The sequence below is a fragment of the Streptomyces sp. NPDC058741 genome (assembly GCF_042746715.1).
GTDB lineage: Bacteria > Actinomycetota > Actinomycetes > Streptomycetales > Streptomycetaceae > Streptomyces.
The window spans coordinates 1-41231 of sequence record NZ_JBHYQH010000051.1 but is presented as its reverse complement, the minus strand read 5'-3'; the positions used below and the strand labels follow the sequence as shown (position 1 = coordinate 41231).

Genomic DNA, 41231 nt, shown 5'->3' with positions numbered 1-41231 from the left:
GCGGCCGACGGGACGACCACGACGGCCGTGTCCTCGGGCGCGGTGGGCGCGGTGGCCTTGCGCACGGCACGGCGCCGCGGACGGGCCGGGGCCGCGCTCTCGGCGGGCACCTCGGCCTGCGCGGCCGGCGCCTGCGCGGCCGGCGCCTGCGCGGCCGGCGCCTGCGCGGTCACCGCTGGGGCGGTCTCCGCGACCGTCACCACGGCCGCCTCGGCCCCGGCGGGAGAGCCGGCCGGCGCGGACACCTTGCGGGTCGCCCGGCGGCGGCCGCGGCCCTTGGGCGCGGCCTCCTCGGCGGTCGGGGCCTCGGCGGCGGCCTCGACGACCTGGTCCTCCACGGCCATCGGCTCGGCGTGCGCCTCGGCGGCCGGCTCCGGCTGGACCGGACGGGCGGCCCCCTCTGCGGCGGTCACCTCCTGCGCCGTCGGCGCCTCGGCCTGCTCGGTCTGCCCGATCTGCTCCGCCCTGTCCTTGCCGCGCCTGGACCCGTCCGTGCCGCGCTCGGCCCTCGGCTCGGCCGTCTCACCACGCGGCGAACCCGCGGGAGCCGACGCCCGCCGGCTCGACCGGCGCCGCGTCCGCCCGCGCGTGGCCGCGGCCTCCGCCTCGGCGGCGCTGCTGTACAGCTCCTCGTCGGGCTCGAAGGCCGGCTCGGGCAGGGCGATCGGCTCGGCGGCCTCGGCCCCCAGCTCGGCCTCGGTCTCCGCCTCCTGCTCGACGGTCTCGGCGGTCTCCACGGCCGCCTCGTGGAGGTGCGGCTGCTCGGCGGCACCGGCACGGGCCCGCTTCTTGCGCTTGCCGCCGCCCCCGGCCGAGGTCGGCTGCTCCATGTGCACGATGACACCGCGGCCGTTGCAGTGGACGCAGGTCTCCGAGAAGGACTCCAGCAGGCCCTGGCCCACCCGCTTGCGGGTCATCTGCACGAGCCCCAGCGAGGTCACCTCGGCGACCTGGTGCTTCGTACGGTCCCGGCCCAGGCACTCCAGCAGGCGCCGCAGCACCAGGTCCCGGTTGGACTCCAGCACCATGTCGATGAAGTCGATGACGATGATGCCGCCGAGGTCGCGCAGCCGCAGCTGACGCACGATCTCCTCGGCCGCCTCCAGGTTGTTCCTGGTGACCGTCTCCTCGAGGTTGCCGCCCTGACCGGTGAACTTGCCGGTGTTGACGTCGACCACGACCATCGCCTCGGTCCGGTCGATCACCAGCGAGCCGCCGCTGGGCAGCCAGACCTTGCGGTCCAGGGCCTTGGCGAGCTGCTCGTCGATCCGGTACGTGGCGAAGACGTCGACCTCGGAGGTCCACCTCTGCAACCGCTCGGCGAGGTCGGGCGCCACGTGCGAGACGTACCCGTGGATGGTCGACCAGGCCTCGTCACCGCTGACGACGACCTTGGAGAAGTCCTCGTTGAAGATGTCGCGGACGACCCGGACGGTCATGTCCGGCTCGCCGTACAGCAGCGTCGGAGCGTTGCCGTTCTTGGCCTTCTTCTGGATGTCCTCCCACTGCTGCTGCAGCCGCTCGACGTCCCGGCGCAGCTCGTCCTCGCTCGCGCCCTCGGCGGCGGTGCGCACGATGACGCCCGCGTCCTCGGGGACGATCTTCTTGAGGATGGTCTTCAGCCGGGCCCGCTCGGTGTCGGGCAGTTTGCGGCTGATGCCGGTCATGGAGCCCTCGGGCACGTACACGAGGTAGCGGCCCGGCAGGGAGACCTGGCTGGTGAGGCGGGCGCCCTTGTGCCCGATGGGGTCCTTCGTCACCTGGACGAGCACGGACTGGCCGGACTTCAGGGCGGACTCGATGCGCCGCGGCCCGTTGGACATGCCCAGCGCCTCGAAGTTGACCTCACCGGCGTACAGCACGGCGTTGCGGCCCTTGCCGATGTCGATGAAGGCGGCCTCCATCGACGGCAGCACGTTCTGCACCTTGCCGAGGTAGACGTTGCCGACGTACGAGGTCGACTGCTCCTTGTTGACGTAGTGCTCGACGAGCACGTTGTCCTCGAGCACGCCGATCTGCGTGCGGTCGCCGTGCTGGCGGACGACCATCACGCGCTCGACGGCCTCGCGCCGGGCGAGGAACTCGGCCTCGGTGATGATCGGCACGCGCCGGCGGCCCTGCTCGCGGCCTTCGCGGCGGCGCTGCTTCTTGGCCTCCAGACGGGTGGAGCCCTTGATGGACTGCACCTCGTCGGACGGCTCCGACTTCGGGCGGGGCTCGCGGACCTTGACGACCGTGCGCTCCGGGTCGTCCTCGGAGGGCTCGGCGTCCGTGCCGCTGTCACCGGCACGGCGACGGCGACGACGGCGCCGGCGGCTGCTGCTGGAGCCACCCCCGCCCGACTCGTCCCGGTCGGCGGACGCGGACTCCTCGGACTCCTCCTCGTCCTCCTCGGCGGTGTCCTCGGCGTCCTGCGCGGCGGCGACCTGCTCGGTGTCCGTGAACTCGCCCTCGCCCTCGGCGGACTCGCCCCGACGGCGGCGGCGACCACCCCGGCGGCGGCGCCGGCGCGAGCCCGTGCCGTCGGAGTCGTCCTGGTCGTCGCCGTCGGCGTGGTCCTCGGCGGACTCCTCGGCCTCGTCCGTCTCGTCCGTCTCGTCGGCGGCGGGCTCGGCGGCCCGGGCCTCGGGCTCCTCGCCGCCGCGGCGGCGACGCCGGCGGCGCGACCCGGAGGCCTGCTCGTCCCGGTCGTCCCGGTCGTCACGGGAGTCGTGGGTGGGCTGGGCGGCCCGGGTGTCCTGCGCGGACTCCTCCGGTTCCTCGGTCCCGGCGGCCTCGGCGGCGGCCGCCGCGGCGGCGGCGCGCTCCGGGGTCTGGAACTGGGGCTCGGTGAACACGGGCGCCTGGAACAGCGCGACGGCGGGGCGTGCGGGCCGTGCGGTCGTGTCGGCCTCGGAGTCACCGGCTGCCGCGGCCGCACGGGCGGCGGACTGCCTGGGCTGGGCGGGCTCGGCGAATCCGGCGGCGGCCCGGCGGACGACCCGGCGGCGGCGCCGCGGAGCGGCGTCCTCGGCGGGCTCGTCGGCGGCCCGGGCGGCGGGCGCGGCGTCGGCGGGCGCCTCGGACGCGGCGGGGGTCCCGGACGCGGCGGGGGCCTCGTCGGACGCTGCGGCGGCGGGAGCGGCCGCCTCGTCGGTGGTGGGCTCGGCGGCGGCCTCGGTCTTGGCCTTGGACCCGGCCTTCGACGTGCGGCGCGACGTGGAGCGGGTGTTCTCGGTCACTGGGGCCTTCGCCTCCTCGGGCGAGCCGACGCCGGCCTCGGCGGACGTGTCGGCGGAGACGGACGGACCGGCGTCGGCGCCGTCGTCCATCGCGGTGGCGGCGGCGTCCTGGGCCGCGGGCGCACCGGCGGGCGCGGAGGCAGGCCGCGAGGCGCGCCTGCGCACCCGGCGCGGGGCCTCGTCCTCGGTGGCGGCAGCGGCCTCGGTGGGTTCGCCGGTGGCGGCGGGCTCGGCGCCGCCCGGCGCGGTCTGCGCGGCGGCCGCCCCCGTCTCGGTGGCCTCGGCCGGAGCGGCGGCGGGCGTGCTGGCGCCGCGCGTCGCGCGACGCCGGGTGCGGCGGGGAGCGGCGTCCTCGGACACCTCGGCGGCGGGCGCGGCGGCCTCGGCCTGCTCCGCCGCCTCGGAGGCGGCGGGCGCGGCGGCACCGGCCGGCACCACGGTCTCGGCTGCGTCGGCGGACTGCGGGGACCCGGTCGGTGCGGAGGCCCGGCGCACCACTCGACGGCGCTTGCGAGCCGCGGGCGCGGCCTCATCGGAGACCTCGGCGGCGAGGGCCCCGGCGGCCTCCTGCTCCGCGGCGCTCACCGCGGTCTGCTCTTCGGCGCTCACCGCGGTCTGCTGCGCGGCGGCCCCCTCGACCTCGTCGGCCTCGGGATCGGCCTCGGCCAGGACCTCGGGATCAGCGGCCGGTATGGCCGGCGCGACGGTCTCGGCCGGCGTGTCGGAGGAGGCACCGGCGGGCGGTCCGGCCGGGCGGGAGGCGGCACGGCGCCGCCGGCGGGGCGGCAGGGTGTCGCTCGGTGTGTTCTGTTCGGAGCCCGTGGAGGACTCTGTGGGTTCGGTCGGTTCGAGCATGCGGGCTTTTCTCCCGTCAGGCTCCCGGGCGCCGCGCCTGGTCCGGCGATGCCGGTGACGTCCGCGGCTCGCGCTGTGCGCGTCGCCGCCGTCCGGGGCGCGGGCGCCGCACGGGAGCTCTCCGTGTCCTGTCTCGCCGGTTCCGTACGCCGAATGCGTACGGCCTGGCGAAAGTCTTCTGGTGGGTGCGCTGCCCGACCCAGGTGGCTCCCGAGTCCGAGGGCGGCGCTACGACGTCCGTCCCTACGCGGAACCTTCTTACGCCGGCGCCGTCGCGGCGGCAGGCGGTTCGGCCGTTGAGTGGGCCGTCGCTGCCTCGCGGTCGGGCGCGAGCGGGTCGGTCACCGTGCCGGTCTCTTCATCGAACAGCCCCTGCGCCAGCCTGGTCACCGCTGCGGGGACCGGCGGCGCCAGGTCGGCCACGGCGCGGAGACCGGACAGGACGTCGTCGGGTCGTACGGCAGGCGTCACGTGCCGAACAACCAGCCGCAGTATCGCACAGGGCTGGTCGGTCGGCCTATCAGCCTGCGGGCGGTGCGTTTCCGCGAGGTCGCGGACTTCCAGGGTCACGACGGCCGAGCGGGCGTCGAACGTACGGACGCCGTTCTTGGCGAGGCGCTTCACCTCGACGGTCTCGGCCGCGATGAAGGCGTCCGCCGCGCGGCGGGCCTCCTCCTGCGGCACCCCGTCCAGGCGCAGCTCCCACTCGGAGGCCGTCAGCCGGTCGGCGAGCCCCGAGGTGCGGGCCTCGACCGCCTCGACGATGTCGAGCCCGGAGGGCATCGACGCGTCGAGAAGGACCCTGAGCTGCTCCGGGTCGCGGGGCGCGGTGAGCGCGATCTCCAGGTACTCCGCCTCACTGCCCGTGCCGGTGGGTGCGGCATTGGCGTACGACACCTTCGGGTGCGGCGTGAAGCCGGCCGAGTAGGCCATCGGCACCTCGGCACGGCGCAACGCCCGCTCGAAGGCGCGCTGGAAGTCACGGTGGCTGGTGAACCGGAGGCGGCCGCGCTTGGTGTAGCGCAGTCGGATGCGCTGCACCGCGGGTGCGGGCGGCGGGCCTTCGGGCTGTCGCTTGCCCAGTGTCGTTCAGTCCTTCGTGAGAGCGGTCGTACTGCTACCAAGACTACGCGTCTCGCGGCCCGATGGTTCCCGCCGGTCGACGGGCCGGGGCCGCCCGGGCTCTCCGAGGAGCATCCGGCGGACGTCGGCGCGGGCCCGGCGTACGGACTCCCGGGCGGACGCGAGCGCCAGCCGGGTGGCGCGTGCGACACCGCGGGCGGCCTCGGCAGCGGGCCGCAGGACGGTGTCGCGCACGGCGTGTCCGACGGGCGTCAGCACGCTGCGGTACACCCATCGCAAGGGCTCGACGAAGATCCACCGCAGGAGGGTGCCGAGGAAGCGGCCGACGGCGAGCGAGAGGTGCCCGGCGATCCGCCAGGCGTGGCCGAAGGCGTCCCGCAGCTCCCTGTCGACGACGGCCAGGACCCGTCCGACCGGTGCGAGGACCCACCGCCACAAGGCGTGCGCGGGCAGGACGCACAGGATCCGGGCGGTCCAGTACAGGGCCGCACCGAAGCCCGTCCCGATCACGCGCAGCAGCCACATCAGCCCCTTGCCGCACCAGAGGAGCGCACGCCCGACGGGGACGAGCACCCAGGCGTACAGCCACACGGCGGGGACCACGACGCACCACCTCACGAGCCGGGTGACCACCGCGTACACACCCGTGCCGATCACGGCGAGCACGGCCCCGAGCCCCTTCAGGAGCCACATCAGGGCGTGCCCCACGGGCGTCAGCAGGCGCGCGTACACCCAGGCCAGGGCGGCGCCCACGGCGCCGGCGGCCCGGACCAGGGCGTGCCCCACCGGCGTCAGCACGTGCCGGTACAGCCAGGACAGGGGCACGGCGAGGAGCACGTGCCCCAGCCACCCGAGCCCCCGGCCGACCGGTACGAGGACGTACCGCCACAGTCCGACGAACGGCCAGACGAACACCGCCCGCCCGAGCCACGGCAGGACCCGGCCGAGCGGCCGCAGCAGCGTGTCGTACAGGAACCGCCCGGCCACGACGAGCGCGTCCCACACCAGCCGTACGGGGACGACCAGGACGAGCACCACGATCCGCACGGGCAGCCGGATCGCGACGGCGAGGCAGCCCTCCGGCGCCTCCGGCTCCCGCCGCGCGGGCGGCGCGGCCGGGCTCCGGAGCGGATCGACCCGGGGAACGGGGGCCGCGGGTGACGGTTTCTGCAGGTCCATACCGTCGTAGACGCCTCCGGGCGCCGTCCGGATCCCGTGTCGCACGGTCGCGTTCCCGTCGCACGTCGCGTTCCGCGTCACGGCCACCCGGCCCGGGCCCCGGGGCAACCGCCGCGGCGGCTCCCGGAAGCAGCCGTACCGGGCGTACGAGGGAGACATCCGGAGGCCGGAGTGCACGGCGACCCGCTCCCGCCCGAGCTCACGGACCCCGTCGTCCGACGGCGATGCACTCCGTCAGGGCGTCACTGCTCGGCGGGCACGTCCGCCTCCCAGCGCAGCAGGTCGCCCGGCTGGCAGTCCAGCACCTCGCAGAGCGCGGCCAGGGTCGAGAAGCGGACCGCCTTGGCGCGGCCGTTCTTGAGGACCGCGAGGTTGGCGGGGGTGATGCCGACGCGTTCGGCGAGCTCGCCCACGGACATCTTGCGCCGGGCCAGCATCACGTCGACGTCGACGGCGATCGGCATCAGACGACCCCCCTTCCCGTTCGGCCCGCATCAGGGTCGCGTCGACGTCCCGGGCGACGGCCCGCGCGAGGAGCGTCCGCGGCACGAGCACCACCCGCGCGCCGCCAACACGACCACGACGACCCTCTCCATCCACCGACTTACGACGAAAAACTATCGAGAAACGATCGAACCGGCAAGGCGCCTGGGAGGGACACGGCGGGGTAGGAGCGTCACGAGGGAAACGGACCGAAGGGGAGACGGTGGACTGGCGTTTGTTCGCACAGCGGATGGCATCCATGGCGCGGGACCTGCTGGCCCAGGGGTCGGTCGGATCCACCCTGGAGCGCATCACCCACTCGGCCGTCGAGCGGGTGTCCGGCTGCGACGCGGCCGGGATCCTCCTGCTGCACGGCACACGCGTGGAGACCCTCGCCCCGACCCACGACCTGGTCGTCGAGAGCGACCGGCTCCAGGAGAGCCTCGGCGAGGGCCCCTGCTTCGACGCGGCGCGCCCCGACACCGATGAGCGCGTGTTCCGCATCGCGGACTTCGGCGACGAGGAGCCGCGCTGGCCCCGGTACGCCGCGCGGGCCCACGACCTGGGCGTGGGCAGCATGATGGGCTTCCTGCTGTACACCGACGACGAGGAACTCGGCGCACTCAACCTCTATTCGCGCCGTCCCGGATCCTTCACGGAGGACAGCGAGACCGCCGGCTGGCTGCTGGCCTCCCACGCGGCCGTCGCCTTCGCCAGCGCCCGCAGCCACTGTCAGATGGAACAGGCCCTGGCCACGCGCCATGTCATCGGCGAGGCCATGGGCATCCTCATGGGCAGCCACCGGCTCACCGAGGACCAGGCCTTCGACGTGCTGCGCCGCTTCTCCCAGGAGAACAACGTCAAGCTCCGGGAGGTCGCCCGGCAGGTATGCGAGAAGGGCGGCCTCGACTGAGCCCGCCCTCCTCGGACGGCTCCCCCAGCACCCATTCCGAACCGGGGGAACCTGGCCGGGCCGGATCCCCGGGGGAGCGCACCGACCCTGCCTGTTGAGCGGGTCCCCCGGAGGACTCCGTTCTCACCTCGCGATGTGAGGACATGTGCCACAACGGCCCGGCCGTCCCCGGCCGTCCATCCCGGGGGCGCGGCGGGAGCCGGGTACCGGGCCGTTCAGGCGCGCGCAGGTGAGGCGGTCGACCCGCTCGTGCGCGTAGCCGACCGTGACGGCCGGCGCATGGCACTCCAGCCCGGTGTCGTGCCGGCAGTCGGCCATCCTGCACGCGCCGACCCTGCCGGTCACGGACGGCTCCCCGCCGTGAAGGCCCGCGCCCGTGAAGGTGTCGCAGAGCGGCTCAGGCTCTCGGGTCAGTGCCTGTGCCCACCCGGCGCCGCCGCCGCGTTGTTCACCGTCAGCGGCAGCAGCTTCTTCCCGGTCGGACCGATTTGTATGGCCGTGTCCATCTGCGGACACACCCCGCAATCGAAGCACGGCGTCCAGCGGCAGTCCTCGACCTCCGTCTCGTCGAGGGCGTCCTGCCAGTCCTCCCAGAGCCAGTCCTTGTCGAGCCCCGAGTCGAGGTGGTCCCAGGGGAGGACCTCCTCGTAGGTGCGCTCGCGGGTGGTGTACCAGTCGACGTCCACGCCGGAGGCGGCCAGGGCCTTGTCGGCGCAGCGCATCCAGCGGTCGTAGGAGAAGTGCTCGCGCCAGCCGTCGAAGCGGCCGCCGTCGTCGTAGACCGCGCGGATGACCGCGCCGATGCGGCGGTCGCCGCGGGAGAGCAGGCCCTCGACGATGCCGGGCTTGCCGTCGTGGTAGCGGAAGCCGATCGAGCGGCCGTAGCGCTTGTCGCCGCGGATCTTGTCGCGGAGCTTGGCCAGGCGCTCGTCGGTCTCCTCGGCGGAGAGCTGCGGCGCCCACTGGAAGGGGGTGTGGGGCTTGGGGACGAAGCCGCCGATGGACACCGTGCAGCGGATGTCGTTGGACTTCGACACCTCGCGGCCCTTGGCGATGACCTTCGTCGCCATGTCGGCGATCTGCAGGACGTCCTCGTCGGTCTCGGTCGGCAGGCCGCACATGAAGTACAGCTTCACCTGGCGCCAGCCGTTGCCGTAGGCGGTGGCGACCGTGCGGATCAGGTCGTCCTCGGAGACCATCTTGTTGATGACCTTGCGGATGCGCTCCGAGCCGCCCTCGGGGGCGAAGGTCAGGCCGGAGCGGCGGCCGTTGCGGGTCAGCTCGTCGGCCAGGTCGATGTTGAAGGCGTCGACGCGGGTGGACGGCAGCGACAGGCCGATCTTGTCGTCCTCGTAGCGGTCCGCGAGGCCCTTGGCGATGTCGCCGATCTCGCTGTGGTCCGCCGAGGAGAGCGACAGCAGGCCGACCTCCTCGAAGCCCGTCGCCTTCAGGCCCTGCTCGACCATGTCGCCGATGCCGGTGATCGAGCGCTCCCGGACCGGGCGGGTGATCATGCCGGCCTGGCAGAAGCGGCAGCCGCGGGTGCAGCCGCGGAAGATCTCCACCGACATGCGCTCGTGGACCGTCTCGGCGAGCGGGACGAGGGGCTGCTTGGGGTAGGGCCACTCGTCGAGGTCCATGACGGTGTGCTTGGACACGCGCCACGGGACGCCCGAGCGGTTGGGGACGACGCGGGCGATGCGGCCGTCGGGGAGGTACTCCACGTCGTAGAACGCGGGGATGTACACGCCGCCCGTCTTCGCCAGGCGGAACAGGACCTCCTCGCGGCCGCCGGGGCGGCCCTGCGCCTTCCACTCGCGGATGATCCGCGTCATGTCGAGGACGGCCTGCTCGCCGTCGCCGATCACGGCGGCGTCGATGAAGTCGGCGATCGGCTCGGGGTTGAACGCGGCGTGGCCGCCGGCCAGGACGATCGGGTCGTCGACGGTCCGGTCCCCGGACTCCAGCGGGATGCCCGCCAGGTCGAGTGCGGCCAGCATGTTGGTGTAGCCGAGCTCGGTGGAGAAGGACAGGCCGAACACGTCGAACGCCTTGACCGGGCGGTGGCTGTCGACCGTGAACTGCGGGACGCGGTGCTCCCGCATCAGCTCCTCCAGGTCCGGCCACACGCTGTAGGTGCGCTCGGCGAGGACGCCCTGCTGCTCGTTGAGGACCTCGTAGAGGATCATGACGCCCTGGTTGGGCAGGCCGACCTCGTAGGCGTCCGGGTACATGAGCGCCCAGCGGACGTCGCAGGAGTCCCAGTCCTTGACCGTGGAGTTGAGCTCTCCGCCGACGTACTGGATCGGCTTCTGCACATGCGGGAGCAGAGCTTCGAGCTGCGGGAACACAGACTCGGCGGCTTCGGCAGGCATCTCGGGAACCTTTGTGTGCTGACAGGGGTGACCATCCAGACTAACGCGATCGGGGCACCTCTCCGCACGCCCTGGTGATCACAGGCTCGCCGCCGCGCCCCTGATCTTGTCCCAGACGGCGGGCAGTTCGATCTCCACGCGCCGGGCGCGCTGCTCCTCGCGCTCGTGGAGCAGGCCGTAGGTGAAGGCGCTCTCCCCCGCCGCGTGGGCGACCGCCGAGAGTTCGCGGAGGGTCTGCCGGGCCATCACGCTGTCCTGGTGCTCGCCGAGCAGGCTCTGCAGCGACTTCATGGACCTGATCATGCTCTTGGCAGGCTTGCCGAGGGCCGGGCCGGCCGCCTCCGCCGCGTAGCGGGTGCGCTTGGTCTTCTTGCGGGCGTCGTGCAGGGCGGCGTCGCGGTCGGTGCCGGGGTCGAGTTCCAGGGCCTGCTCGACGAGGGCGGCGACCTTGCGGAAGTCCTTCTTCACGGCCTTGGCGAGGGCCTTGCGGGGCTTGTTCGCGGCCGCCTTCGTCAGCGGCGGGTCGGCGATCAGGGCGTCCAGGCTGTCGAGCAGGGCCAGGTAGCGCCGGGAGTCCAGGATGGCGAGGATCTGGCCGTGGGCGCCGCTGTGCTCGGCGTCGGCCCAGGAGTGCAGGCGGTGTGCGATCGGGCCGCGGACCAGGTCGGCGGGGACATCGGCGAGGGACGTGTTCAGCCGTTCGGCGAGCACCTCGCGGTCGCGTTCCAGGCCCAGCTCGGCGGCCAGCCATTTCAGCTCGTCGGCGATGGGGCCGGTGACGGTCCGGTCGAGGATGCCGCCGAACGACTTGAAGGTGCTGCGCAGCCGGCGGGTGGCGACGCGCATGCGGTGCACGGCGTCCTCGGTGTCCTGGCGGACGGCCGGGTCGAGCGTCAGGATCTCGTCCCGTTGGGCGCGCACGTACGCCATCACGTGGTCCCCCGCGGTCACCGGGTCCCCGGCGGGGGCGGACGGGTGGACGGGGGGCGGGGGTGCGGTCTCCCGCAGGGCCCGTGTCAGCTTGGACGCCGATGTCGACGGCCTGACGCCCGCCTTGCGCAGCTTCTTGTCGACCTTGTCGAGGAAGGCCGGGTCCGCGCCGTCGGCGAGTTCCACCTCGATCTCGGTCCAGCGCACTTCGCCACCGCCGTCGGTGAGGCGCTCGGCGTGCACGGAGTCGACGGCGACCTCGGCGAGCAGCCGGCCCTCGGCGTCGAGGAGGTGGGTCAGGTCCCGGTCGGAGCGCAGCCGGACCACGGGCAGCAGCTTCCGGTCGCGAACGCGGGAGCGGACGAGAGCGGCGAGGGTGTCGGGGAGGGTGCCGGAGAGCGGGGCGTGGATCTCGTCGCGCACGCCCGGGGCGACGGGGAACTTGAGGTGCCATCCGGCGTCGGAGCCGCCGGTGCGGCGGCGCAGGGTGATCTTGGAGGCGGCGAGGCGTTCGTCGGCGGTGTCGTGGTAGACGGCGTCGAGGTGGGTCACGCCCTTGTGGACGGCTTTCGCGACCCCGGTGACCGTGGTCAGGTCGGGAAGGCCGGCGCCTCCGGACTCGTACTTCCGCTCGATCTCGCGTTTGGTGTCCGCCATGCACCGAATCTAGTCGGCCGGGGCGCGGGACGTCAGGGGGACGCCCCGCCCGTGTCTCAGGCCGACAACGGCCGCTGCACCCTGATCGACTGCAGGAGGCCGACCGCTATCCACACGGCGAACATCGAGGAACCGCCGTAGGAGACGAACGGCAGGGGCAGGCCGGTGACGGGCATGATGCCGAGCGTCATGCCGATGTTCTCGAACGTCTGGAAGGCGAACCAGGCGATGATGCCCGCGGCCACGACCGTGCCGTACAGGTCGCTGGTGTCGCGGGCGATGCGGCAGGCCCGCCACAGGACGATGCCGAGCAGCAGGATGATCAGCCCGCCGCCGAGGAAGCCGAGCTCCTCGCCCGCGACGGTGAAGACGAAGTCGGTCTGCTGCTCGGGCACGAACTGGCCGGTGGTCTGCGAGCCGTGGAAGAGGCCGGAGCCGGTCAGTCCGCCGGAGCCGATGGCGATGCGGGCCTGGTTGGTGTTGTAGCCGACGCCGGCCGGGTCGAGCTCGGGGTTGGCGAAGGCGGCGAAGCGGTTGATCTGGTAGTCGTCGAGGATGCCGAGCTGCCAGACGGCGATCGCGCCCGTGGCTCCGGCGCCGATCAGGCCGAACACCCAGCGGTTGGTGGCGCCGGAGGCGAGCAGCACACCGAGCACGATGATGACCATGACCATGACCGACCCGAGGTCGGGCATGAGCATCACGATCAGCATGGGTACGGCGGCCAGGCCCAGGGCCTGTACGACCGTGCGGTGGTCGGGGTACTGCCGGTCGCCCGCGTCGACCCGGGCCGCCAGGAGCATCGCCATGCCCAGGATGATCGTGATCTTCACGAACTCCGAGGGCTGCAGCGAGAAGCCGCCGGGCAGCTTGATCCAGGAGTGGGCGCCGTTGACGGTGGAGCCGAGCGGGGTGAGCACCAGCAGGATCAGCAGCAGGGAGAAGCCGTAGAGGACGGGCACGGCCGTGCGCAGGCCGCGGTGGCCGAGCCAGATCGTGCCGACCATCAGGGCGAGGCCGATGCCGGTGTTCAGCAGGTGCCGGATCAGGAAGTAGTACGGGTCGCCCTGGTTGAGCTCGGTGCGGTTGCGGGTCGCCGAGTAGACGAGGAGCGTGCCGAGCAGCGACAGGGCCGTCGCCGACAGCAGGATCGGCCAGTCGAGCCGCCGTGCCACCGAGTCGCGGGCCAGCAGCCGGGTCAAGCCGGAGCGCTCGGGTCCGTAGCCGGAGACCTGGAAGCTGTTCACACCGCCGGTCATGTGGGCAACCTCCGGCTTCCCCGCCGGCGCCGGCGCCTTCGGGTGTCGCGGTTCTCGGGGGACGGCGGGGCCGATGTGGCCGGCTGGAGCGGGTCCGCCGGGGCGTTCGGGTCCTTCTTGTCGGCCTGGCGGTCCTTGGCCGGGTCCTTGGGGACCTTCGGGGAGGCGATGGTGCCGTCCGTCTTGACCTTGGGGAGGGTCTTCTGCGGTGTGGGCAGCAGGGCCTTCTTGGAGTCGATGTCGCCGGCCTCGGAGACGCCGTAGAGCGCGTTGTAGATGTTGCGCACGGCGGGGCCGGAGGCGCCGGAGCCCGTACCACCCTGGGAGATCGTCATGACGACCGCGTAGTCCTTGGTGTACGTGGCGAACCAGGAGGTGGTCTGCTTGCCGTAGACCTCCGCGGTACCCGTCTTGGCGTGCATCGGGATCTCGTCCTGCGGCCAGCCGCCGAACCTCCAGGCGGCCGTACCGCGGGTGGCGACGCCGGCGAGGGCCTCGTCCACCTCGTCGCGGGTCTTCTGCGTCATCGGCAGCTTGCCGTGCGCCTTCGGCTTGATCGGGGTGACGGTCCTGCCGTCGGCGCTGATGACGGCCTTGCCGACGGAGGGCGTGTACATCGTGCCGCCGTTGGAGATGGCGGCGTAGATGGTGGCCATCTGGATGGGCGTGACGAGTGTGTCGCCCTGGCCGATGGAGTAGTTGACGGAGTCACCGGCGCGCATGCGGTTGCCTTCGAGGCAGTTCTCGTAGGCGATCTTCTCGGCGTAGCTGCCGTCGCGCTTGCCGGTGCGGCACCAGGCGTCCTTGTTGGCCTTCCAGTAGTTCAGCTTCCACTGGCGGTCGGGGACGCGGCCGGTGACCTCGTTGGGCAGGTCGATGCCGGTCTCCTTGCCGAGGCCGAACTGGTGGGCGGTCTTGTAGAACCAGTCGTTGGCGTCCTTCTTCGGCTTGGTGCCGCCGTCGCGCTTCCACTCCTCGTGCGCGAGGCGGTAGAAGACCGTGTCGCAGGAGACCTCCAGGGCGCGGCCGAGGCTGATCGCCCCGTATCCCTTGGACTCGAAGTTCTTGAAGACCTGGCCGCCGATGGAGTACGAGCTGGAGCACTCGTAGGGGCCGTCGAAGGAGTAGCCGGCGTTGACCGCGGCGGCGGTCGGGATGACCTTGAAGATGGAGCCGGGGGCGGACTGGCCCTGGATGGCGCGGTTGAGCAGCGGGTAGTTGGAGTTCTTGCCGGTGAGCCGGGCGTAGTCCTTGGCGGAGATGCCGCCGACCCAGGCGTTCGGGTCGTAGGTGGGGTTGGAGGCCATGGCGACGACGCGGCCGGTCTTGGCCTCCATGACGACGACGGCGCCGGAGTCGGCCTTGTAGTTGGTGCCGGTGTTGCGGTCGTACTCCTTGCGGGCCTGCTTCATGGCCTCGTTCAGCTCGTACTCGGCGATCCGCTGGACGCGGGCGTCGATGCTGGTGACGAGGTTGTCGCCGGGCCGGGTGGGGTCCGCCTCGGCCTGGCCGATGACGCGGCCGAGGTTGTCGACCTCGTAGCGGGTGACGCCGGCCTTGCCGCGCAGCTGCTTGTCGTACTGGCGCTCGAGGCCGGAGCGGCCGACCTGGTCGGAGCGCAGGTAGGGCGAGTCTGTGTCCTGGGCCTTCTTGATCTCCTCGTCGGTGACCGGGGAGAGGTAGCCGAGGACCTGGGCGGTGTTGGCCTTGCCGGGGCTCGGGTAGCGGCGCACGGCCTGCGGCTCGGCGGTGATGCCGGGGAAGTCCTCGGCGCGCTCGCGGATCTGCAGGGCCTGCTTGGCGGTGGCCTCGTCGGTGATGGGGATGGGCTGGTAGGGCGAGCCGTTCCAGCAGGGCTGGGGCGTCTCGGCGTCGCACAGCCGGACCTTCTCCATGACCTCCTTGGGGGTCATGTCCAGGACGCCGGCGAGCTTGGTGAGGACCTCCTCGCCGTCGTCCCTCATCGTCAGCAGGTCGGTGCGGGAGGCGGAGACCACCAGCCGGGTCTCGTTGTCGGCGAGGGCCACGCCGCGGGCGTCCAGGATGGAGCCGCGGACGGCGGGCTGGACGACCTGCTGGACGTGGTTGCCGGAGGCCTCCTTGGCGTAGGCCGCGCCCTCACGGATCTGGAGGTACCACAGGCGTCCGCCGAGGGTGAGCAGGAGGGACAGGACGAGGACCTGGATGACGACGAGCCGGATCTGGACCCGTGGGTTCCTGCCGGTCTCGGGAATGTTGGTCACTGCGGCTGCCTCCCCCGCTCGAAACGCGTGCGGATGTGCGGGTACGACTGATGAACGCCCGTCCTCGAACCGGCGTTCCTCCTGGACCGACCCGTTCGGGTGAACTTCCCTGCGGTCACAGGCGCTTGACCCCCTTGATGCGCCCGGCGCGCGCCACCCGGGCACGGGCCGCCTTCACCCGCAGTCCGTTGCGCTGGCTGCCGATCTTCAGGCCGGTGCCGCCGGCGAGCCAGCCGGAGGAGATGTCCGTGGCCTTGGCGGCGGCCGCGGTCGATTCCGCGAGGGGATCGTTCTCGGCGCGGCGGGCCAGGGCCATGACTCCCGGTACGACGAACGGCGCGAGCAGCAGGTCGTACAGGGCGGCCGTGAACAGCAGGCTGCCGAGCCCCACATGGCGGGCTGCGGTGTCCCCGACGAGGGCGCCGACCCCGGCGTAGAGCATCGTGGAGCCGAGGGCGGCGGCGACGACCACGACCATGGGTCCGGTCGCGGACTTCAGCTGGCCCGTCTCGGGCTTGACCAGACCGGCGAGATAGCCGATGACGCACAGCACGAGGGCGTAGCGGCCGGCCGCGTGGTCGGCCGGTGGGGCGAGGTCCGCGAGGAGGCCCGCTCCGAAGCCGATCAGGGCGCCGCCGACGTGGCCGTACACCAGGGCGAGACCGAGGACGGTCAGCAGCATGAGGTCGGGCACCGCGCCCGGCAGGTGCAGGCGGGCGAGGACGCTCACCTGGATCACCAGGGCGACGACGACCAGGGCGGAGGAGAGCAGGATCCGGTTGACGCGCATGGGTGACAGCTCCTACTGCTCTTGCTGGTTCTGGCCGTCCGCGGGCGCCTCGGCGGACGGGGTCACGGTCACCGTCACCGTCGGCCGGGGGGTGGGCTTGGGCTTGGGCGGGAGCACCGTGTCACGCGGGTCCTTCTTCGGGGCCTGGACGACGACACCGACGATGTCGAGCTTGGTGAAGCCGGCGTACGGCGTGACGTAGAGGGTGCGGGTGAGTCCGCCGCCGGAGGGGTCGACGCGGGAGACGACGCCGACGGGCACGCCGGGCACGAACGGCCGGTCGGCCTGCGAGCCGAAGGTGACCAGGCGGTCGCCCTTCTTCACCTCGGCCTTGCCGTTGAGGAGCTCCACCCGCAGCGGTCGGTCGCCCTGGCCGGAGGCGAAGCCGAGTTCGTCGCCGGACTCCATGCGGGTGCCGACCGTGAAGTCGGGGTCGCTGGCGAGCAGGACGGTGGCGGTGTGGGGGCCGACGGTGGTGACGCGGCCGACCAGCCCGTCGCCGTTCAGGACGGTCATGTCGCGCTTGATGCCGTCGTTGGCGCCGACGTCGATGGTGATGGTCCACGAGAAGCCCTGGGCGGCTCCGATGGCGATGACCTCGGCGCCCTTGATGCCGTACTGGCCCCGGCCCGCGACCTTCAGCATCTTGTCGAGCTGCTTGAGCCGGCTGCGGGCGCGGTCGTCGCTTCCGAGGCGGGCCTTCAGGGCCGCGTTCTCCTGCTCCAGCGCGGCGAGCCGGTCGTGCCGCTCGCCGGAGTCACGGATCGCGGAGACGGCGTTGCCGACCGGGTCGACGGCGGACGACACCCCGCTCTCGATCGGGCCGAAGACCGTCGCCGCGGCCTGCCGGGCACCGTCGACGGGCGAGTCCTCCCCACCGCGGATGTCCACCGTGATCAGCGCGAACGCGATGGCGATCAGCAGCACCAGGAGCAGCCGGCTCTCTCGTGTGTCCCTCACGTGCGGCGGCCGTGCCTTCCTCATAGGAATTCGGGAAGCCCCAGGGAAACCCGAGGGGCTGCTTTGCGGGAGCTTATGTCGCTATACCGACGATCCGCCGTACGAGAGGAGATCGTCCCGTACGGCGGAGTCGAGGAGCTGGTCATCTGCGCGGCTGGGCGTCCAGCACCTGCTGGAGCGCCTCGAACTCCTCGACGCACTTTCCGGATCCGAGCGCCACGCTGTCCAGCGGGTCCTCGGCGATGTGGATCGGCATGCCGGTCTCCCGGCGCAGCCGCTCGTCCAGGCCGCGCAGCAGCGCTCCGCCGCCGGTCAGCACGATTCCCCGGTCCATGATGTCGCCGGACAGCTCCGGAGGGCACTTGTCGAGGGTCGTCTTGACGGCGTCGACGATGGCGTTGACGGGCTCCTCGATGGCCTTGCGGACCTCGGCCGCGGAGATGACGACGGTCTTCGGCAGTCCGGAGACCAGGTCCCGGCCGCGGATCTCGGTGTGCTCGTCGGTGTCGAGGTCGTACGCCGAACCGATCGTGATCTTGATCTGTTCGGCCGTCCGCTCACCCAGCAGAAGGGAGTACTCCTTCTTGATGTGCTGGATGATCGCGTTGTCCAGCTCGTCGCCCGCGACACGGATGGACTGGGCGGTGACGATGCCGCCGAGGGAGATGACCGCGACCTCCGTCGTGCCGCCGCCGATGTCGACCACCATGTTGCCCGTCGCCTCGTGGACCGGCAGGCCGGAGCCGATGGCCGCGGCCATCGGCTCCTCGATGATGTGCACCTGGCGGGCTCCGGCCTGGGACGACGCCTCGATGACGGCGCGGCGCTCGACGCCCGTGATGCCCGAGGGCACACAGACGACGACCCGCGGACGAGCCAGATACCGCCGCTTGTGGATCTTCAGGATGAAGTAGCGGAGCATCCGCTCGGTGATCTCGAAGTCGGCGATCACGCCGTCCTTCAGCGGCCGCACGGCAACGATGTTGCCGGGCGTGCGCCCGATCATCTTCTTCGCTTCGGCGCCGACCGCGAGGATGCCGCCCGTGTTGGTGTTGATGGCGACGACGGACGGCTCGTTGAGTACGATCCCGCGACCCCTGACGTACACCAGCGTGTTGGCGGTCCCGAGGTCGACAGCCATGTCACGGCCGATGAACGACATTGAGTTCCCCATCAGGATTCGTCTGGCCTTCCCAGGAGCTTTTGAGGGCTTTTCAGGTAGGCGAAGGTGGGTGCTGTGACGTGAAGGCTTCCATCGTAGACGCGCCTTCGCGAACACTGCGGGAGGGTCCTGGCCATTGTCAGCAGATGCCGCGCGCGTTCGCTTGTGGAGACGGGCGTTCGGGGGCCATCGTTCCCTTCGACGTCACGCATATGCCGCAAGGTCCGGGGGCCCGTCCCCGGACCCGCCGCCTTGTGCCGATGAGGTGCGGACGCTACGCGCGGCCGGGGAAGAAGATCTTCACCTCGCGCTCGGCGGACTCCTCGGAGTCGGAGGCGTGGATCAGGTTCTCCCGGACGATGACGCCGTAGTCGCCGCGGATGGAGCCGGGCTCGGCGGCGATCGGGTCGGTCGGGCCGGCCAGCCGGCGCACGCCCTCGATGACCCGCTCGCCCTCGACGATCAGCGCAACGACCGGGCCGGACGCCATGAACTGCACCAGCGGCTCGTAGAAGGGCTTGCCCTTGTGCTCGCCGTAGTGCTGCTCCAGCGTGTCCTGGTCCAGGGTGCGCAGCTCCAGCGCGGTGATCGTCCAGCCCGCCTTGCGCTCGATGCGGCTGATGATCTCGCCGGTCAGGCCTCGACGTACGGCGTCGGGCTTGAGGAGGACGAGGGTGCGCTGGCTCACGAGGGCTCCTTCTGGATCACGGTAGTGCGGTGGGACGAGATTACCCGGCGTGTCGGGGCACCCGTCACGCAGCGTCAGGCGAGGAGGAGCCGGCCTGGGCGGCGAACCTCGCCCTGGCCTCGTCCACCTTCCGGCCGTAGTGCACCGACGCCCACCACAGGGCGGCGAAGATCGCGCCCAGGAAGAACATGATCGGCACGATGAAGCCCGAGCCGATGAGCGCGATCTGCAGCGCCCAGCCGAGGGCGACCCCGCCGGGCCGCGTCACCAGGCCGCACAACACCAGGCACAGGAACATCGCGATGCCGCTGACCGTCCACACGGTCGCCATGGACAGGTCCGGGTCCTTCATGGCGACCAGCCCGGCGAAGCCGATGACGAAGAACTCGCCGATCAGCGTCGAGGAACAGAGTGTGCGCACGGGTCTCAGCCCCTTCCCAGGAGCAGTCGGGCCTCGCCGACGGTGATGACGGAACCGGTGACGAGCACACCGCCGCCGGCGAACTCGCCCTCCTCCTCGGCCAGGGTGATGGCGGCCTCCAGCGCGTCGGGCAGCCGCGGCTCGACCTGGACGCGGTCCTCGCCGAACACCTCGACGGCGATGCCGGCCAGCTCGTCGGCGTCCATCGCGCGGTGGCTGGAGTTCTGCGTGACGACGACCTCGGCGAACACCGGTTCGAAGGCTTCCAGCAGCTCCCGCACGTTCTTGTCGCCGCTCGCGCCGACCACGCCGATGAGGCGGCTGAACTGGAAGGCCTCCCCGATCGCCTCGGCCGCGGCCCGGGCACTCGCCGGGTTGTGGGCGGCGTCCAGCACGACGGTCGGCGAGCGCCGCACGACCTCCAGCCGGCCCGGCGAGGCCACGGCCGCGAACGCCTTGCGGACCGTGTCCGGGTCGAGCTGCTCGGCGCGCTGCGCGCCGACGCCGAAGAACGCCTCCACTGCGGCAAGCGCCACGGCCGCGTTGTGCGCCTGGTGCGCGCCGTGCAGCGGCAGGTACATCTCCGGGTACTCGCCGCCCAGGCCGCGCAGCGTGAGCAGCTGCCCGCCGACGGCCACCTGCCGGTCCACGACGCCGAACTCCAGGCCTTCGCGGGCCACGGTCGCGTCCACCTCGACGGCCTTCTTCAGCAGCACCTGCGCCGCCTCGACCGGCTGCTGCGCCAGGATGACGGTCGCGCCCTGCTTGACGATGCCGGCCTTCTCCGTGGCGATCTCGGCGTGCGTGGTGCCGAGCCGGTCGGTGTGGTCGAGGTCGATGGGCGTGACGACGGCGACGTCACCGTCGATCACGTTCGTGGCGTCCCAGGAGCCGCCCATGCCGACCTCGACGACGGCGACGTCCGCGGGAGCGTCCGCGAAGGCCGCGTAGGCCATGCCGGTGAGGACCTCGAAGAAGGACAGCCGGTACTCCTGCGACGCGTCGACCATCTCCACGTACGGCTTGATGTCCTGGTACGTCTCGATGAAGCGCTCGGCGGAGATCGGGGCGCCGTCCAGGCTGATGCGCTCGGTGATCGACTGCACGTGCGGCGACGTGTAGCGGCCGGTGCGCAGGTCGAAGGCGCCGAGCAGGGCCTCGATCATGCGGGCCGTGGAGGTCTTGCCGTTGGTGCCCGTGATGTGGATCGACGGGTACGACCGCTGCGGCTCCCCCAGGAGGTCCATCAGCGCGGCGATACGGCTGACGGAGGGCTCCAGCTTCGTCTCGCCCCAGCGCGTGGCGAGCTCCGCCTCGATCTCGCGCAGGGCCTGGTCGACCTCGGGGTCGGCGGGCCGGGCGGGGACGTCGGCGTCGGGCGGGCCGCCCTGGGTGCGCAGGGTGCGGCTGCCGGCCTCGATGACGGCGAGGTCGGGGTCACGGTCGGTTTCGGCCGCGACGATCTCGTCGAAGGCGTTGAGGGGGTCGGGCTGGTCGTCGGCCTGGTGGTCCGGAGGGAGCTCGCTCACGGGGCCAGTCTACGGAGCGGGGGTGACATCGGTCCGCGCCCCCGGGTCCCTCGTCCCTGGGGTGCGTGTGAGGCCCCCGGGCCTGACGACGGCACCGGGGGACTCGCACACCGTACGCGTCCCTACGCCTGGGGCAGGCGCTCCAGCTGGGCCTGGATGCGGGTGATGTCCTCCTCCGCCTTGGCGAGGCGGGTGCGGATCTTGTCGACGACGTGGTCGGGGGCCTTCGCCAGGAACGCCTCGTTGCCGAGCTTGGCGTGCGCCTGGGCCTTCTCCTTCTCGGCCGCGGCGAGGTCCTTCGCCAGGCGCTTGCGCTCCGCCGCCACGTCGATCGTGCCGGACAGGTCGAGGGCGACCTCGGCGCCGGCGACCGGCAGGGTGGCCGTGGCCGTGAAGCCGTCGCCCTCCGGCTGCAGGCGCAGCAGCTGGCGGATGGCCGCCTCGTGCGTCGCGAAGGGCGTGCCGTCCAGGGTCAGCCGGGCCGGGACCCGCTGGCCGGGCTGGAGGCCCTGGTCGGCGCGGAAGCGGCGGACCTCGGTGACGACCGACTGGAGGCTCTCGATCTCGCGCTCGGCGTCGGCGTCCCGGAAGCCGCTGTCCGTCGGCCACTCGGCGATGACGACGGACTCGCCGCCGGTCAGCGTCGTCCACAGCGTCTCCGTGACGAACGGGACGATCGGGTGCAGCAGCCTCAGCGTGACGTCGAGGACCTCGCCGAGGACGCGCTTGCTGACCTCCGCCGCCGCGCCGCCCGCCTGGAACGTCGTCTTGGACAGCTCGACGTACCAGTCGAAGACCTCGTCCCACGCGAAGTGGAACAGCGCGTCGGACAGCTTCGCGAACTGGTAGTCCTCGTACAGCGCGTCGACCTCGGCGACGACCGAGTTGAGCCGGGAGAGGATCCAGCGGTCCGTGGCGGACAGCTGGGACGCGTCCGGCAGCGGGCCCTCGACCGTCGCGCCGTTCATCAGCGCGAAGCGCGTGGCGTTCCAGATCTTGTTGGCGAAGTTGCGCGAGCCCTGGACCCAGTCCTCGCCGATCGGGACGTCGACGCCCGGGTTGGCGCCGCGCGCGAGGGTGAAGCGGAGCGCGTCGGAGCCGTACTTGTCCATCCAGTCCAGCGGGTTGACCGCGTTACCGAAGGACTTCGACATCTTCTTGCCGAACTGGTCGCGGACCATGCCGTGCAGGGCGATGGTGTGGAACGGCGGGGTGCCGTCCATCGCGTACAGGCCGAACATCATCATCCGGGCGACCCAGAAGAAGAGGATGTCGTAGCCGGTGACCAGGACCGAGTTCGGGTAGAACTTCGCGAGCGACTCGGTCTGCTCGGGCCAGCCCAGCGTGGAGAACGGCCACAGGCCGGAGGAGAACCAGGTGTCGAGGACGTCGGTGTCCTGACGCCAGCCCTCGCCGCTCGGCGGCTCCTCGTCGGGGCCGACGCAGACGACCTCGCCGTCCGGGCCGTACCAGACCGGGATGCGGTGGCCCCACCACAACTGCCGCGAGATGCACCAGTCGTGGAGGTTGTCGACCCAGTCGAAGTAGCGCTTCTCCATCTCCTGCGGATGGATCTTGACGCGGCCGTCGCGGACCGCGTCCCCCGCGGCCTCGGCGAGCGGGCCGACCTTGACCCACCACTGCATGGACAGGCGCGGCTCGACGGTGGTCTTGCAGCGCGAGCAGTGGCCGACGGAGTGGACGTAGGGCCGCTTCTCGGCGACGATCCGGCCCTCGGCGCGCAGCGCGGCGACGATCGCCGACCGCGCCTCCAGCCGGTCCAGGCCCTGGAAGGGGCCGTGGGCCGTGATGACCGCGTGCTCGTCCATGACGGTCAGCGCCGGGAGGTCGTGGCGCCGGCCGATCTCGAAGTCGTTCGGGTCGTGGGCCGGGGTGACCTTGACGGCACCCGTGCCGAACTCCGGGTCGACGTGCTCGTCCGCGACGACCGGGATGGAGCGGTCGGTCAGCGGCAGCTTGACCAGCTTGCCGACCAGGTGCTTGTAGCGCCCGTCCTCGGGGTGGACGGCGACGGCCGTGTCACCGAGCATCGTCTCGGCGCGGGTGGTGGCGACGACGATGGTGTCGTCCCCGTCGCCGTACTTCATGGAGACGAGCTCGCCGTCGTCGTTCTGGTATTCGACCTCGATGTCGGAGATGGCGGTCAGACAGCGCGGGCACCAGTTGATGATGCGCTCGGCGCGGTAGATCAGCTCGTCGTCGTAGAGCCGCTTGAAGATGGTCTGGACGGCCTGGGAGAGGCCCTCGTCCATCGTGAAGCGCTCGCGCGACCAGGCGACGCCGTCCCCCAACCGCCGCATCTGGCCGCTGATCTGGCCGCCGGACTCGCCCTTCCACTGCCAGACCCGCTCGACGAAGGCCTCCCGGCCCAGATCGTGGCGGGACGTGCCCTCCTTGGCGAGCTCGCGCTCGACGACGTTCTGCGTGGCGATGCCGGCGTGGTCCATGCCGGGCTGCCACAGCGCCTCGTGGCCCTGCATCCGCTTGCGGCGGGTCAGGGCGTCGATGAGCGTGTGCTCGAAGGCGTGCCCCAGGTGGAGCGAGCCCGTGACGTTCGGCGGCGGGATGACGATGGTGTACGGCGGCTTCTCGCTCTTGGCGTCCGCCTCGAAGTAACCCCGCTCCACCCAGCGCTCGTACAGCGGCCCCTCCACGTCGGCCGGCGCGTACTGGGTCGGCAGGTCGGTGCTGGGCGCTGGTGGCTGCTGCTGAGCGTTCTCGGTCACGGGGGTCAGTTTAGAGGTGTCACGGCCCGGTCCCGAAACGCGTTTCCTTTGTAACGGTGGGGGCCCCGATGCCATGCACACGCCGGGTCTGCGCCAGGATGTCGGAAAGAGACGAGCATCTGGAGGGGAACCCAGAACATGAGCTACAACCAGCCGGGCCCGTACGGCGGGCAGCCCCAGCAGCCCGGCCCGTACGGCCAGCCGGGCCCGTACGGCCAGCAGCCGCAGGCGCCCCAGCCCGGCTACGGCTACCCGCAGCAGGCCCCTCCGCCCCAGCCGGGCTACGGCTACCCGCAGCAGCCCCCGCAGGGCGTCCCGCCCCAGCAGCCGCCGTACGGCCAGCAGCCCCCGTACGGCCAGCAGCCGCCCTACGGCCAGGCCCCCTACGGCATGCCCCAGCCGCCTGCTCCGGGAGGCGGCAAGAAGAAGACGGGCATCATCATCGGCACGGTGGCGGTCGTCGCCGCGATCGGCGTCGGCGCGTACTTCGTCATCGGCGGGGGCGGCGGCGCGGGTGCCCTGGAGGACGACGGACCGCACAAGCTGGCCACACCGGCGAAGGTGCTCGGCGAGTACAAGCGCGTGACCAAGGACGGGCAGACCGTCGGCGACGACTCCGCCGAGGAACTGGAGAAGAGCGGCGTCAAGAACGCCACGTCCGCGCTGGGTTCCTACTCCACGGCGGACCTGAGCAAGTACGACCCCACCGACCCGTCCTCCGCAGCCCAGTTCGCGACGGCCAAGGGCATCACGTTCATCGGGGTCTACGGCGAGGTCTCCGACCCCGAGGCGGCGCTGAACGCGTTCTTCGCCAGCTTCAAGAAGTCCGCCGAGAAGAACTCCTCGGGCAGCAGCGGCAACCGGACCGAGCTGATCGGCGAGCCGGAGGAGGCGGACCTCGACGGCGCGGTCATGAAGTGCCAGGCCGCCAAGGGCCAGGACGCGATGACCAAGAAGGAGAAGACCGACTGGTTCTGCGCCTGGGCCGACTACAGCACGATCGCCATGGTGTCGCCCGGTGAGGTCAGCGGGAGCATCTCCAAGGACGTCGCCATCGACATCACCACCAAGCTCCGCCCGGAGATCCGCGTGAAGGGCTGACGGCCGCCGCTCCGCACGAGGGAAGGGCCCCGGTCGTCGACCGGGGCCCTTCCGTCGTGTCCGCCGTGTCCGCGTCCGTGTCACGCCGTCTTCTGCTCGCCCGGCCCACGCCCCCGCGCGTCCCTCGGGATCAGCGTCGGGTTGACGTTCGACTGGACGACGTCCGCCGTGATGACGACCCGGGCCACGTCCTTGCGGGACGGGACCTCGTACATCACACCCTGGAGGACCTCCTCCATGATGGCCCTGAGGCCGCGCGCGCCGGTCTGGCGGAGGATGGCCTGGTCGGCGATGGCCTCCAGGGCCTCGCGCTCGAAGTCCAGCTCCACACCGTCGAGTTCGAACAGACGCTGGTACTGCTTCACCAGCGCGTTGCGCGGCTCGACGAGGATCTGCAGCAGGGCCTCGCGGTCCAGGTTGTGGACGGAGGTGATGACGGGGAGGCGGCCGATGAACTCGGGGATCATGCCGAACTTGACGAGGTCCTCCGGCATGACCTCCTGGAACTGGTCCTTGGACTCCATCTCGCGCTTGGAGCGGATCTGCGCGCCGAAGCCGATGCCCTTGGCGCCAGCCCGCGCCTCGATGATCTTCTCGAGACCGGCGAAGGCGCCGCCCACGATGAACAGCACGTTCGTCGTGTCGATCTGGATGAACTCCTGGTGGGGGTGCTTGCGGCCGCCCTGCGGCGGGACGGAGGCCGTGGTGCCCTCCAGGATCTTCAGCAGGGCCTGCTGGACGCCCTCGCCCGACACGTCACGCGTGATGGAGGGGTTCTCACTCTTCCGCGCGACCTTGTCGATCTCGTCGATGTAGATGATCCCGGTCTCGGCCTTCTTGACGTCGTAGTCGGCGGCCTGGATCAGCTTCAGGAGGATGTTCTCGACGTCCTCGCCGACGTAACCGGCCTCCGTCAGCGCCGTGGCGTCGGCGATCGCGAAGGGGACGTTCAGCATCCGCGCGAGGGTCTGCGCGAGGAGGGTCTTGCCGGAGCCCGTGGGGCCGAGGAGGAGGATGTTGGACTTCGCCAACTCGATGGCGTCGTCACGGCCGTTCGCCCCGCCGTTCTCGCCGGCCTGGACGCGCTTGTAGTGGTTGTACACCGCCACGGAGAGGGCCTTCTTGGCGGCTTCCTGGCCGACCACGTAGCCCTCGAGGAACTCGTAGATCTCCCGCGGTTTCGGGAGCTCCTCCCAGCGGACCTCGCTCGTCTCCGCCAGTTCTTCCTCGATGATCTCGTTGCAGAGATCGATGCACTCGTCGCAGATGTACACACCGGGCCCTGCGATGAGCTTCTTGACCTGCTTCTGGCTCTTGCCGCAGAACGAGCACTTGAGCAGATCGCCGCCGTCACCGATGCGTGCCACGGTGTGCTTCCCCTTCGCCTGGGAGATTCCTGGAGGTCGGCGACGCCGACGTCCAGCGGACTCCTGGTGCTGCCTTATGTCCGACGGTACCTTGCCGGGCCCCTCGTTCGGGCCCCCCTTGGCGCGGTTCGCTTTGACGTGAACCGGGCCAAACCGTGCCAAGGGGCGGCAGACGTTACAGCCTCTCGCCTCAGCGCAGGCTCGAGTTGTCCATCTTCCGGGTGGTGATGATCTGGTCGATCAGGCCGTAGCTCAGCGCGTCCTCGGCCGTGAGGATCTTGTCGCGCTCGATGTCCTCGCGGATCTTCTCGATCATCTGGGTGGAGTGCTTGGCCAGCATCTCCTCCAGCTGCGAGCGCATGCGGAGGATCTCGTTGGCGGCGATCTCCAGGTCGGACACCTGGCCGCGGCCGGTCTCGCTGTAGGGCTGGTGGATCAGCACGCGCGCGTTCGGCAGGGCCATGCGCTTGCCCGGGGTGCCGGCGGCCAGCAGGACGGCGGCGGCGGAGGCGGCCTGGCCCATGCAGACCGTCTGGATGTCCGGCTTCACGTACTGCATCGTGTCGTAGATCGCCGTGAGCGCCGTGAAGGAGCCGCCGGGGCTGTTGATGTAGACCGAGATGTCGCGGTCGGGGTCCATCGACTCCAGGCACAGCAGCTGCGCCATGACGTCGTTGGCGGAGGCGTCGTCGATCTGGACGCCGAGGAAGATCACGCGCTCCTCGAAGAGTTTCGCGTACGGGTCGTACTCGCGGATGCCCTGGGAGGTGCGCTCGACGAAGCGCGGGATGACGTAGCGGGACTCGGCCCGGGGGCCGGTGTAGCGGCCCTGCGAGTCGTTCATGTCCTGCACGGCCTGCATACGGTCGTAGCTCCCACTGCCGGGGAATGCGTTCACGGTGTCTCCTGAAAGGGGCTGAGGCGGTCGGCTGGGGCTGCTGGGGCGGTGCGGGGCCTCCGGGAGGCTCCACGGGGTCCTGCGGGGCTCCGGGAGCCCCGTGGGACCGGTCAGGCCCCGGTGCCGCCGCCGCCCGGCATGCCGGCGGCCGTGGCGATCACGTCGTCGATGAGGCCGTACTGCTTGGCCTCGAAGGCGTCGAACCAGCGGTCGCGGTCCGAGTCGCGGGTGATCTGCTCGACCGTCTGGCCCGTGTGCTGGGCGGTGAGCTCGGCCATGCGCTTCTTGGTGTGCAGCAGCCGCTCGGCGTGGATCTTGATGTCCGAGGCCGAGCCGGCGAGGCCGGCGGAGGGCTGGTGGATCAGGATCTCGGCGTTCGGCAGCGCGAAGCGCTTGCCGGGGGTGCCCGCGCTGAGCAGGAACTGGCCCATCGAGGCGGCGAGGCCCATGGCGATGGTCACCACGTCGTTCTTGATGTACTGCATGGTGTCGTAGATCGCCATACCGGCCGTGATCGAACCGCCGGGGCTGTTGATGTACAGGTAGATGTCCTTGTCCGGGTCGGAGGCAAGGAGCAGCAGCTGCGCGGTGATCTTGTTGGCGATGTCGTCGTCGACCGGCTGGCCGAGGAAGATGATCCGCTCGTTGAGCAGCCGGTTGTAGACCTGGTCGCCGAGGCCACCACCGATGGAAGGCTCGCCGGCGGCTGAGGGCATCAGATTCGTCACGTATCCACCTGCTCGTCTTACGACGGCGCCGGGCCGTCTCACGTTTCCCTAGGGGCTGGGAGCCGTTCGGGGACTCCACTGCCCTCGTATTCATGGACCCTAACGCGCGGGTCCCGTCGGGGAATCCCGGAGATGGGGGTGTTCGCCGGGGGCGTAGCGCGGCGGGCTCCGCCGGGTGGGGCGGTGCGGTGTCGCCGTAGGTGCTTCGCGGATTCGCCGGGCCGCGGGCGCGTGGGGGCTTGTCGCGCAGTTCACCGCGGCCCTGAAGTGCGGTGCCCTCCCGGGCGGCAGGAAGGCCCTGGGGTATGCCCCAGGGCCTTCCTCACGGACTCACCGCCACCGGGGCTCAGCCCTCGGTCTTCTCCTCGGCGGACTCGGCCGGGGTCTCCTCGGCAGAGGCCTCGGTGGTCTCGTCCTCTTCGTCGTCGAGGTCGACGACCTCGCCGTTGGTGTCCTTGACCGTGGCCTTCTCGACCACGACGGCCAGGGCCTTGCCGCGGGCGACCTCGCCGACGAGGAGCGGCACCTGGCCGCCCTCGACGACGGCCTGGGCGAACTGGTCGGGGGACATGCCGGAGGAGGCGGCGCGGCGCATGAGGTGCTCGGTGAGCTCCTCCTGGTTGACGTTGAGCTTCTCCTGCTTGACCAGCTCGTCGAGGACGAACTGGGTCTTGATGCCCTTGACCGCGGCCTCACGGGTCTCGGTGTCGAACTCCTCCTCGCTCTTGCCCTGGATCTCCAGGTACTTCGCGAGGTCGAGGCCCATCTGGCCGAGCTGGTGGTGCTCCAGGTTGTGCTTGCGGGTGTTGATCTCGTCCTCGAGCAGCTTCTCGGGGACGGGCACCTCGACGAGCTCCAGCAGCTTCTCCAGGACGCGCTCCTGGGCCTGCGTGGCCTGGTCGTACTGCTTCATGTTCTCCAGGCGCTTGCGGCTGTCCGCGCGCAGCTCCTCAAGGGTGTCGAACTCCGAGGCGATCTGCGCGAACTCGTCGTCCAGCTCGGGCAGTTCACGCTTGGCGACCTGGGTGACCCTGACGGTGACCTCGGCCTCCTTGCCGGCCGCGGAGCCGCCCTTGAGCTCGGAGGCGAAGGTGGCCTCGCCACCGGCCTCCAGGCCCTTCACGGCGTCGTCGATGCCGTCCAGCAGCTCACCGGAGCCGATCGTGTAGGAGACGCCGCTCGCGACGCCGTCCTCCAGGACCTCGCCGTCGACCTTGGCCTCCAGGTCGATCGTCACGACGTCGCCGTCCTCGGCGGCGCGCTCGACCGGGGAGGTGGAGGCGAAGCGCTCGCGCAGCTCCTCGACGGCCTTGTCGATGTCCTCGTCGGTGACCTCGACGGCGTCGACCTCGACCTCGATGCCGGAGTAGTCCGGGATCTCGATGGCGGGGCGGATGTCCACCTCGGCGGTGAAGTTCAGCGTCTCGCCGTCCTTCAGCTCCGTGATGTCGACCTCGGGCTGGCCCAGCGGGCTGAGCTCGGCCTCGTTGACCGCGTCGGTGTAGAACTTCGGAAGCGCGTCGTTGACGGCCTCCTCCAGCACGGCACCGCGGCCGAACCGCTGGTCGATGACCCGGGCCGGGACCTTGCCCTTGCGGAAGCCCTTCACCGTGACCTGCTGGTTGATCTTCTTGTACGCCGCGTCGAGGCTGTCCTTGAGCTCCTCGAAGGGCACCTCGACAGTGAGCCGAACCCGAGTCGGGTTCAGGGTCTCCACGGCGCTCTTCACGGTTCGGTCTCCTTGTGGCTGACTTCTTGGGTTCTGCCGGGGCCAGAGCGGCCCGGCGGATTTCGCCGCCCGGAGGACTGCAGACGATGAGACACACGGGCGAGCAGCTTGCATAGTAACTGCAGCGACTACACCGCCCAAAAGGCGATCACGGCGGCGACCGGGCGACGATCACGGGAGACGACCGGGTGGCTGGTCGGGGTGGCGGGATTTGAACCCACGGCCTTCCGCTCCCAAAGCGGACGCGCTACCAAGCTGCGCCACACCCCGTCTGGTGCGACACGTAGGGTACATGCCCGCGCGCGGTGCGGCCGCCGCATTTCCGCGGGGTGCGCGCCGCGCAAATGCGGCGGGGGCGGGAACGCGGTGTGCGACGGAGGGGGGCGACCCGCTACGATGCCTTCAGTGCCGCGGTCACCTCGACCCGCGGCGCGCGCTGTGCGGGCGTAGCTCAATGGTAGAGCCCTAGTCTTCCAAACTAGCTACGCGGGTTCGATTCCCGTCGCCCGCTCCATACGGCTCAGGGCCAGGTCAGGAGATCACTCCTCCACCTGGCCCTGAGTCTTTCCGGGGGCTGCGTTCAGTCCGGCATGTCCCCCGCGTGCCGCTCCGGCTCCTGATCTTGCCTCCGCCGAGGCTCGCGGCCCCTGTCGACCAGGTCGCTCAGAGGCAACTGCCCTACGCACACGCACGGTGCCGTGGTCCAGGTCGATGTCCCGGCGGCGCAGGCCGATCAGCTCGCCCCAGCGCAGGCCGAGTAAGATCATCTGGTCGGCGACGGCCGTGCCCATGAGCGCGCCCAGCAGGGCATACGCCTTGGCAAGCGTGGTCGGGCCGGTGCCGGACGCGAGCTTGTCAGCGCGTCACGGCCGCAGGAGCGGGGGCGAGATCTCCGCGACGTCGACGGCCTCGAAGGCGGGTTCGAGGTGGTGTCGCAGGAGCGAGCCGTGGATCTGCCGAGTGGCGAGGAGTCAGCTCGCGTTCCTTGACCCGGGCAGCGCCGTACTCGCCGAACGGCACCTTCCCGGCGTCGGGGTCGTGCCGGTCGCCGCGCCGAAGCTCGGTCTGCTTGTCGGCAAGCCGGTCGTCCGCGTCCCCTCCTGGTGCGGAACGTGTGAGGCGCAGGCCGAAGCCGCCCATCAGGGCCGAGGATGGACGGGGCGCCGTTCGCGAGTGCCGGCCCGAGCGTGGCATGCGCGGGGAACTCCCGTCGGCGTCTCCGCCGTACCCGTCGCCGTCCGCTGCAGAGGACCGGGGTCCCACTTCGACCCCAGGGCGCGCCAAGACCGCCATTAGGTGTAATTCGGAAGGCATTCCGTGACGTCGTGCGGCGTGTCGGGCACCTCTCGCTTAACAACCATGCTTGCGGCGCCGACGATGCCTCCTCCCGGTCGAGCGTTCGCGGCACGCGCCCTGAAGGAATGACATGCTCACGCGCAATTCCCTCGTCCGGTCCGCCCAGGTGCTCTGCATCGGCGCGGCCGCCACACTCGCCCCCATCGCCCTGGCTCCTCTTGCCTCGGCTGCGACGCTGCCCGTGGGGTGCAGCGAGACCGCCCTGCGGGACGCCATCAACACCGCCAACAGCACCCCCGTCGGCGACACTCTCAATCTGGCGCCCGGCTGCGCGTATCGACTGACCGCCGAACTGCCCGCCATCACCTCGCCGATCGTCATCAACGGCAAGAGCGACACCATCACCCGACAGGCGGGGACTTTCCGCATCCTCACCGTGAACGGCGGCGCGCTGACCCTCCGAGCGGTCGTCCTCTCCAACGGTGACGCCACGGGCAGCCCGGTCCAGAACGGCGCCGGCGGCGCCGTCGTCGTCACCGGCAACGGCAGCCTCAACCTCAGCGGCAGCGCGATTCGGAACAACCGCGCCAACTTCGGCGGTGGCATCAGTGTGTTCAGTGGCTCCCGAGCCCAGGTCACCGGAAGCATCTTCACGGGCAACACGGCGACTCAGAACGGAGGGGGCATCGTCAGCGACAGCACCGTGACCGTCACTGACTCACAGATCAGCGGCAACGCGGCAGGCAATGCCGGCGGCGGCATCGCCAACATCGGAACGCTGACGGTCGGCGCCAGCAACATCGTGAACAACACCGCGCCGAATGGCGGCGGCGGCCTTGCCAACGGAGTGCCCGCCGCCGGCGGTGGCACCTCCACGGTGACCGCCAGCAACATCAGCAACAACTCGGCCAGCGGTGCGAACCCGGGCGGCATCTACAACAACGGCGGCACAGTGACCCTGCGCGTCAGCCGGGTTGCCGCCAACACTCCGAGCAACTGCCTCAACAGCCCGAGTCCGGTCCCCGGCTGCGTCGGCTGATCCTCGCGCCCTTTCACGGCTGCACGCGTCTCAGCACCCACGCCCCCTGCGTGCCCGATGAGAGGGTCCCGCACGGGGGACAGTGGGGAGTGACGGCAAGCAGCCCAGAAGGCGCGCAGGCAAGCCAGGGCCGGGAAGAGGTTTGCTCCTCTTCCCGGCCCTGTGCCGTCCCGCGGCCGGGGCGTGCCCCCCACCGGCCGGTTCTCCGGTTCACAGGCCGCGTACGTCGACCGTGTAGACGGAGCGGACGCCGTACGGGACGTACAGGGCGTCGCCGACGAGGACGAGCGGTGCGCCGGAGGTGACGAGCACGTTGTCCGTGTCGCCGCCGTCATCGCGGCCGTCCCGGGGGCCCTGGACCTTTCCGGTGCGCACGTTCAGCGCCGCGAGCCGGCCGCTCGGTGACGCGAAGTACACGTGGGTGGCCGATGCGGTCGGCGGGCCCTGCGTATCCGCACCTGAGCCGGGCCTGGCGTGCGGCGCGGTGGCGGGTGCCGCCCCGTCAGAAGCTGATGGAGTTGACGGTCTCCGCTATCGAGTTGAGGAACCGCTGGATGTCGTCGGCCATGCCGGTCGAGGCGAGGAAGAAGCCGAAGAGGACCGCCACGATCGCGGGACCCGCCTTGAGGGAGCCGCCTCTCAGCAACACCACAAGGACGATCGCCAACAGCAGCACCACAGACAGTGAAATGGCCACAACTGATCACACCCTCGGTCGGTCCGCTCTCCCGGCCCGGGGACGCGACCCCGCGCACCCCGCCAGGACCATCGTGCCACCAACACGGCCGGGTCATGCGGCCGGTGACGCATCGATGACCCGCCCGGTACGCCGGCGCCCCTGCGGCCCCAGCGGCAGCGCACCCGACCACCGGCACTCGTACGGCAATTCGAAGCGCCACCCGCACAGGGAATTCGGCCGATTCGTTTCCGTCTCCACACAACGCGTTCGCAGCTAATTCGAATTGCGGCCACACGCCTTCCAGCGCCGCGCGGACCACTGCCCGAAGGGGGCGGAAGCGGACATACCACTGGAGTCGCCTGCTGGTTCCATGCCCCGCTTAGTGCGGACGTATCATGACAGAGGAGCCGCAGACGGTGCACGCGATCCGTCATCGGGCGCTGTGTCGGCCATCACGCCGACGGTGACGTCAACTACCCGTAAAACCGGGGTAGCCGCACCGGCAGACAGGATTCACGTCCGGCGTTTTACGAATAGCTGCGGGGAACGCTAGGGTTCCTCAGATGTTCCACGCTGCCTCGTCCCCCGTAAGCGCAGCGAGGTCCCGGATCGTCTCCCCCAGCTCCTGGTGGGAGGGTCTGTGACGAACTCGCTGCGACCGAACGGCGACCGCAAGGCGCCGCTTCCCCCGGTCCGCACGCCGGCCGACGGAGTGCCGAGCCCGCGCTCACCGCACAGTCCGCAGAAGAAGCAGAGCGGCAAGCAACGCGACGCCTTCTTCGACAACGCCAAGTATCTCGCGATCGTGCTGGTGGCCATGGGCCACGCCTGGGAGCCGCTCAAGGGCGACAGCCGCACGCTCGAGGCCGCCTACCAGGTCGTCTACGCGTTCCACATGCCGGCGTTCATCATCATCTCCGGCTACTTCTCGCGCAGTTTCGACATGCGGCCCGACCGGCTGAAGCGCCTCATCACGGGCGTCGCCGTGCCGTACATCGTCTTCGAGACCGCCTACCCGCTCTTCAAGCGCTGGATCGACGACGACCCCGGGCAGGAGGTCAGCCTCCTCGACCCCTGGTATCTGACCTGGTTCCTGGTCGCCCTGTTCGTCTGGCGGCTGACCACGCCGATCTGGAGGACGGTGCGCTGGCCGCTGCCGCTCGCGCTGGGACTCGCCATGGTGGCGAGCGCCAGCCCGGAGATCGGTGACGACCTCGACCTCCAGCGGGTCCTGCAGTTCCTGCCGTTCTTCGTGCTGGGCCTGTCGATGAAGCCCGAGCACTTCCACCGGGTGCGCCGCCGCTCGGTGCGGATCGCCTCGGTGCCGGTGTTCGCGGCCGCGCTGGCCGTCAGCTGGTGGGCGGTGCCGCGGATGAACACCGCGTGGTTCTACCACCGCGACGCCGCGCAGGAGCTGGGCGCGCCGTGGTGGACCGGGCCGGTGATGGTGCTGGCGCTGTTCGGCTGCTCGCTGGTGCTGACCGCCTGCTTCTTCGCCTGGGTGCCGCGCCGCCACATGTGGTTCACCGCGCTCGGCGCCGGCACGCTGTACGGCTACCTGCTGCACGGCTTCCTGGTGAAGGCCGGTGACTACCGGGGCTGGTTCGAGGCCTCGTGGCTGGACCACCCGGTCGGCCAGATCCTCGTGACCGCCCTCGCGGCCGCGGTGGTGACCGTGCTGTGCACCAAGCCGGTGCAGCGGATGTTCCGGTTCGCGATGGAGCCGAAGATGGAGTGGGCCTTCAAGCGGGACGCGGCCGAAGTCGCCCGCGAACGCCAGGGCGCCGAGCGGCGCGAGCGGGAGAAGGTCAGCGCCTGACCCCCGTGGCGTGACTCAGCCGACGAGACCGAGAAGCACGCGCATGCGCGCGTACTTCTCGGTCAGTCGTGCACGGGTGGCCTCGTCGAGGACCGCGAGGCGGGCCGGGTCGGCGTTGTGCGCCAGGTCGGCCTCCTTCACCAGCAGCGCGCCGGGCGTGGCCAGGATCCGTGCCGCGTACGCCTCCGGCGGCTCCCCCGGCCGCTTCGTGAGCGCGAGGACGATGTCCTTCGTGCGGCCGCTCAGCGCCGCCTGACGCAGCCACTCGGGCGAAAGGGCGTCGTCCTCCACGGCGTCGTGCAGCCAGGCCGCCGCGATCTGCTCCGCGTCACCGCCGCGCGCCCTGACGCCCTCCGCGACGGCGTGCAGGTGCTCCGCGTACGGGCGCCCGGCCTTGTCGGTCTGTCCGGCGTGCGCGGCACGGGCGACGGCCTCCACCTGGGCCGGGGTCAACGGGGTTCTCGACGTCTCGGTCACCGCTTCAGTGTCCCTCAGCGCAGCGCGGCGGCCGTCGGGCCCTCCCGGCAGATCAGCAGCAGGGCCCGGTCGTCGTTGACGTCCTTGGCGACGGCTTCGATGAGGTGCCAGGCGGCGCCCTGGAAGCCGCCCGCGACATAGCGGTCGGCCTCGCCGGTGAGGCGGTCGATGCCCTCGACGATGTCGCGGTCGGCGGTCTCCACCAGGCCGTCCGTGAACAGCATCAGCACGTCGCCCGGCCGCAGGGAGCCCTTCACCGAGTCGAACTGGGCACCGTCGTAGACGCCGAGGAGGGGGCCCTCGGCGGCCTTCTCCTCCCAGCGGCCGCTGCCGGCGCTGAGCTGCAGGCCCGGCGGGTGGCCGGCGGAGTAGAGCTCGTAGTCGCCGGAGTCCAGGTCGAGGACGAGGTGGATGGAGGTCGCGAAGCCCTCGTCCCAGTCCTGGCGCAGGAGGTAGCCGTTCGCGGCCGGGAGGAAGGCGTGCGGCGGCAGGGAGCCCAGCAGGCCGCCGAACGCGCCCGACAGCAGCAGCGCGCGGGAGCCGGCGTCCATGCCCTTGCCGGAGACGTCGGTGAGGACGACCTCGAGGGTGCGGCCGCCGTTGGTGCGGGCCGCGACCACGAAGTCGCCCGAGAACGACTGGCCGCCAGCCGGGCGCAGGGCCATCTCCCGGTGCCAGCCGTTCGGCAGGTCGGGCAGCTTGCTCTGCACCCGGATGCGTTCACGCAGGTCGAAGAGCATGGTGCCGCCGCGCCGCCAGGGGACGCCGACCCGGCTGCGGAACTGGGCCAGCAGCAGTCCGAAGAGGCCGCAGGCCGCGACGACGAGGACGGTGCCCGGGGTGACCCTGGAGGGCCCTTCCGCGTAGGGGCCCAGTCGCAACGACTCCACGATCAGCGCCGTGGCCGCCGCCGCGTACAGGCCGAGCAGGCTCGCCGGGCGCAGCAGCAGGCCGCCGACGACGACCGGCAGGACCAGCGCGGCGGGGGCGAACCACACCGAGTTGGCCAGGGTCGCCGCCGCGATCACCGGCACCATCAGGAGCAGTCCGGCCAGGGCGATCCAGTCGGAGCCGTCGCCGCGGAAGTAGTCCACGGCGGCCCGGCGCATGCCGACGCGGGCCCGGTGCCACTGCTTCTTCAACCGGGCCGTGAACGTGTCGGCTTCCGCGCGCCGCGATCGTCCTGCTGTCATTAGTCCGGGACCCTATCCATCCGACCAGCCCCTTGGCACGGGAGGTCACACTTGTCCCCCGTGCGAGGGCCGACTTCACAGTGAAATGCACCGCGTGCCGTCCCGCCGCCGGCCGGGAGAAATTCCCTCGCCCGCCCCGCACCGCCCTGGTAGGCATGGCTCATGGCAACGGACGCGAACGGTTCTCCGATCGACCTGCGTATGCTCGGCAAGGACGACTGGGACACCTGGTACGACACCCTCCTGCGGGCCTTCGGCGGGGTGCCGGAGGCCGCCGAGGAGCGGGAGTTGTGGCGCTCGCTGACCGAGTCCGACCGTTCGATCGGCGCGTGGGACGGGGACGCCTGCGTGGGGACGGCCGGGGCGTTCGGCTTCCGGCTCACGGTACCGGGCGGGGCGTCGGTGCCGGCCGCGGGCGTGACGATGGTGGGTGTGGCCGGTACGCATCGCCGGCGCGGGGTGCTGACGTCGATGATGCGGCGGCAGCTGGACGACATCCGCTCCTGGGGTGAGCCGCTGGCGCTGCTCACGGCGTCGGAGCCGGCGATCTACGGCCGGTTCGGATACGGCGCGGCCACCTTCCAGTTGAGGGCGGAGATCGACACGGCCCGGGTGCGGCTGTCGTCGCTGCCGGCCGGTACGGACGCGATCCGGCTGCGGTACGCGGCACCGGCCGACGCGCTCGCCGCGTGCGAGGAGGTGTACGGCCGGCTGGTGCCGTCGCGTCCGGGGATGCTGGCCCGGCAGCCGGGCTGGGAGCGGGTCGGGCTGCTCGACCCCGAGAGCGCGCGGGAAGGGGCCTCGCCGCTGCAGTGCGTGCTCGCCGAGCGGGACGGGGAGACGGTCGGGTACGCGCGCTACCGCGTCAAGCCGGAGTGGGAGTTCGCCGGGCCCGAAGGCGTGGTGTCCGTGGAGGACTTGGCCGCGCTGGAGCCCGCGGCGGACGCGGCCCTGTGGCGGTTCCTGTTCGGCATCGACCTGACGTCGAAGGTGACGATGAAGGTGCGTCCCGTCGACGACGCCTGGCAGTACCTGGTGTCCGACGTACGGCGCTGCGCACCGAAGGTGCGGGACTCGCTGTACGTGCGGCCGGTGGAGGTGGGGGCCGCGCTGCGGGCGCGGACCTACCGGGCGCCGGTGGACGTGGTGTTCGAGGTCGAGGACGCCTTCTGCCCCTGGAACGCCGGGCGCTGGCGGCTCAGCGGGGACACGAAGGGGGCGTCCTGTGAGCGGACCGTGGACACGGCGGATGTGGCCCTGTCCGTGCGGGAGTTGGGGGCCGCGTATCTCGGGGGCGTGTCGCTGACGGCGCTGGCCGCGGCGGGGCGGGTGCGGGAGCTGCGCCGGGGGGCGCTGGCCGAGGCCTCGCTGGGCTTCGGGAGCGAGGTCGCGCCGTGGCTGCCGCACGGGTTCTGACCCGGGGACGTGCGCGGGACCGGTGGGGCCGGGGCCCGTCTCACGGCTGCTGGCAGGCCGGGCACCAGAAGAGGTTGCGGGCGGCGAGGCCGGCGGTGCGGATCTCGCCGCCGCACAGGTGGCAGGACAGGTTCGCCCTGCGGTAGACGTACACCTCGCCGCCGTGGTCGTCCACCCGGGGCGGGCGGCCCATCGCCTGGGGAGTGTGCTCCGGGCGGACGGTGTCGATGCGGTTGGTGCGGACGCCCTCGCGCATGAGCGCGACGAGGTCGGTCCAGATCGCCTGCCATGCGGCGGGGGTGATGTCCCTGCCGGGGCGGTAGGGGTCGATCCGGTGCCGGAAGAGGACTTCCGCGCGGTAGACGTTCCCCACTCCGGCGATGACCTTCTGGTCCATCAGGAGGGCGGCGATCGTCGTACGGCTGCGGGCGATGCGGCGGTACGCGGCGTCCGGGTCGGCGTCGGCGCGCAGCGGGTCGGGGCCGAGGCGGTCGTGTATCGCCCGCTTCTCCGGGGGTGTGATCAGCGCGCAGGTCGTCGGGCCGCGCAGGTCGACGTGGGCGCTGTCGTTCACGAGGCGGAGGCGGACGCTGCCGGTGGGCGGGGGCGCGGGGGCGGGGCCGAAGGTGACCTTGCCGAAGAGGCCGAGGTGGATGTGCACCCAGTCCGTCGCGCCGAAGCCGAGGAAGAGGTGCTTGCCGTGGGCGTCCGTGCGGGTCAGCTCGGTGCCGGTGAGGAGGGCGGCGCCGGCCTCGAACGTGCCTTGAGGGCTGGTGACGTGCGGTTTCGTGCCGAGGAAGGCCGTGGCGTAGTCCTGGGCCAGGCGGTGGATCGTGTGGCCTTCCGGCACGGGGGTCTCCTCTGACAGGTGCCTCGGGGAGCGCGGCCCGTCGTCCGGCCCCGGGCCGGCGGGGCCCGGTCACGCGGCTCTTCCCGGCCCTCGCCGGGCACGCTGCGCCGGCCCGGGTGCCGCTCCGTGCGCCGCCCGGGCCTCGGGTCCGTCCCCGGGACCTACGGCTGCGGGTGGTGCGGGGGGATCGGCGGGAGGTCGCCCGTGGTCTCGTACGCCGCGAGCATGTCGATGCGGCGGATGTGGCGTTCGTCACCGGAGAACGGGGTGCCGAGGAACGTCTCGACGAACTTCGTCGCCTCGTCCTGGGAGTGCATGCGCGCGCCCACGGCGACGACGTTGGCGTTGTTGTGCTGACGGCCCAGGGCCGCCGTCTCCTCGCTCCAGGCGAGGGCGGCACGCACGCCCTTGACCTTGTTGGCGGCGATCTGCTCGCCGTTGCCGGAACCGCCGATGACGATGCCGAGGGCGTCGGGATCGGCCGCCGTGCGCTCCGCCGCGCGGAGGCAGAAGGGCGGGTAGTCGTCCTGGGCGTCGTAGATGTGGGGGCCGCAGTCGACGGGGTCGTGACCCGCCGCCTTCAGCCACTCGACGAGGTGGTTCTTGAGTTCGTAGCCCGCATGGTCCGAGCCGAGGTACACGCGCATGGGACGAGTGTGACACGGGCGTTTCGGGGAAGGCGCGCCGGGTGGCGGTCTGCAAAACGTAAGCAAAATGTGAGCCGTATTACGGAAGCTCAGGAAAAGCTCAGGCAACAATCCGGATTCAAAGGTCCTCCTGTACGTTCGCCTCCGATTCACTGGTGCGGCTCGTACGCCGCTCGTACGAGCACCGGTACACCGCCGTGCCACGGAACACCGCCTTCGCGTGGTGCGCGGTCGTACGGAACACAGCTCCCCGGCGCAAAGGAAATCCCCTCCATGACCTCGCAGCCGACGACGCACACGACCGAGAACACTCGCGGTGGACCGGGCGGCCCGGTTGCCCCGGGTGGCCCCGGCGACAGCCACGGGGCGCACGACCCCGGGCTGCAGGCCGGGCTGAAGAGCCGGCACCTGTCGATGATCGCCATCGGCGGTGTCATCGGCGCCGGGCTCTTCGTGGGCTCCAGCTCCGGTATCGCCACCGCCGGCCCCGGCATCCTCCTCTCCTACGCCCTCGTCGGCACGATCGTGGTGCTGGTGATGCGGATGCTCGGCGAGATGTCGGCCGCCAACCCGACCTCGGGTTCCTTCTCGGCGCACGCCGACCGTGCGCTCGGGTCCTGGGCCGGCTTCTCCATCGGCTGGCTGTACTGGTTCTTCTGGGTCGTGGTGCTCGCGGTCGAGGCGACCGCCGGCGCCGTCATCCTGGAGGGCTGGATACCGGCCGTGCCGCAGTGGGCCTGGGCCCTGATCGTGATGGTCGTGCTGACCGCCACCAACCTGGTCTCCGTCGGGTCCTACGGCGAGTTCGAGTTCTGGTTCGCCGGCATCAAGGTCGTCGCCATCGCCGCGTTCATCGTCATCGGCGGGCTGGCCGTGTTCGGGCTGCTGCCCGGCGTGGACAGCGAGCAGGCCGGGCTCGGCAACCTCACCGGGCACGGCGGCTTCCTGCCCAACGGGGCCGGGGCGATCCTCACCGGTGTGCTGCTCGTCGTCTTCTCCTTCATGGGCAGCGAGATCGCCACGCTCGCCGCCGGTGAGTCCGAGAACCCGCAGCAGGCCGTCACCAAGGCCACCAACAGCATCATCTGGCGTGTCGCCGTGTTCTACCTCGGCTCGATCTTCGTCGTGGTGGCCCTGCTTCCGTGGGACAGCAAGTCCATCACCGAGGACGGCTCCTACGTCGCGGCGCTCGACTCCCTCGGCATCCCGCACGCCGGGCAGATCATGAACGTCATCGTGCTGACGTCGGTGCTGTCCTGCCTCAACTCGGGCCTGTACACCGCCTCCCGCATGGCCTTCTCGCTCGGCCGGCGCGGGGACGCGCCGAAGTCCTTCGCCCGCACGACCTCCAACGGCGTGCCGCGCACCGCGATCCTCGCGTCCGTGGCGTTCGGCTTCGTCGCCGTGTTCTTCAACTACAAGTTCCCGGACTCCGTCTTCCTCTTCCTCGTGAACTCCAGTGGCGCGGTCGCCCTGTTCGTGTGGCTGGTGATCTGCTTCTCGCAGCTGCGCATGCGGAAGATCATCAAGGCCGAGGCGCCGGAGAAGCTCGTCGTGAAGATGTGGCTGTACCCGTACCTGACCTGGGCGACGGCCGCGCTGATCGTGTTCATCCTCGGCTACATGCTCACCGACACCGAGCACGACGGACGGACGACGATCTCGCTGTCGCTGCTCGTCGCCGCGGTGGTGCTGGTCATCGCCTTCGTCAGGGAGAAGCTCGGCGGCGGGCGGCGGACCGCCGAGGCCGAGCGGACCCGGGACGAGGTCCCGGCCGGCTGACCTCCCCCTCACCTGCCGGACCCGTTCGACGGGTGGGCCCGCGGTGCGTGTCGCCTCTCGGCGCGCGCCGCGGGCCCATCCCCTTCTTCCCGCCCGACGCCCCGGCCGCTCCCCTGCGGCTCGGTACGGACAACGAGCCGGCGGGGCGGGGCAGCGGGGAACTGCCCAGGACCGGCCCGGCGCGTGAACCGGTGCCGCCGGGTATGGCCGGTGCGTCGGCGCTCGTCATGGGCGCGGCCGGAAGGTGGTCGTCGCGGCGGCGGCTGACGACGCGGCAGGAGGGCTGGTCCGGCCGCCCCGCAGACGCCGGGAGGCCCGACGGGAACCGTGTCCCGGCGGGCCTCGACGACGTCCGTGGAGAACGTCCGTGACGTCAGCTTGTCATTTATGGTCCGGCGTCGAACGCGGCTCGAACTTGGTCGGCTTTTTCGCAGTTCAGCGGACACGTAGGCGGCCTTCGTCTGATCCTGTGCTCCGTCACAGAGTGGATCAGCGCGAAGGCCGTGGTCGTGAGTTTGGTGCATCAGGGCGTCCTGCGGGATGCGTTCGCGGAAGTGTCACACTTCCGGTCGGAGCTGTACGCGTGTCTGACCGCGCGGGGCGACGCGTTGTTCGAGTTATGCGACGCGCTGCTGTGCACGGACGGGCCGGTGCGGACACTGGTCGATCTCGCGCTCGCGCCCGAACACCGCCGTGGCCACGGGGCTCTGTACGG

The 41231-nt window shown here is 71.3% G+C and carries 32 protein-coding genes and 2 tRNA genes; 8 read left to right on the top strand and 26 right to left on the bottom strand.

Annotated features, from left to right (window positions below):
• From ACFW6P_RS28645 to ACFW6P_RS28630, 4 genes are all read right to left on the bottom strand, one after another.
• On the bottom strand, window positions 1-4076 hold a 4076-nt coding region (locus tag ACFW6P_RS28645; protein ID WP_386425313.1), incomplete at its 3' end, for an Rne/Rng family ribonuclease.
• Between the two features lie 258 nt (window positions 4077-4334).
• On the bottom strand, window positions 4335-5117 hold the full coding sequence (locus ACFW6P_RS28640; protein WP_386359225.1) for a TIGR03936 family radical SAM-associated protein: 783 nt from the start codon (window positions 5115-5117) through the stop codon (window positions 4335-4337).
• 48 nt (window positions 5118-5165) lie between these two features.
• Entirely contained in the window at window positions 5166-6338 is a 1173-nt protein-coding gene (locus tag ACFW6P_RS28635) for a hypothetical protein (protein ID WP_386359229.1), read from the bottom strand.
• A gap of 242 nt (window positions 6339-6580) precedes the next feature.
• Window positions 6581-6802: a helix-turn-helix domain-containing protein gene (locus tag ACFW6P_RS28630; RefSeq protein ID WP_386359228.1), complete on the bottom strand. Its 222-nt coding sequence runs from the start codon at window positions 6800-6802 to the stop codon at window positions 6581-6583.
• A gap of 242 nt (window positions 6803-7044) precedes the next feature.
• On the opposite strand from ACFW6P_RS28630, the gene ACFW6P_RS28625 reads away from it, so the two are divergent.
• Entirely contained in the window at window positions 7045-7734 is a 690-nt protein-coding gene (locus tag ACFW6P_RS28625) for a GAF and ANTAR domain-containing protein (RefSeq protein ID WP_386359224.1), read from the top strand.
• Between the two features lie 410 nt (window positions 7735-8144).
• Here the strand turns inward: ACFW6P_RS28625 and ACFW6P_RS28620 are convergent, their stop codons facing one another.
• From ACFW6P_RS28620 to ACFW6P_RS28570, 11 genes are all read right to left on the bottom strand, one after another.
• The gene (locus ACFW6P_RS28620) at window positions 8145-10109 is read right to left on the bottom strand and encodes a TIGR03960 family B12-binding radical SAM protein (RefSeq protein ID WP_386359223.1); all 1965 of its coding nucleotides are present in this window, start codon (window positions 10107-10109) and stop codon (window positions 8145-8147) included.
• Window positions 10110-10187: 78 nt separating this feature from the next.
• Entirely contained in the window at window positions 10188-11696 is a 1509-nt protein-coding gene (locus tag ACFW6P_RS28615) for a CHAD domain-containing protein (RefSeq protein ID WP_386359222.1), read from the bottom strand.
• A gap of 56 nt (window positions 11697-11752) precedes the next feature.
• Complete coding sequence (rodA, locus tag ACFW6P_RS28610) at window positions 11753-12955, bottom strand: rod shape-determining protein RodA (protein ID WP_386359221.1); 1203 nt, start codon at window positions 12953-12955, stop codon at window positions 11753-11755.
• The gene (gene mrdA, locus ACFW6P_RS28605; protein WP_386359220.1) at window positions 12952-15198 is read right to left on the bottom strand and encodes a penicillin-binding protein 2; all 2247 of its coding nucleotides are present in this window, start codon (window positions 15196-15198) and stop codon (window positions 12952-12954) included. Before mrdA ends, rodA begins: the two co-directional genes overlap by 4 nt.
• Before the next feature lie 115 nt (window positions 15199-15313).
• On the bottom strand, window positions 15314-15988 hold the full coding sequence (gene mreD, locus ACFW6P_RS28600; protein WP_386359219.1) for a rod shape-determining protein MreD: 675 nt from the start codon (window positions 15986-15988) through the stop codon (window positions 15314-15316).
• 12 nt (window positions 15989-16000) lie between these two features.
• Window positions 16001-16948 carry a rod shape-determining protein MreC gene (mreC, locus tag ACFW6P_RS28595; protein WP_386359218.1) on the bottom strand — a complete coding sequence of 316 codons (948 nt, stop codon included), beginning with the start codon at window positions 16946-16948 and terminating at the stop codon, window positions 16001-16003.
• Between the two features lie 142 nt (window positions 16949-17090).
• Complete coding sequence (locus tag ACFW6P_RS28590; protein WP_006133575.1) at window positions 17091-18110, bottom strand: rod shape-determining protein; 1020 nt, start codon at window positions 18108-18110, stop codon at window positions 17091-17093.
• A gap of 274 nt (window positions 18111-18384) precedes the next feature.
• The gene (gene ndk / locus ACFW6P_RS28585) at window positions 18385-18798 is read right to left on the bottom strand and encodes a nucleoside-diphosphate kinase (RefSeq protein ID WP_386359217.1); all 414 of its coding nucleotides are present in this window, start codon (window positions 18796-18798) and stop codon (window positions 18385-18387) included.
• 64 nt (window positions 18799-18862) lie between these two features.
• Window positions 18863-19219: a DUF4233 domain-containing protein gene (locus ACFW6P_RS28580; protein WP_386359216.1), complete on the bottom strand. Its 357-nt coding sequence runs from the start codon at window positions 19217-19219 to the stop codon at window positions 18863-18865.
• Between the two features lie 5 nt (window positions 19220-19224).
• A complete protein-coding gene (locus ACFW6P_RS28575) occupies window positions 19225-20748 on the bottom strand; it encodes a bifunctional folylpolyglutamate synthase/dihydrofolate synthase (RefSeq protein WP_386425310.1) in 1524 nt (507 codons plus the stop codon).
• 122 nt (window positions 20749-20870) lie between these two features.
• Complete coding sequence (locus tag ACFW6P_RS28570; protein ID WP_386359214.1) at window positions 20871-23495, bottom strand: valine--tRNA ligase; 2625 nt, start codon at window positions 23493-23495, stop codon at window positions 20871-20873.
• 138 nt (window positions 23496-23633) lie between these two features.
• On the opposite strand from ACFW6P_RS28570, the gene ACFW6P_RS28565 reads away from it, so the two are divergent.
• Window positions 23634-24596 carry a hypothetical protein gene (locus ACFW6P_RS28565; protein WP_386359213.1) on the top strand — a complete coding sequence of 321 codons (963 nt, stop codon included), beginning with the start codon at window positions 23634-23636 and terminating at the stop codon, window positions 24594-24596.
• Window positions 24597-24676: 80 nt separating this feature from the next.
• On the opposite strand, the gene clpX is transcribed toward ACFW6P_RS28565, so the two are convergent.
• The 5 genes from clpX to ACFW6P_RS28540 all read right to left on the bottom strand — a co-directional run bounded on the left by clpX (window position 24677) and on the right by ACFW6P_RS28540 (window position 29588).
• The gene (gene clpX / locus ACFW6P_RS28560) at window positions 24677-25963 is read right to left on the bottom strand and encodes an ATP-dependent Clp protease ATP-binding subunit ClpX (protein ID WP_031114127.1); all 1287 of its coding nucleotides are present in this window, start codon (window positions 25961-25963) and stop codon (window positions 24677-24679) included.
• 190 nt (window positions 25964-26153) lie between these two features.
• On the bottom strand, window positions 26154-26861 hold the full coding sequence (locus ACFW6P_RS28555) for an ATP-dependent Clp protease proteolytic subunit (RefSeq protein ID WP_386359212.1): 708 nt from the start codon (window positions 26859-26861) through the stop codon (window positions 26154-26156).
• Window positions 26862-26971: 110 nt separating this feature from the next.
• The gene (locus tag ACFW6P_RS28550) at window positions 26972-27577 is read right to left on the bottom strand and encodes an ATP-dependent Clp protease proteolytic subunit (RefSeq protein ID WP_386359227.1); all 606 of its coding nucleotides are present in this window, start codon (window positions 27575-27577) and stop codon (window positions 26972-26974) included.
• A 358-nt stretch (window positions 27578-27935) separates the two neighbouring features.
• Window positions 27936-29318 (bottom strand): trigger factor, encoded by a 1383-nt coding sequence (gene tig / locus ACFW6P_RS28545; RefSeq protein ID WP_386425307.1) that lies wholly within the window; start codon window positions 29316-29318, stop codon window positions 27936-27938.
• Between the two features lie 193 nt (window positions 29319-29511).
• A tRNA-Pro gene (locus ACFW6P_RS28540) sits at window positions 29512-29588 on the bottom strand.
• A 170-nt stretch (window positions 29589-29758) separates the two neighbouring features.
• Here ACFW6P_RS28540 and ACFW6P_RS28535 point away from each other — a divergent pair.
• Together ACFW6P_RS28535 and ACFW6P_RS28530 are read left to right on the top strand one after the other, a co-directional pair.
• Window positions 29759-29832 (top strand) — tRNA-Gly (locus ACFW6P_RS28535).
• A gap of 912 nt (window positions 29833-30744) precedes the next feature.
• Window positions 30745-31653 (top strand): hypothetical protein, encoded by a 909-nt coding sequence (locus tag ACFW6P_RS28530; RefSeq protein ID WP_386359210.1) that lies wholly within the window; start codon window positions 30745-30747, stop codon window positions 31651-31653.
• 210 nt (window positions 31654-31863) lie between these two features.
• Here ACFW6P_RS28530 and ACFW6P_RS28525 read toward each other — a convergent pair whose 3' ends face one another.
• Window positions 31864-32070: a hypothetical protein gene (locus tag ACFW6P_RS28525; RefSeq protein WP_386359209.1), complete on the bottom strand. Its 207-nt coding sequence runs from the start codon at window positions 32068-32070 to the stop codon at window positions 31864-31866.
• Between the two features lie 85 nt (window positions 32071-32155).
• Window positions 32156-32350 (bottom strand): hypothetical protein, encoded by a 195-nt coding sequence (locus ACFW6P_RS28520; RefSeq protein WP_386359208.1) that lies wholly within the window; start codon window positions 32348-32350, stop codon window positions 32156-32158.
• Between the two features lie 622 nt (window positions 32351-32972).
• Between ACFW6P_RS28520 and ACFW6P_RS28515 the strand changes: the two genes are divergently transcribed.
• Window positions 32973-34151 carry an acyltransferase family protein gene (locus tag ACFW6P_RS28515; RefSeq protein WP_386359207.1) on the top strand — a complete coding sequence of 393 codons (1179 nt, stop codon included), beginning with the start codon at window positions 32973-32975 and terminating at the stop codon, window positions 34149-34151.
• 15 nt (window positions 34152-34166) lie between these two features.
• Here ACFW6P_RS28515 and ACFW6P_RS28510 read toward each other — a convergent pair whose 3' ends face one another.
• Both ACFW6P_RS28510 and ACFW6P_RS28505 read right to left on the bottom strand, forming a co-directional pair.
• Window positions 34167-34628 carry an HD domain-containing protein gene (locus ACFW6P_RS28510; RefSeq protein ID WP_386359206.1) on the bottom strand — a complete coding sequence of 154 codons (462 nt, stop codon included), beginning with the start codon at window positions 34626-34628 and terminating at the stop codon, window positions 34167-34169.
• A gap of 14 nt (window positions 34629-34642) precedes the next feature.
• Window positions 34643-35821, bottom strand: coding sequence for a PP2C family protein-serine/threonine phosphatase (locus ACFW6P_RS28505; RefSeq protein ID WP_386359205.1), 1179 nt, complete (start codon window positions 35819-35821; stop codon window positions 34643-34645).
• Window positions 35822-35983: 162 nt separating this feature from the next.
• Between ACFW6P_RS28505 and ACFW6P_RS28500 the strand changes: the two genes are divergently transcribed.
• A complete protein-coding gene (locus ACFW6P_RS28500) occupies window positions 35984-37237 on the top strand; it encodes a GNAT family N-acetyltransferase (RefSeq protein WP_386425305.1) in 1254 nt (417 codons plus the stop codon).
• A gap of 40 nt (window positions 37238-37277) precedes the next feature.
• Here ACFW6P_RS28500 and ACFW6P_RS28495 read toward each other — a convergent pair whose 3' ends face one another.
• Window positions 37278-38087: an Fpg/Nei family DNA glycosylase gene (locus ACFW6P_RS28495; protein ID WP_386359203.1), complete on the bottom strand. Its 810-nt coding sequence runs from the start codon at window positions 38085-38087 to the stop codon at window positions 37278-37280.
• A 161-nt stretch (window positions 38088-38248) separates the two neighbouring features.
• Window positions 38249-38734 carry a ribose-5-phosphate isomerase gene (locus ACFW6P_RS28490; protein ID WP_386359202.1) on the bottom strand — a complete coding sequence of 162 codons (486 nt, stop codon included), beginning with the start codon at window positions 38732-38734 and terminating at the stop codon, window positions 38249-38251.
• Window positions 38735-39007: 273 nt separating this feature from the next.
• Between ACFW6P_RS28490 and ACFW6P_RS28485 the strand changes: the two genes are divergently transcribed.
• Window positions 39008-40516: an amino acid permease gene (locus ACFW6P_RS28485; protein WP_386359201.1), complete on the top strand. Its 1509-nt coding sequence runs from the start codon at window positions 39008-39010 to the stop codon at window positions 40514-40516.
• A 509-nt stretch (window positions 40517-41025) separates the two neighbouring features.
• The coding region (locus tag ACFW6P_RS28480) for a transposase (protein ID WP_386425315.1) at window positions 41026-41231 on the top strand (206 nt) is incomplete at its 3' end.

Coding starts and splice junctions, on each gene's coding strand:
- ACFW6P_RS28550 (WP_386359227.1), bottom strand. CDS start 27,577: ATGCCCTCAGCCGCCGGCGAGCCTTCCATCGGTGGTGGCCTCGGCGAC.
- ACFW6P_RS28485 (WP_386359201.1), top strand. CDS start 39,008: ATGACCTCGCAGCCGACGACGCACACGACCGAGAACACTCGCGGTGGA.
- ACFW6P_RS28565 (WP_386359213.1), top strand. CDS start 23,634: ATGAGCTACAACCAGCCGGGCCCGTACGGCGGGCAGCCCCAGCAGCCC.
- rodA (WP_386359221.1), bottom strand. CDS start 12,955: ATGACCGGCGGTGTGAACAGCTTCCAGGTCTCCGGCTACGGACCCGAG.
- ACFW6P_RS28620 (WP_386359223.1), bottom strand. CDS start 10,109: ATGCCTGCCGAAGCCGCCGAGTCTGTGTTCCCGCAGCTCGAAGCTCTG.
- ACFW6P_RS28505 (WP_386359205.1), bottom strand. CDS start 35,821: ATGACAGCAGGACGATCGCGGCGCGCGGAAGCCGACACGTTCACGGCC.
- ACFW6P_RS28490 (WP_386359202.1), bottom strand. CDS start 38,734: ATGCGCGTGTACCTCGGCTCGGACCATGCGGGCTACGAACTCAAGAAC.
- ACFW6P_RS28590 (WP_006133575.1), bottom strand. CDS start 18,110: ATGTCGTTCATCGGCCGTGACATGGCTGTCGACCTCGGGACCGCCAAC.
- ACFW6P_RS28630 (WP_386359228.1), bottom strand. CDS start 6,802: ATGCCGATCGCCGTCGACGTCGACGTGATGCTGGCCCGGCGCAAGATG.
- mreD (WP_386359219.1), bottom strand. CDS start 15,988: ATGCGCGTCAACCGGATCCTGCTCTCCTCCGCCCTGGTCGTCGTCGCC.
- ACFW6P_RS28635 (WP_386359229.1), bottom strand. CDS start 6,338: ATGGACCTGCAGAAACCGTCACCCGCGGCCCCCGTTCCCCGGGTCGAT.
- ACFW6P_RS28500 (WP_386425305.1), top strand. CDS start 35,984: ATGGCAACGGACGCGAACGGTTCTCCGATCGACCTGCGTATGCTCGGC.
- ACFW6P_RS28615 (WP_386359222.1), bottom strand. CDS start 11,696: ATGGCGGACACCAAACGCGAGATCGAGCGGAAGTACGAGTCCGGAGGC.
- ACFW6P_RS28530 (WP_386359210.1), top strand. CDS start 30,745: ATGCTCACGCGCAATTCCCTCGTCCGGTCCGCCCAGGTGCTCTGCATC.